This window comes from Kitasatospora sp. NPDC054795, from assembly GCF_053611565.1.
Window position 1 is genome coordinate 1 of record NZ_JBSHAP010000033.1, and the last position, 57,671, is coordinate 57,671.

The window sequence follows — 57,671 nt, forward strand, 5'->3', positions numbered from 1 at the left end:
GCGTAGGTGTCGGCGGGGGTGCGGCCGCGGGAGAGGGCGTGGCCGGCGAGGGTGGTGAGGTGCATGGGGGGTTCGGTCTTTCAGGCGGTGACGAGGGCGGGGATGGGGGTGGGGGCGACGAGGGCCCAGACGTACTTGCCGATGCCGCCGGGGCGGTTGGCGCTGCCCCAGCGTTCGGCGAGTGCGTTGACGAGGAGCAGGCCGCGGCCGTGTTCGTCGTCGGGTGCCGGGGTGTTGAGGGTGGGGTGGTCGGTGCCGGCGTCGTGGACTTCCAGGCGCAGACGGGAGCCGGTGAGGGCGAAGCGGACCTCGATGTGGCAGTCGTCGGGAGCGTCGGAGTGCTGGACGGCGTTGGCGAACAGCTCGCCGAGGAGCAGTTCGGCGGTGCCCGAGTACCGGTCGCCGGAGGGGAGGGCGGAGAGGTAGGCGCGGAGCAAGTACCGGGCCAGGGGCGTGGACTCGGTACGGGAGTCGAGGCGCGCGACGAACATGCGGGGGCGACGGTGTGTTTTGAGCATGGGGGTACCTCGGAGGGGGCGGAGGGGCGTGCGACAGGAGCGCGCACAATCACGCTGCGCATGCAGATGATTGCGTTCCGGTCTCAATGATCCGGGTCGCAGAGGTACGGTGATGGCCGAAATCGGGTACCACGCACACGCGGTACGTCTGGGGGTCTGGCATGGCACACCGGCGACTCAAGAGTGAAGTGACGGCCAGTTCGGCGCGGATCTTCGGTGAAGAGCTGCGGTTCTACCGGGAGATGGCCGGCTACACGCAGGAGCAGTTGGCGAAGCTGCTGCACTGCACCAGGCCGAACATCACCAGGTACGAGTCCGGCCAGAGGCGCATGCCGCCGGACATGGTCGTGCAGGCGGACCGGTTGCTCGACACGGGTGGGTCGCTGAAGCGGCTCTGGGACCGGGTGGACTGGAACGCGGGAGTTGAGCACCCGGATTGGTTCCAAACTCATGCCGACACGGAGGCCGAGGCGGTTGGGGCCCATGTGTTCCAGGCCGACTTCATGCACGGACTGCTTCAGTGCAGGGAATACGCACGAGCGATGTTCGAGGCTGGCGGGACGGATGAACGCCCAGAAGTGATCCAGGAGCGAGTCGCGGCGAGGCTCGCGCGGCAGGAGCGGTTCCTTGCTGAGGGCGGGCCCCAGTTGGTGGTGCTTCTGGACGAAAGCACGATTCGATCGGTGGTCGGTGGACCGAAGGTGATGGCCCGCCAGATGCAACACTTGTTGCACATCGCCCAGCGCGGGAACATCGTCATTCAGGTGGTGCCGTTCACGGCTCGGGCGACGATCATCAAGACCTCGATGGTTCTTCTGGAGATGCCGGACGGGCAGCATTTGGTGTACTCGGAGAGCCTTGACAGAGGCAGTCCCAGCGACGATCCGGCCGTCGTTTCCGGGCATCGGCGGCGCTATGATCGGCTGCGTGGCGATGCGCTCACAGCGGGCGATTCGCTCGCGCTGATCGCCGAGGCGCTGGAAGGGTTCAGAGATGATGCGGAACGAGCTCGACGCGGCCGGCTGGCGCAAGAGCAGCTACAGTGGCCCGGACGGCGGCGACTGCATCGAGGTGGCCCCCGGATTCCCCGGCCTCGTCCCCGTGCGTGACTCCAAGGACCCCGACGGCCCGGCCCTCGTCTTCCCGGCCGCTGCTTGGGAAGCATTCGTTGCCGCTGTTCAGGACGGCGAGTTCCCGGGCCGAGGCTGACCGGGAACTCGGTACACGGGAAGGACATGGGCCGGGCTCAGGCGCCCAGGTGGGTCAGCAGCGTTTCGCCCGACGGGTACGGGAGTTCGGCGGGCAGGAGCTTCCGGGCCTCCTCCAGTTCCCCGGCCCGCACGTGGGCGTGGATCGTGTGCGCGAGTGCGGTGACGTCCTCCACCGAGACGATCCACTCGTCCGCATAGCGCTCGGTGGCCTCGCCGGTGAGGCCGAGCTGAAGCGACCGATGGGGCAGCGGCTGCAGGTGCAGGCCGCGTTCGGGATCCCACTGCACGCGGGCCGGCGATCGCCTCAACTCCCGCTTCCAGGTGGCCTGGTCGGGGTGCAGTCCGTGCTTGTAGTGGGACAGGCAGCTGTTCTCCAGCGCCCATTCGAAGCCCTCGCGGGTGATCTCGACCGCCAGCACGGTCTCCTGCCCCTCCTTCGCCGCCCACCCGCAGCGGTACATCATCCACAGGAACGACGGTTTGATCCATGTCATCCGGTCCCTCTTCCACACCGCCGGAAAGCGGCCGTCCCGGGCAGCGGGCAGCCCGATCTCCGGCGAGTACGCCTGGTAGACGGTCACGGTGGAGGGGGTGTGGAGGGCGCGGATCTGATACTTGGGTTCTGGCACGCCGACCAGGGTCGGGGTTCGGCGGGCGTCGGCGCCAGTGGATTTCCGGGGCCTGACGGGGGCGGCTTCCGGCTGGTCCACGGCGCGTTCGACCTCGTGGTGACCGCCCCTTGTGAGTGGTCCGTGCTTGAATGCCACGTCAGCGGGCCATGGGCCTGGCATGGTGTCGACACCACCTCGGCGATCGCCCGCGCGATCGCCGACCTCCTGGAGAAGGGCCCCGACTCATGAGCGCCTCGGACCGGCTCCGCGCCGCCCTGGTGGACGGCCTGACCGGGGATGACGCGATCGGCGATCCGGCGTGGCGGGCCGCCGCGCTCGCCGTGCCGCGGGAGCTGTTCGTCGGGTCGTTCTTCGTGCCGGTCCCGGGCAGCAACCCGACCGCGTACCGGCCCGTGCACCGGACCGACCCCGGGTGGCTGAAGCAGGTCTACGCGGACGAGACGCTGATCACCCAACTCGACGGGCGGATCCGCCCCGAGGACGTGACCGGGGGCACCGTGGCCGGGACGCCGTCGTCGTCGTCCACCCTGCCGTCGCTGGTGCTGGGCATGTGGCAGCAGCTCGGCGTCGAGGCCGGGCACCGGGTGCTGGAGATCGGCACCGGCACCGGCTACTCGACCGCCCTCGGGGCCCACCGCCTCGGGGACGCCAACCTGACCAGCATCGAGTACGACCCGCTGGTGGCCGAGCGTGCCGCCGCCGCGATCGGGGCGGCCGGGTTCGCTCCCCGACTGGTCGTCGGCGACGGGCTGATCGGCGACCCGGACGGCGGCGAGGGCGAGTACGACCGGCTGATCGCCACCTGCGCCGTCCGGTACCTGCCGCCCGGCTGGCTGCACCAGGTGAGGCCCGGCGGCGTCATCCTGGCGACCCTGTCCGGGTGGGGCTTCGGTTTCGGACTCGTCCGACTGGTCGTGACGGCTCCCGGCGAGGGAACGGGCCGGTTCATGCCCGGCTGGACCAGCTTCATGATCGCCCGCCCGCACGACCGACCGCCGCGCCAGAGCATCTCCCTGCTCCCGGGGGACGAACGCCCGTCCCGGATCGACCCCGAGGTCATCAGCACCTGGACCGGCAGCTGGGTCGCCCAGCTCGCGGCGCCCTCGGCCGAACGGATGGGGGCCGTTGGTCACCAGATCCTCTGGGACGTGGCCACCGGATCGCAGGCCCGGACCGCGCCCGTCCCCGGCGGCGGGTGGACCGTGGTGCAGCGCGGCCCGCTCCGGCTCTGGGACCAGGTGGAGAGCGCCGTCGAAGCCTGGCAGCGGGCCGGCGGGCCGCACCAGGAGGGCTTCGGCCTCACCGTCTCGCCGACCGGGCAACGGGTCTGGATCGGAAGCGAGGCCGGACCGGGCTGGAACCTGCCGATCTGACCCCTCCAGGATCGAGGCCCGCCGTGCCCCGCGCGAGCGGATTCCTCGGCTACTGCCGCCAAGACCTGAAGAAGCCCCACCGGAAAACGATCCGGTGGGGCTTCTTCAGTGCAACGGTAGGGGTGGGGCGGGGCAGGGCTCCCTCTTAACCCCGGTCAGAACCCGTAGGGCGCGGAGCGAACTCCACGTTCTCGAATTCGAAGTCCGCCTGCTCGATCGCCTCCTGCCGCGTGGGATGGCACGTGTCCGTCAGGACTTCCCAGTCCGCAGAGCAGTAGAACAGGTAGTAATCGGACTCTCCGTCGTACCGTGCGATCGCCAGGTGGGAGATTTTCTCTTCGAGGCCGTCGAGGCCGTCGACCGAGTGCCTGGTCCGGCCGGTGGGCCGCTGCGCGTCTCCCACCAGCGCGTACAGCTCGACCGAAGCGCCGTCAAGGACGGCCGGCACAGGTGTACTCATGGCCTGATCTCCACACTCGTGTTCTCGACCACGCGGCCGTTCTCGACCGCCTCGAAGTGGATGTGATGACTCTTCGACGTGGTCTCGTGCTTTCCGTACCGAACTATACGACTGCCGTCACTTGACACGTACCGGCCGACTCCCTCTTCCCGGTACCCGGCCCCGAGCCAACGTTCGGCAAGGTCCATGGCCTGGTCCTGGTTGATCGTTCCGCCGTGGTACTCCGGAGCACGTCCACGAGGGGTGGCCGCCACCTGGGAGGAGTTGGTGGTGACACAGTTCGGTCCGGAATTGTGGACCAGTACCGGCGTGTTCCCTGCCAGCACGTAGTACGTGTGCAGGTCCCGCACCGTCAGGTTGTGGGCGGGCTGGACCAGGTGGAAGTGTCGGATCCCGGCCAGGGCGACGACCGTGCCGTCGGAGCTGCGGACGGTGTCGTCCGCGGTCAGGTCCCCGGCGTTGACCCAGGCGTCCCGGTTGACGCTCCAGAACGGGTGGTGGTCGGTCGCGGTGATCTCGCCCCGGCCGTCGGCGAGGAGGAGCGTGGTGAAGTCGGCGTCGTCCGGGGTCACCATGGTGGCGTCGACCTCGCGAGCGGCCGTCTTCCCGGTCTCCGGGTCGGTGGCGAGGACGAGGTCCCCGACCTTCAACTGCTCGATGGGCTTGGTCGTCCCGTCCGCCATCCGAACCGCGACGCCCGCCGGGAAGCTGTCGCAGGACATGGCGATCTGGTTGCCGGGTGCGGGCTTCTCGGCCGCGGCCGCGGCCGGCTTGGGCTTGGCCGACTTGTTGAACTTGGCCAGGCCCTTGCCGAGGGCACCGGCGCCGACGCCTATCTCGCCCGGGCCGAACATGGCGATGTTCTCGAACTGCCAGTTCTTGAGCTGGTCCCAGAGCTCGTTGTAGATCGGGGACTTCTGGCATTCCTTGATCATGTGGCAGGCGTTCAGCGCTGCCGCCACGTAGTCGTGGGCGTCGGAGTCCGGGTCCTCTCCGAAGCGGTGACGCTGCTTCTGGAGGATCTTCAGGTTCTTGTTGGTCTGCTGGATCAGCTTGTTGAAGTCGGTCTTGCCGGTGGTGATCTGCACGCCGCCGGGAAGGACCGACTTCACGCTCTTGACGGTCTCGACGACCCAGTCGCCGCCGTTGACCGGCATCCAGTAGTCCTGGACCAGCTGGCCCTCGGGGGTGCGGCACTGGGCCGTACCGCCGCAGGTGCCGTCGGGCCGCAGCCCGGACGGGTCGCTGAGGGTGAGCGGGTTGTTGTTGCTGTACGTGTAGCCCGCCAGCGACTGCGGGTCGGTGCCGGCCAGGACCGGGTCCACGCTGATGAACCGGCCGGTGGCCGGGTCGTAGTCGCGGGCCCCGAGGTGGGTGAGGCCGGTGGGCTCGGCCGTGCCGCCGAGGAAGCCCCGGGTGCCGGCCCAGGTGGCGGGGGTGGTGCCGCGGCTGCCGCCGAAGGGCAGCGAGCGGCGCTGGTCCACGGCGCCGGTGGTGGCGTCGACGCCGATCTCGGCCGTGCCGTGGTGGTCGTTGACCTGGAAGGTCAGGCGGTTGTCGTCGGTACGGACCGCGGTGGCCGAGCCGAGCGGGTAGTAGCGGGTGGCGGTGGCCTTGGCGGCGCCCTTGACCAGCTTCAGCTCGACGCGGTCGAGGTAGAGGGTCCAGCTCTCGGCCGCCGGGTCGGCGGTGTCGAGGGTGTGGCCCAGCAGACGGTTGCCGACAGCGTCGTAGAGGTAGTCGGTGGTCTGGTTGGTCGTCGCGGTGGTACTGCCGCTGGTGGTCCTGACGGTCGCGGCGAGTCGGCCGACCCGACCCTCGGAGTCCCAGGTCAGGGCCTGGTCGCCGGCCTGGTTGCCGGACGGCGACTTGAGGTGCCGACCGGTGGTGTTGCCCGCGGTGTCGTAGTCGTAGCTCTCCACGACCGGAGCGCCGACCGTGCCGGTGACCGTGGAGGTGGAGCTCAGACTGTGCGGTCGGGCCGCGGTGGCGGCGGGGTAGGTGTAGGTGGTGGTGGCGTCCTGGCCGGTGTTGCCGGTGGTGTCGTGCCGGGTCTCGGTGGCACGGGTGCCGTTGGTGTTGTAGGTCCAGCTGGTCCAGTACGGGGCGGGGCCGCCGAGCTGGGTGCCGCCGGGGGCCGTGCAGCTGCCGGTGCCGGGGGTGTAGGCCTCGGTGAGGCGGGCCAGGGAGTCGTAGCGGAAGCACTGCCGGTCGGTGCCGGAGCGCGAGGTGTCGGTGACCGAGGTGACGTTGCCGGCCTGGTCGTAGGTGTAGGCGGCGGCGCGGGTCGCGCCGGTGACGCCGTACTGGTCGGTGCGGCTGGACGCGAGGCGCTGGGTGCCCCACTCGTAGCCGTTGGTGATGTACACGTCCTTGCCGGCGGTGCCGTTGCTGAGCGTGGACTGCAGCGGCTTGCCGGTGAGGCTGTAGGTCTGGTTGGTGAGGTACTTCGTCAGGCCCTCGGCGGCCGTGGGCCGGTGCAGCGCGTCGTAGGTGAACGCCACCGACTCGGCCGCCAGGTTCCCGACGGCCGGGTACGCGATCGACCTGGCCTGCCCGTCGAGGCGGTAGATGGTGCCGCTGAGGTAGCTGCCTGCCAGCGCTTCCTGGCCGGGGACGGACGGAATGGCGACCGTGGTGCGGGTGGGCCGGGCGAGGGCGTCGAACAGCGAGTAGGTGGTCTTGTACTGGTAGGTGGTGCCGCCGACCGTGCTGTAGCGGGTGCTGGACGACAGTTGGCCCTTGTTGCCGGCCGGGTCCCACGCCCGGGAGGTCAGCAGCGGGCCGGTCGCCGAGCCGTCGCGCGTCTCGATCGGCCGGGAGAGGTTGTCGTAGGCGGTGGCGACGGTCTTGCCGCCGCCGTCGGTGGCGCCGGTCAGGTCGCCGCGGTCGTTGTACGTGCTGGTGGTGGTCCCGGAGTCCGGGTCGACCGCCTTGGTACGCCGGCCGAGCTGGTCGTACTGCCAGGTCCAGACACTGCCCGCCGGGCCGGTGAGCCTGGAGAGGTTGCCGGCCGCGTCGTAGCCGTAGGTGGTGGAGTCGTAGGCGCCGGTGGGCGTGGCGGACTTGTACTGGCGCAGCTCCACAGCCCGGCCGACCGCGTCGAAGACGGTCGTGGTGGGGGTGCCGCCGGTGGGCGGGGTGACGGTGACCCGGTCGCCGCCGTACTCGGTGAGCGTGGTGGCCAGCGGGGTGCCGACACCGTTGCCCGAGAGCGCGGTGGTCCTGACGACCCGCCCGAGGCCGTCGTACTCCGTTGCCGCCTGGGTCTCCAGGCCGGTGGTGTCGTCGATGGTGCGCAGCGTGCCGGAGGGCGCGCCGGTGGCGTAGTACGGGGAGTAGGCGAGCGCGGTCTGACCGCGCTCGTCGTAGAAGGTGTCGGCGATGACGCGACCGCCGTTGTCGCCCGGGGCCTGGCCCTGCCGGAAGCGGCCGAGGCCGTCGTACAGGGTGTAGGCGGTCTGCTGGGAGCCGTCCTCGTTGAGGGTCCGGCTGGCGACGGAGACGATCTGGTTGTCGGCGACCGTGTAGGCGTACTCCTGGTCGGGGGTCTGCCCGGTGGCCTTGGAGCGGTCGGGCAGCCAGACCTTCAGGGTGCGGCCGAGGGCGTCGTAGAGCGTGTCGGTGCGGCGGTTGTTGGCGTCGATCGTGTCGACGGCCAGGCCGCGCAGCAGGTCGTGGTCCGTGGTGGTGGTCTGCGTGGTGGTGGCGTCGCCGGCCTTGGCGGGCGGGGTGGTCTCCACCGTCCTGGTGGGCCGGCCGGTGGCCGGGGTGTAGGCGGTGGTGCTGGTCCGGGCGTTCGGCGAGGCCGTGGTGACCGGGTTGGTGGCGCCGCTGAGGTCGTAGACCGTGCTGGAGGCCAGCTCGGTGCTGCTCAGCGGACGGCCGTAGCCGTCGTAGGCGACGGCGTGGTCCAGGTAGGTGGCGCTGTTGCCGGTGCGGGACTTGAGCGTCTGGATGAGGGTGATGTCGCCCTTGGCGGGGGCGGTGCCGAAGCCCTGGCCGTCGAACCGGTAGCGGATGTCCGAGAGCACCGCCGAGGTGCCGTCGGCCCGGGTGTCCCGGTTGACGTCGGTGGCGCAGTTCGCGGCGACCACCTCGACACGGGTGGCGCTCCTGAGGATCCAGCTGCCGGCGTTGTCGGCGTACGTGGTGCGGGTGCAGGTGTCGTCGTCGGGGACCGCGACGTCACCCTGGTTCTCGGCCGAGGTGACCCGGCCGTAGCCGTCGCGGGTGTTGTTGGTACGGGTCTCGCGCCAGCTGCTGCCCGTGCCCTTGTCGAGCGAGGTGAAGGTGCGGGTGACCGCGGTGCCGGTGATGTTGGCGGTGGTGGTGCCCCAGTCGCGGACGCGCTTGGCGGTCTCCTGCTTCCACGGCGTGTTGACGTTCTTGCCGAGGATCACGCCGCCGGGCCTGTCGTACTGCTCGGTGCGGTACTCGTAGCCGGCCCAGGCGTCGTCGTCGGTCAGGACGGTGCCCTGCCCGTCGTCGACGGTGACGCTGCGCTTGCCGTTCTTGTCACCAGGGTTGTTTCGGTCCTGGTCCATGCCGCGCAGGAACCAGTGGTCGGCCTGGGTGGTCATGCCGGTGACGCCACCGGTCTCGACCCGGGTGCGGGCGTAGCCGCGCCACTGGGACCAGGTCTTGAGCTTGTCCTTGGTCAGGCCGTCCTCGTCGTCGAAGTGCCAGGCGGCGTCGCCGAGGTAGGTGTAGTGGGTGACCATGTCGGGTGCGCCGCCGGTGCGGTCGGTGGCGATGACCGCGTCGACGACGTACTTGTTGAACCACTCCGTGGTGACCGGGGTCTCGTCGGAGGCCTGGTACATCTGCGGGAAGCAGCGGGTGGTGTTGGACTGAGGGGTGGGCAGGTTGTTCCAGTCGCAGGCCGCGGCCGAGTAGTTGACGTCGAGCTGGCCGCCCTGCTCGTCGGTGACGGTGCCGAGCCGCTGCTTGATGAACGGCATCCGGCCGTCGCCGACCTTGTCGAGCCGGTTGGCCATCTGCTTGTAGGCGAGGGTGGTCTTCGGCAGGGCGACGGACGGGGCGGCGGAGGACCCGGTGTGCTTGATCGAGTCCAGCAGCAGCTGGTAGTCGAAGTCGGCGGTGCCCCACTTGTGGGTCAGGTCCCAGGTGTCGACGGTGGCGTAGCTGCCGTCGGCCTGAAGGGTCTTGGCCGCGATCTGGGTGAGGCGGGTGCGGGTGAAGAAGGTCGGCGAGTACTGCGTGGTGCAGTCGGTGCCGTCCTTGCAGTTCTGGTCCCACGGGGTGTCGTACCAGTACTGCCGGTTGGCGTCGATCTTCGCCGGGTCGCACACGCCCGCGCCGGTCTCCAGGCAGCGTTCGGCGGTGCCGAAGTCGACCCGGCCCATCGGCTTGACGGTGGCCGAGTACAGGTCGCCCTGCTGCTGGCCGTACTCGATGTGGTCCAGGCGCCCGCCGCGCACGTACGAGGTGCGGTCGGTGGCCTTGAGGTTGCGGCCGTAGTTGTTGGTCTCGGGGGTGTACCAGTAGGTGATGTCGTTGCCGTGGGCGTCGACCACCAGGTCCAGGTTCCACCGCCAGCCCTGCTGGCACCACGAGGACCCGAAGTCGGCGCCGTTGCAGGGCTCGCCCGCGTTGTTGCCGTAGACCGGCACGGTGTAGACGGACTTGGTCTCCGGCTTGCCGGCCGACCAGTTCGGCAGGCGGTTGTAGCCGAAGTAGTAGCTGGTGCCGTCGGTGGTGGTGGCGCGGAAGTACTCGCCGTCGTTGTCGCCGTTGCCGCGGCCGGTGTCGCGGACGCGCACGACCTTGGTGGCGTCGTCGTTCTTGATCCGCCACTCGTCGCCGGAGACCGGGATCAGCTCACCCGAGTGCCCCGCGAAGCTGATGGTGGCGTTGTCCGTCCCCCAGCACAGGTCACCGGGGCTGGACTTCCCGGTCTTGGGCGCGCCGTCGTCGGCGCAGGCCTTGTAGCTGCGCTCGACGAAGCCCGGCGACAGGTCGAAGCCGTCACCGGCCCAGGAGGCCTGGTTGTTGCTGTTGGCCGTCCGGCCGTCGATCGCACCGGAGTTGTAGGACAGACCGACCTTCGGGGTCAGCCCGCCCGGCATCGCCGTGAGCGGCATGTCGTAGGACCAGGTGAACGCGCCGCTGTTCAGCGCCGTCGACCAGCTCGACGCGCTCGACAGCGGCGTCGCCCGGTAGTCGCCGCTCGGTCCGGCGCTGCCGGTGGTGGCCGCGAGCACCATCGCCCCCGGCGCGGACTGCAGGCGCATCGACCCGGCCGGGGCCGTGGTCAGGGCGTCGGCGGCGACGGTCTGCTTCGCCACGTCGTTGCCGCCCGGCAGCGGGGTCTGCACCCGGCATTCGGGCAGGTCGGGCGTGGTGAGCGCGCACTCGGGCAGGCGGACCAGCTTCAGGCGCGAGCCGAAGCCGGAGCCGGCGGCCTGGGCGAAGGACGAGTAGTCGACGGCCAGGCCGCTGTTCTCGTCGGCGCCCGTGACGGTCAGCAGGACGCCGTTGATGCCGGCCCTGGCGGCGGCGTCCTGGCCGAGCAGCTCGACCTTGGCCTTGCCCGCCGCGCCCGAGGACGAGAGCGCGACCGGCAGCTTGCCGGCCTTGACGGCCTTGCCCTTCTCTCCGGGGACGTCGACGGTGGCGCTGCCCGCGCCGGGCAGGGCGCCCTGTTTGCCGTCCGTCCTGCTGACGGTGGTGTCGGCCTTGCGGCCCTTGGCCTTGGCGTCGGAGCCCTTGACGGGCTTCTCGGGTGAGACCGCGGACGGCTTGGTGTACGGTTCCGCGGCCGCCGCGACGGCGGCCAGCGGCAGTGCCGGCAGCAGCGACCCGACCAGGGTGCCCGCGATGATCGCGGACATCCTGGTGCGGGTCGGCCGCGGCACCGACCTCTTCCTGCTCATGGGTGGGACAACTCCTCTGGGAGAAAACGGGTGTGACGGACCACGGGCCGGGCGGCAGGAAGCCGCCCGGCCCGCGAAACGGAGGGGGGAATCAGACCCCGGTGGAGGTGTTCAGCTCGACGTTGTAGTCGGCGAGCTTGGTGATCTGCGCGGGGCTCAGTACGCCCTGGTACAGCCAGACGTCGTCCAGCTCACCGGAGAAGTACTCGCCCCAGGCGCCGGCCGCCTTGTTGCGGCCGAACTGCACGCCGCCCGTCGCCTCGTAGGGCTGCGGGGCGCCGGTCCAGGAGATGTGCGGGGTGCAACCGGTCGAACCGTCCGGGCAGCCCTGGTTCTCGATCTGGCCGCCGACGTACAGGGCGAGCCGGTCCGCGAAGGCGTCGTAACTGACCGCCAGGTGCGTCCAGTTCTCCAGGACGGAGGTGGCCGGGGTGTGGGCGGTCAGGGTGCGGACCGCGCCGGTGGCGTCGGAGTCGCGCACCTCGGCCTGCCACTGGCCGGTGGGCTGGCCGTTGGCGTCCTTGCCCAGGGTGTGCCAGCGCAGGGTGACCGCGCTGTTGTTGGCGCCGGCGACGGACAGCACCGTCATGTCCCGGGTCGGGACGCCCGCGGTGTTCGCCCAGCCGGCCAGGGTGAAGCTCTGGCCGGTGTGCAGCGGGACGGAGCCGGTGGCCGCGTAGCCGGTGGAGCCGTCCAGCAGCAGGGTGCCGGGGGCGGGCAGCACGCCGCCGTCGGCCTTGATCGAGGCGCCGCCGCCGAGCTGGGCGCCGGCCTTGGCCGGGCCCTCGTCCGGGGTGACGGCCGGGGTGCCGGTGGCCGAGGAGAGCTTCCAGCGGCCGGCCAGCTGCGGGCGCTGCTGGACCATCGTGCTGGCCTCGGGGCCGGTGACGACGCGGTCGTAGAGACGCACGTCGTCGATGTCGCCGCCGAAGAACTCGCCGTTGGCGCCCTCGCGGTTGACGGCACCGATCTGCAGCGGGCCGGGGTTGGCCCACGGCGCGTTCTGGGTGTAGTCGGACTCGCCGACCAGGAAGCCGTTGATGTAGAAGCGCAGCTTCTTGGCGGCGGTGTCGGAGACGCCCAGCAGGTGGGTCCACTCGCCGGTGGTGCCGGCGAAGCAGGGCGCGCCGTTGATCTGGGTGCCCGGGGCGCAGTCGGGCTGCCAGGTGCGGACCAGGGTGTCGGCGGAGGTGTCCTCCTTGTAGCGGCCGAAGATCCAGCGCTTCCAATAGGTGGAGTAGTACAGCGAGAACTCGCTGTTGTGCTGGCCGATCTGGGTGACGGCGATCTTCGCGGTGGTGTCACCGGGGGTCGGCGCGGGCAGCTTGACCCACGCGGAGACCGAGAAGTCCCGGCTGCCGTCGACCTGCGGGCGGGTGCCGCGCAGGTAGTCGTCGACGCCGTCCAGGTGGATCGCCTTGTCGGCGATGCCGGGGCGGCCGAGTGCGACGCCGTTGTAGGCGGTCAGGCTGTCGGTCTCGGCGGTGCCGACCGGCTTGGCGGAGGCGCCGTCCAGGTGCCAGACCGACGTGGCGGGCAGGCCGGTGGCGAGCTGCTTGTCGGCGGCGACGTCGGCGGCCTCGGCCTTGCTCAGGGAGCGGTCCCAGAGCCGGACCTCGTCGATCGAGCCCTTCCACGGGTCGGTCCAGTTGCCGAAGTACTTGGAGCGGCCGAGCTCCAGCGCGCCGTGGACGTCCCAGTTGGCGACCACGTTCACCGGGGTGCCGGGCACGCCGTTGACGTACAGGGTGCTGGTCTTCGCCACCGGGTCGTAGACGCCGACCAGGTGGGTCCACTGGCCGAGCACCACGGGGGCGTTCGAACTCGCCGGTTCGAGGGCGTAGTCGGTGGGGTTGTCCCGGCTGGACGTCCACATGGTCCACTTGCCGCCGAAGGTGCCGAGGGCGAAGCGGGCCGCGGAGTTGCCGTTCTCACTGACGGCGACCCGGTTGCGGGTGTTCTCGGTGAGGTTGACCCAGGCGGAGACGGCGAAGCCGCGGGTGGTGTTCAGCACCGTGCCCTGGGTTTCGGCGTAGCCGTTGGCGGTGCCGTCGAAGGCGAGGCCCTCGGCGAGGTGGCCGGGTGCCCCGGGGGTGGTGCCGGAGCCGAGGGTGGCCTCGAAGCTGCCGCCGGTGCCGGCGACGGAGGTGCCGCCGGCGGTGTCGTCCATCGACCAGCCGGTGCGCTGGGTCTGGCCGGAGAGCACGTTGAAGTAGTACGTCTCGGGCTGCGAGGCGTTGCCCGCGCCGTCGACGGCCCGGGCGGAGAGGAAGTGCACGCCGGCGGTCTGCGGCTGGACGCGGACGGTCTGTCCGGCGCCGCCGCCGGTGGCGATCTCGTTCGCCGCGGACGGCGAGGTGTCCAGGCCCCACTGATACTTGACCACGTCGGTGGCGGCCGACTTCAGGGTGAAGTAGCCGTTCTTGCCGACGCCGTCGGTCCACGGGAGCGCGGCGGTGGCGTCCTTGGAGCCCGGGTAGGCGTCCGAGGTGACCGCCGGGCCGTCCGGTGCGGAGGTGTCGACGATGAAGTAGCAGCCGGTCGGGTCACCGTCGGAGGACCACGGCCCCCACTGCGCGCCGTCCCAGGCGCGGGCCTCCCAGTCGAGCTGGAGGTTCTGCGGCAGGCCGGCGGGCAGCGGCCAGGAGAACATCGAGCCGGAGGCCTTGAAGGTGTCCCACCCGGGTGCGGCGTCCTCCGAGCCGGTGGACCACCAGCGGCGGCGCAGGCCGCTGCCGTCGTCCCAGCCGACGGCGAACTGCACGCCGATGGCCTCGCCGTCCGGGTCGCTCGCCCGGGTGGTGACCTGCGGCATCTTGTTGATCTTGATGCCCGGGTACTGGCAGACCGAGCCCGGCGACATCGTCATGTCGGACATCGGGATCTGGTTGGGCCGCAGGTTGTAGTACACCGACAGGTAGGCGTCGTCGGTGAAGCGCTTCCAGGCGAGGGTGTCGCCCTCGTTCTGGGCCTTCAGACCGAAACTGATGGTCGGCCAGCCCCAGTTGGCGGCGTCCTGGACCAGGTTGCGCACCGCGCCGTCCTGGCCGTACTCCAGCCAGCCGCCGGGGCAGCTGCCGCTCCAGCCCTTCGCGGTGTTGATGGTCTGCAGGTAGCGGCTCCAGAACCCGGAGGCGTTCTGGCCGTTCCAGTTCAGGCCGGGGGAGATGTAGCCGGTGTTCCACAGCTCGACGGGCCGGGCGTCGCAGGAGTACGACCAGCTCTCGTAGGTGCCGAAGGTGGCGCTGAGGATCTGCTTGCCCACGAAGGGGTTCGAGACCTGGAAGAAGGCCCGCTTCACGTCGGTCGGCGCGCACCGCGAGGTGTCGCCGCAGTAGCCGACGCCCCAGTCGTGGACGTAGCTGCTGTTGTACGTGAAGTGCCAGTACGCCTGGTTCGGGTAGCTGCGCGAGACGCCCGCCCAGTCACCGGCGTGCGGGGTGTTCCACGCCGGGTCGATCATCACCGGGTAGACGGTGTCCGCGGCGTCCAGCATGCCCTGGTCGGGGGACAGGACCAGGCCGTCCTTGGGCAGGTCGACCTTGAGCCGGGTCATCTTGGCGCCCTCGCCGGGCAGGTCGCCGTAGCCGGCGGCGGCGAGGTCGCCCGGACCGGCCGCGGGGGCGCCCGGGGCGGGAGCCGCGGCGGGGGCCTCGGCCTGCGGGGCGGCCTGCGGCGCGGCCTTGAGCGTCTTCGGGGCGGCGGCCGGGGCGTTCGGCGTGGCGGTCGCCGGGGCGTCCGGCGTGACGGCGGCCGGCTTGGAGGAGTCCCACATCACCGGGACGGGCGCCTCGAAGACGGTGCCGCCGCCGGACGGGTCCTTCGCCTTGAGGGTGCCGTCCGCCTCCTGGCCGACCGTCAGGCCGGTTCCCTGCAGGCCGAGCCGGAGCTGGTCCAGCTCGGGGTTCTTGGCGGCCTCGGCGGTGTGCACCACGATGACCTGGGTGAACCCGGTCCTGGTGGCGGACAGCCGCAGGTCCACGTCCGGCAGGATCGACGCGTACTCGGCGGTCGCGCCGTTGACCTTCGGCTTGGGCAGCGGCTTCGGCCAGCTGAGCTTCAGCTCCTTGCCGGCCCGGGCCATCGTGACCAGCGGTTCGCTGCCGCCGCCGGAGAACCGCAGGTCGGCGGTGGACCCCTTGGGGGCGACGGCGCCGCCGGGCAGCGCCTGCAGCGTCGGGTCGAGGTCCACCCAGGCGCCGTTCTTGCGCACCCGCTTGGGCTGGACGTAGGTGGTGGTCTTCAGCTTGCCGTCGGGCTGGGCGACGGTGTCACTGGTCTCGCTGCGCTTGGCGAGCACCTCGACCGGCTTGCCGCTGCGGGCGGCCTCCTTGACGGCCAGGCTCTCGGCGGTGTCCTGGGAGCCCGTCAGGCCGGGCGGTGGCGTTCCGCCGGTCGCGGCGGCGGCCGGCACCACCGCGGTCGCGGTCAGGGCGACCGCGGCGAGTGCCGCGGCGAGCAGACTGCCCGACCGTCTTGCTGCTGTTCTCACTGTGCGTAAGCTCCGACTTCCGATATGTGGGCGAAGTTTGAGCGGATCTTTATGGACGCTTAATCAGGTGTCAAAGGTTCATGAGAAAACCGCGCGTGCGCATGCCCTTGTCGACGTGTCGTCAGAAGGGGAGCAGCTCAGGTAAAACCGGACAAACCACTTGATGTGCCGTGGCGGAAGTCACATGCCCGGCGGGCTGTCGCGGAGCGTTCTCGCCCCCGGGTGGTGGCGGCGAACGGTGACCGACAGCTTCGATGCGGCGCCGCGACGAGTGGCGGGCATCCCATCTTCTGGTTGTCGATGCTGGTCACCCGGGGTGTCGCGGGTGGAGGCGGCGCGGTCCGGGCGACTGCGGGGGCCGCGGACGCTCACCGACGTGCCCCGGAAAACGGGACGCCGGTGCGAGGGTGGGCGGTTCCCGGGCGCGGAGCGGCCGAGGGGGGAGCGGCCCTCGGGACATTTCCGCTCTTTCCGCCTGGCTGTTCGTCAGATTTCTTCGGCGGAATAACTCGGCCTTGTTGTGGTCAAGTTGTCGTCAGGTCGGTGAATCGGAAATGCCGAATCGGGATCCGGGAAAAGCCGATTCGGGCGCGGAGGGCGCCGCGTCCGGGCTCCGGTCCGCCGCCGGCCCGGCCGGCAGCGGCGGCAGGTTCCGCAGCGCCTGGGCGATCTGTCCCAGCCAGCGGGTCTCGGCCTCCATGCCGCCGGTGTGCGGCAGGTGCGGTTCGGCCGGTGGCGGGCCGCTGCGGAGGGGGCCGGCGGGAGCCCGGGTGCGGGCGCGGCGCAGGGCGGCGGCGATCCGGACGGCCTCGGCCCGCGCGGCGGCGTCGGTGTCGGTTTCGGCGTGGGTTTCGGCGTCGGCATCGGCGGAGGAGGCGTCGGTGGAAGGGGCCTTGCCGGGGCTGCCGTCGGGGGAGGGGGAGTCCTCGGCCGTGCGGTAGCGGCGCAGGATCAGCAGCCCGTCGCGGATCTCGATGACCCGGCGGTAGAGGGCGAGTTCGGCGTCGGCGGGAGGCATCCGGCCCGCGGTGATCCGGCCGCCGGTGATTCGGCCCGTGGTGACCCGGCCCGTGGTGAGGGCGATCTGCGGGAAGGCCGCGTGCAGGGCCCGCCACAGCGGCCCGAGCGCCCGGTAGCCGCGGTACGCGGCCCGCCACCGCCTGACGGCACGCCCGGCGCGCGCCCACAGCAGCGTGGTGGCGCCGGCCAGCAGCAGGATCGCGCACACGCGTCCGAGTGCCAGCGAGACGGTGTCCTCGGTGGTCAGCTGGCGGCCCGTGCGCAGGGCGCCGAGGACGTCGTCGAGGCCCCAGGCGGCCCAGATCAGGCCGACGGCGGTGGTGAGGGTGACCAGGCCGAGGGCCGTGCGCAGGGCCGTGTCGTCGGCCCGGCGGGTCCAGTGCGTCGTCTGGCGCAGCAGGGTGACCAGGCAGCCGGTCGCGTAGCCGGTGATGACCAGGTCGTAGCCGGCCAGCGCCACGGGGCCGAGGGCGCCGGTGGCCACCAGTTGGCCGCCGTCCTCCCTGGGCCGGGCGAGCAGGAACAGGACGGTCGCGGCGAGGACCGCGAGGGCGGTGCCGACGCAGCGGCGGCGCAGCGCGCGGGCGTCGGCCTCGGGGCGGCGCAGTGCGACGGCGGTCAGTGCGAGGAATCCGGCGGAGCCCGTCCTGAGGTGGTCGGCGAGCATGCCGGACAGGCCCGCCAGGCCGGTTCCGTGGTCGATGTCCACCCTGGCCCGGGCGGCCGTCAGCGCCAGGAAGGCCCCGAAGCACCAGGCGAAGCAGCAGGTGAAGAGCAGGGCCGGCGAGCGGCCGCGGCGCCGGCCCGCGAGGAAGCGGTAGGTGCCCAGGCCGAGCAGGAAGGCCGCGGCGAGGGCGAGGACGGGGTCAGTCATGCGGGCTGGTCGGGCGGCGGGTGCCCAGCAGGGGGGCGAGCCGGTGCGCCCACTCGGCGTCGCGGGGCTCCGCGCCGGACGTCCGGCCGCCGGGCAGCAGGGCGCGTTTGAGAATCAGCGAGGCGAGCAACTCGGCCTCCCGCTCCTGCGGTTCGAGGTAGACGGTGCGTCCCAGGACCTTCCCGATCAGGGCCGGGGAGAGGTGCGGCAGCAGGCCGCGGGTGAGTCCCGGGTCGGCCGGGGTGCCGTCGGTGTGGCCCAGCAGGAGGTGGGCGTACTCGTGCACCAGGATGTGCTGGCGGTGCACCTCGCTGGTGTCCTCGGCGTAGACGATGTAGTCGGCCTGACCGGTCGTCACGAGCAGTCCGCACGGAGCCCCGGGGCGTGCGGGTACGGCGATCAGGTCGATGGGCCGGCCGCGGTCGCGGGCGAGGCGGGCGACGAGCTCGGCGGCGTCGAACGGGTCGGGAAGTTCGAGCGAGTCGCTGATCGCGCGGCAGCGCCGCATCAGTCCGCCGTGCCGTCGGATCCACCGCAATGCGCGCCTCACCTGTCCGCCGGGGCCGGCGTGGCCGGTCAGCCGTCGCGGGGTGCCTCCCGGTGGCACCGCGTCGTGCTCACCGGGAGGGTTTGCCCCTGGCAGCCTCCCGGCGAGCGATAGTCTCGATCACATCGGAGACCGTGTCCAGGGCTTCGGGCGAGAGTTCCACCGCCCGCAGCGCCATGTTCCGGACGCCGGCGTCCCGCAGCGCCTCCAGGACGGCGAGTTCGGCGAGGATCTCCTCGGAGCGGTCGTCGAAGAAGTAGGCGGGCGAGACCTGGAAGAACCGTGCCAGGGCTTCCAGGTGACGTTTGGTCGGGTTGTCGCGCCTGCCGGTGCGCAGCTGCCACAGGTAGGTGGCCGAGAAGGTCTCGCCGGTGGCCTCGCGGCAGGCGCGCGCCACGTCCTCGTTGCTGTACTGCTCCCGGTTGGGGCGCCGGACCGTGCGGAACAGGGTCTCGATCTTCTCGGCGAGCGAACTCGCTCCGGCTCCCGCCATCTCCGCCTCCTGCGCCACCTGGCCTCCTGTGCCACCACTGCCGGTTCGGGCGGCGCTGGTGCACGGGGCCGGCCGCCGGGGAACCATCGTAGCTTCGGGTACGGCGCCGGTGTCGGGCCGTGCCGATTCCCGGGCCCCCGTCCCGGGCGGGAGGGGTTTCGCGCGCGGGACGGCGGCAGCCGTGGAAGACGCCGCGGCAGGTGCCCCCGGAGTGCCGAACACCCGGGGGCACCTGCTGAGTCGGCCGGATCGATTCCGTCCGGTCGTCGGGCCGGTACGCGGTTGTCACCCCTCGTGCAGCGCCCACTTGTCGCTGTCGACCCGGGTGTTGCCGGGCAGGGCGATCAGTTCCGGCTTGAACAGCGGCTGGGTGTCCATCGCGGGTTCCCAGGTCGCCAGTTTCTCGTCCTGGGGGACCTCGATCCGCCGGTCCGCGGCGAGGTCGGCGACCACCTTCAGCAGCAGTCGCACGCCCAGCGGAGCCAGGTGGTCGCGCCACAGGCTCTGCGCGGTCGAGCCCGGGGGCACGAACAGGTGCTCCTGGGCGGCGAGCGGGCCGCCGTCGGTGCGCTCGGTGAGGTGGTAGACGCTCCCGCCCGTCACCTTGTCGCCGTCGCGGATGGTCCATCGGATCGCGTCCCGGCCGCGGTGCAGCGGCAGCAGGCTGGGGTGGTACCCGATGGTGGCGACGGTGGCCCTGGCGCGCGTGTTGCGGCCGAGGAAGGCGTGCGAGTGCGCGGCGACGATGATGTCCACCCCGTCCGGGATGTGCATCGCGCGCAGTTCGGCCGAGTCCGTCCAGGGGATGTCCCGGGGGAACGCCCAGGCGCGCAGGCGGTCCCAGGCCATCGCGTCGCTCTCGTCGGACTTGCCCTTGCGCAGCCGGGGCGCGGCCGCGCCGACGATCTTGTGACCGTTGTCCAGGAGGGCTTCCGCGACCTGAACCGCGAACGCCCCTTGTCCTGACATGTAGATGTTCATCCGCACTCCTGCGGTCGCTGGTTCGGGTGGTGGTCGCCGTCGGGTCGCGGTCAGGCCGCCGGCGTTCCCACCGCGGTGGTGAAGTGCTGCTCGACGTAGTCGAGGGCGCCCTCACGGTCCGGGCAGGAGTGGACGATCCGCCAGCCGTCCGGGACGGCCAGGTGCGGCCGCCACAGCGCGTACTGCTCGTCGGCGTTCACGACGACCAGCCAGTCGCCCTCCCCGCCGTCGAAGGGGTTGCCGCTCATCGGTCGACCTCTTTCAGTCCGGAGTGATCGGGATCGAAGCGCACCGGCATGGTGGAGAACCCGGTCAGGAAGTTGGACCGGATGGGCAGCGCCTCGTCGGTCTGCTCGAAGCCGAGGGTGAAGTCCCGCAGGGCCTTGAGCAGTTCGGCGATCTCCACCTTGGCCAGGTACGAGCCGACGCAGAAGTGCGGGCCGTAGCCGAAGGCCAGGTGCTTGTTGGGGGTGCGGCCGAGGTCGAACTCCTCGGGCCGCGCGAAGACCCGCTCGTCGCGGTTGCCGGAGGCGTGCCACAGGGTGACGATGTCGCCCTGCCGCAGCCGCACGCCGTGCAACTCGGTCTCCCGCTCGACGCTGCGCCCGAAGTGCATGGTGGGCGAGGCCCAGCGCAGCACCTCGTCCACGGCGGTCTCGACGGCGACCTCGCCCTGCTTGAGCCGCCGCCACTGCTCGGGCTGGGCCGCGAGGGTGCGGACGCAGTCGATCATCGTCAGCCGGCTGGTCTCGTCGCCCCCGATGATCAGGCTGTAGCAGTTCAGCACGACGTCCTCGTCGGTCAGCGGCACCCCGTCGATGGCGCTGCCGATCAGCATGCTGATGACGTCCTCGCCCGGTGACTCGCGCCGCTCCTCGACGATGTCCATGAAGTACATCAGGATCTCGTTGCGGGCCATCTCGGAGTCGACCTCGTCGACGTCCTCGTCGTCCGCCGAGAGCGCGGTCTTGGTCAGGGAGAGCAGGTAGTCCCGGTCCTGCTCGGGCACGCCGAGCAGGTTCGAGATCGTGGTCATCGGGATCCGGCTGGCGATCTGCTCCGCGAAGTCGCAGCCGCCGGACTCGACCGCCTCGCGGATCCACTGCCGGGTGTTGACCCGGACGGTCTGCGCGACCTCGTCGAGCACCCTCGGCGAGAGCACCCGCTGGAGGATCTTGCGCAGCTCCAGGTGCCGGGGTCCGTCGGTGACGGCCAGCATCCGGCCGGCCCCGGCGTCGCCGCCCTCCAGGAGGGTGACGAGCACGTTGCCGCGCTGGGACGTGAAGTTCACGTTGTCCCGGTAGGTGGCCATGATGTCGTCGTAGCGGGAGAGCACCCAGAACCCCCGACGGCCGCCGACCGGCGGGTTCCAGTGCATCGGTGCGGTGTCCCGCAGGGTGCGCCAGAACCCGACGAGGTCGTGGTCCGCGAAGGTGGCCGGGTCTCCCAGGTCCAAGGCGTCCAGTGCCGGTGTGCTCATGCTCACCAGTCCGTACGCCAGAACCGGCGGGGCTGGAACGGGTAGGTGGGCAGCGGCACGCGGCGGCCGGCCTCCCCGAGGTGCAGGGCGTCGAAGTCCACCTGCTGGCCGGTCACCCAGGCGGCGGCCAGGTCGGACAGCGCCTCGTGGTCCCGGCCCGCCGGCACGATCCCGCTGTCGTTGCGCGAGAAGGCGCCCGGGTCGGTCCGCGGGGCGGCGGCGGTCGTGGTGGCCGCGCCGCGGGCGGCGTCGTCGGACAGCGCCGCGATCAGCTCCTCGCGGCTGCGGACCACGGCCGCCCACCGGCGGGCCATCACCTTGCGGCCGAGGTTGAGGGTGAAGCAGACGTCGTCCAGGCGCAGGCCGGGGTTCGCCTCCAGCCACTCCTTGAGGCGGGTGCGCTGGCGGCCCAGCGCGTCGTCGTCCAGGGCGGACAGGGTGGCCAGCCGCGGCCGGCCCTCGTCCTCGGGGGCGCGCTCGGCGGGCGCCGGCGCCTCCTCCAGCAGCAGGTGGGCGTTGTAGCCGCCGCCGCCGATCGAGGTGATGCCCGCGCGGCGGATGCCGGCCTCCGGCTCCCAGGCCGCGCCCTCGATCTGCGGCACGAAGGGGGTGCTGGGGAAGTCGAGGTCCTGGTTGACCTCCGTCAGGTTGATCGTCGCCGGGAGCGTCTTGTGGTACAGCGCCAGCGCGGCCTTGATCGCGCCGAAGCCGCCCGACACCACGCCGCCGTGGCCCACGTTGCCCTTGACCCCGCCGATCGAGGTGGTCGCGGTCTGCTTCCCGAACGCCATGGTCGCCGCGTGCACTTCGAGCTCGTCGGTCATCGGCAGGCCGAGGCCGTTGGCCTCGTACATGGACACGGTGTCCGGGCTGACGCCGCCGACCTCCATGGCGGCGGCGATGCAGGCGCTCAGCCGCTCGGGCTGGGCCAGGCCGTACGCCATCGCGCTGACGCCGTTGTTGTTGACGGCCGAGCCCCGGACCACGGCGTAGACGTGGTCGCGGTCGGCGACGGCATGGCCGAGCGGCTTCAGCAGCACGGTGACCACGCCGCTGGACAGCGCGGTGCCGGTGCCGTTGGCGTCGAACGGGCGGCAGTGGCCGTCCTTCGACAGGATGCGGTTCTCCTCCCAGAGGTGACCGCGGGGGTGCGGCAGGCGGACCATCGAGCCGCCGGCGATCGCCATGTCGCTCTGGCCCAGCAGCAGCGACTGGCAGGCCAGGTGCACCGAGTAGTGGAAGCCCGCGCAGACGGCGGCGACGGTGACGGCCTCGCCGGTGAGGCCCATGTAGTACAGCGCGTTGGAGGTCATGGTGTCCGGCGACCACGCCAGGCTGGCCTCGATCGCCTCGGGGCCGACCGACACCCGGTCCGGCGGGGAGCTGTAGAGCGCGGCGGTCTGCGGGTTGTTGGCGCCGTACATGCCGATCTCGGCCTTGAGCCGGTCCGGGTCGTAGCCGCCGTCCTCCAGCGACTCCCAGGCGCTCTCCAGGAACAGCCGGTTCTCCGGGGTCATCGCGGCCGCCATCCGGTCGCTGATGCCGAACACCGACGGGTCGAACTTGTCGTACGTGTCGAGCACGCCGCAGGCCCGGACGTAGAACGGGCTGTGGATCAGGGTCTCGTCGACGTGGATGTCGTCCTTGGCCAGGAAGGACACGGTCTCCCGGCCGTTGACGAGGATGTCCCAGAACTGCTCCTTGGTGCGGGCACCCGGTGCCCGCAGGGACATGCCGATGATGGCCACGTCGCCCGGGTCGTACTCCTGCTCGGGGCTGTCGGTCATGGAAGGCTCCTGCTTCGTGTCGGGTAGGGGGCGTGACTCAGCGGCCGGTGGCGCCGCCGCGGCCGCGCAGGGCGGCGCGGCGGGCGCCGGCCCGCTGGCGGGCCGACTGGACCACCTCGGGGGTGGCGCCGAACTCGTCGTCGAGCCAGCGGGCGAGGGAGGCGATGTCGCGGAAGCTGAAGAGGTCGGGCACGCGGACGCGGCGGTCGAAGCGCCGGGTCATCAGCCGGGCGAGGCGGACGAGCAGCAGCGAGTCGCCGCCGAGGTCGTAGAAGGCGGACTGCACGTCGATGGTCGACGGTTCGAGGTCGAGCAGCTGGCCCCAGATCTCCGACAGCGCGATCTCGGTCGGCGTGGTGGCGGCGGTCAGCGGCCCGTCGGTGTCGGCGGCCGGCGGCTCGGGCAGCGCGTTGCGGTCGAGCTTCCCGCCCGGGCCCAGCGGGAGGGCGTCCAGGAACACGAGCGTCGCGGGCACCATGTAGTCGGGCAGTTCGACGGCGAGCCTGCCGGTGACGGCGCTCTGGAGCGCGGCGTCCAGCCGGGGGCCGTCCTGCGGCGCGCCGTCGCCCGCGGGCACGACGTAGCCGACGAGCCGGTTGCCCCGGACGGTGGCGGCGGCCTCCCGGACCTCGGGGCAGGCGGTCAGCCGGGCCTCGACCTCCTCCAGCTCGATCCGGTAGCCGCGCAGCTTGACCTGGTGGTCGGAGCGGCCGAGGAACTGGAGTTCGCCGCTCTCGGTGAACTTGACGACGTCCCCGGTGCGGTACATGCGCTCGCCGCTGCGGAACGGGTCCGGCAGGAACCGCTCGGCGGTGGTGCGCGGCCGGTTGACGTAGCCGTGCGCGAGGCCGACGCCGCCGAGGTAGAGCTCGCCGGCCTCGCCGGCCGGCAGCGGCTTCAGCTCGTCGTCGAGCACGTAGACCAGGTCGGTGGTGGTCGGCGGGCCGATGGTCGGCTCGTCGGTCCCCTCCTCGGGCACCAGCCCGAACGAGCAGAAGACGGTGCCCTCGGTGGGGCCGTAGGCGTTGAACACCCGGGTGGCGCCGGTCTCCTGGTAGGCCCGGTCGACCAGCTTGCGGCGCAGGGCCTCGCCGCCGAACACGATCGAGCGCACGTTCGGGGGCAGGGCGCCGGCGTCGAGCAGGCCGTTCATCACCGACGGGACGACGGACAGGTGGGTGACCCGGTCCACGTACCGGCTCTCCGGCAGGTGCACGGCGCTCTCGACGAGCACCACGGCGCCGCCGCGGCACAGCGCGTTGAAGATCTCCATCACTGACAGGTCGAAGCAGATCGAGCTGGCGGCCGAGACGCCGCTCAGGTCGCAGCCCTCCAGGACCCGGTCCATCTCGGCGAGCATCGCCACGGCGCCGGAGTGCCGCACGGCCACGCCCTTGGGCCTGCCGGTGGAGCCCGAGGTGTAGATGACGTACGCGGTGTCCTCGGGCACGACCGCGACGGGCTTCGCGCCGGCCTCGGTGGTCACGCCGTCCCCGAGCACGACGACCGTCGGCCCGGGCGGGCAGCTGGCCCGGGACGCGGGCGTGGTGAGCAGCAGGCGGGTCCCGCTGTCCTGGACCATGAAGGTCAGCCGGTCGGCGGGGTAGTTCGGGTCCAGCGGCAGGTAGCAGGATCCGGAGCGCAGGGCCGCCAGGACGGCGACGAGCAGGTCGGGGGTGCGCTCGACGCAGATGCCGACCGGGACGCCGGGGCCCGCGCCGTCGGCGACCAGCCGCTCGGCCAGCACCCGGGACCGCTCGTTCAGCTCGCCGTAGGTCAGGACGCCGGCGTCGGAGTAGACCGCGGTCGCGTCGGGGTTCTTGACCGCCTGGGCGATGAACTCGGAGTGCAGGGTTTCGGTCACTTGTCCGTCTCCTTGGGGAGGCCGGTCGGCGCGATGTCGCCGAGGGCCTGGTCGGGTCGGGCGATCGAGTCGAAGAGCACGGTGCGGTACAGCGCGAGCAGGGCCGTCACGGTCCGCCGCTCCAGGTAGCTCGGCTTGAACTGGACGTGGCCGGCCACCCTGCCGTCGATGTCGGCCATCGAGATCTCCAGGTCGAACTTGGCGAGGTGCCTGCGGACCTGGAGCGGTTCGAGCGGCAGCGCGCCGTCCGGGGCGATGGTCTCGCCGACGCCGTGGAAGAGCTTGACGGAGCGGGGGAAGGCGTCCGAGGACAGCCAGTTGACCACCACGTCGAACCAGGGGGAGCGGCCCTCGGCGCGCGGCGGCTTCAGCTGGGAGGCCAGCAGGTCGAGCGGGTAGTTCATGTGCTCCAGGAGGCCGAGCGAGTAGGCGTGGACCTCGCGCAGCAGCTCGCGGAAGCTCCGCCCGCCGGAGGGGTTCGCCCGCACCAGCACGGTGTTGAGGTAGTAGCCGATCGCGGACTCCCAGCCGGGCTCGGCCCGCTGGGCGATGGCGGTGGCCAGCACCGAGTCCTCGGTCCCGGCCGCGCGGTTGAGCGTGGCGAAGAACCCGGCCAGCACGACGGTGCTCACCGACACGCCCTCGCGCACCGCGAACTCCCGCAGCAGGCGGGTCTCCTCGGCGCTCCAGCGGAACGCGATGTCGCGGCCCTCGTAGGTGACGCCCGGCGGCCGCTCCTTGCTGGAGAGGTCGAGGTGGGCGGGCGGGTCGGCCAGCTTCCGCGACCACCAGTCCAGGGCCGCCTCGGCCGCCGGACCGGCCAGCCACTGCCGCTCCCACTCGACGAACTCGGTGTACGGGGCGACCGGCGCGCTGCGGGCGGGGTCGGCGCCCTCGTAGTACTCCTGGAGTTCGCGGATCATGACGTCGGCCGAGGCCGCGTCCGAGGCGATGTGGTGGACGAGCACCATCAGGTAGTGGTCGGAGGGTCCGCGCCGCATGAGGACGATCCGCACCAGCGGCCCGTTGTCCATGTCGAGCGGCTCGTGCCCGTACTGGGCCAGCTCCTCGCGGGCCTGCTCGTCGTCCAGGTCGGAGGTGTCCACCACGAGGAACTCGTACACCGGCTCGTCCAGGACGACCTGGTACGGGCTGCCGCCCGCCTCCACGAAGACGGTGCGCAGCGCGGGGTGCCGGTCCAGCACGGCCCGGACGGCGTGCTCCAGGGCCTCCTCGTCGACCGTCGTCCGGATCCGGGCGGTCACCATGAAGTTGTACGGCACGGCGTCCGGCGCGACCATCTGCATGAACCAGAGCGAGGCCTGGCCGTGCGAGGTCGGCGCCACTTCGAGACCGAGGCCTTCGGCGCGCAACTGCTCCAGCGCCGGCGCGTCGGTGGCCTCCAGCAGCCCGCGCGCCTCCAGCTCCTCCACCAGCTCCTCGGCGTCCAGTTCGGACAGGTCCTCCAGGAAGGACCGCTTCGGCGCGGCCTCGGGGACCGGGACGGGCCGGGCGGCCGCCGCCGGCGCCTGGGGTGCCGGTGCCGCGGGGGCGGGCGCGGCCGGTCCGCCGGAGAGCCCGACGAAGTGGCCGACGACCTCGGCGATGGAGCGCCCGTCGAGGAACACCACCGGCGACACCCGGTGCCCGAGCACCGCCTGCATCCTGTTGACGAGGCGGATCGCCAGCATCGAGTCGAGGCCGAAGTCGCGCAGACCGGCGTTCTCGTCGAACCTGCTCACCGGCACGCCCAGCGCGTCGGCCAGTTCGGCGAGGACGACCTCCGGCACCGGCCGGTCCGCCGGGGCCGGGGCCGCCGCCGGCCGCACCTCGACCGGAGCGGCCACCGTCGCGGCCGCGCCCGCCCCCGCGGTCCCGACGGCCGGGGCGGGCGCCGCCGCGCCGCGGGGCTCGGTGTCGGTGTCGATCCAGTAGCGCTCCTTCTGCCACTGGACGAGCGGGGTCTCCACGAGGTCGACGTCGTCGGCGAAGAGCGGGTCGAAGGTCAGCGGCAGGCCCCTGACGTACAGCGAGGCGGCGGCGCCCAGCAGGCAGCGGACGTCGCTCTCCTCGCGCCGCAGAGAGTTGATCGCGTGCACCTGGACGCCGCGGGACAGCCCGATCTCCTCGACCGCGCCGCGCAGCGTCTCGTGCGGGCCGATCTCGATGAAGGTGGAGACGCCCCGGTCGACCAGCGCACCGATCGTCTCGGCGAACCGGACCTGGTTGCGCAGGTTGTGCACCCAGTAGTCGACGTCGGCGACCGGGTTCACCGTGTCGGCCAGCGCGGTGGAGTGGAAGGGGATGGCCGGCGCCAGCGGGGTGATGCCGTCGATGCTCTCGCGCAGCGGCTCGATCAGCGGGTCCATGCCGGGGCTGTGCACCGGCCGTTCGACCCGGATCCGCCGGACCGAGACGCCGTCCCGCTTGAGGTCGGCCTCCAGGGCGTCGACGGCCTCGGGCGAGCCGGAGACCGCCGCGCTGGTGGGGCTGTTGACCACGGCGACGGCGGCGTGCTCGGCGTACGGGGCGAGCCGCGGCCGCAGCTCCTCCTCCGGCAGGTCGACCGAGATCATGGCGCCCTCGGCGGCCTTGCGCTCCAGCAGGTGCGAGCGCGAGACCACGACCCGGGCGGCGTCCTCCAGCGACAGCGCGCCGGCCACGCAGGCGGCCGCGACCTCGCCCAGGCTGTGCCCGACGACGGCCGTCGGCTCGATGCCCAGGTCGAGCCAGACCTTCGCCAGCGAGACCTGCAGGGCGAACAGCACGGGCTGCTGGAAGTCCATCTCCTCGTACCGGGCCTCGTCCGCGGGGGCGGCGAGGTGGTCGAGCACCGAGAAGCCGCCGGCCGCGCGCACGGCGGCGTCGCAGGCGTTCATCGAGGCCCGGAAGCCGGCGTGGGAGCGCAGCAGTTCGCGGCCCATGCCGACCCACTGGGTGCCGCCGCCGGAGAACACCAGCGCCACCCGCCGGTCGGCGTTGCCGGAGACCGTGCCCGTGACCACGTCGGGGTGCGGCTGCCCGGCGGCGACCCGGGCGAGTCCGTCCAGGACGTCCTGCCGGTTGCGGGCGAACAGCGCGATCCGGTGGCTGTGGTGGGTGCGCCTGGCGGCGAGGGTGTAGGCGAGGTCGGAGACCCGCAGGCCGGGGTCGCGTTCGACGTGGTTGGACAGCTCGCGGCAGGTGTCGGTCAGCGCGCCCGCGGTCCGGGCGGTGACGGGCACCAGGTGCAGCTGCCCGTCGGCCGCGGCGTCGCCCGGGCTCGGCGCGACGTGCCGTCCCCGGTCGCCGGCCAGGAAGGGGTGGGCCGTGACGGGGTGCCCGGCGGCGTACAGGGCGCCGAGCGAACCGAGCAGGGTCGAGGCCTCGTCGGCGCCGCGCCGCAGCGACGGCAGGGTGGTCGCCGGCAGGATCTCCGAGGCCGACTTGAGCAGGAGGGGGTGCGGGCTGATCTCGATCACCGCGTCGACGTCGTGGTCGCGCAGCTTCGTCAGGGCGTCGACCACCCGGATCTCCCGGCGCAGGTTGTCCGCCCAGTAGTCCGGTCCGAGCTCCGCGCCGTCGACGAGTTCGCCGGTGACCGTCGAGATCATCGGGATGCGGGTGCTCCGGGGCCTGATGCCGTCGAGCTCGACCTTCAGCGGGGCGAGGACGTGGTCGACCAGCGCCGAGTGCGGGGCGTGGCCCATCCGCACCCGGTGGTTGGTGACGCCGGCCGCGGTCAGCCGCTCGACGAGGTCGTCGATCTCCTGCGGCGTGCCGGTGACGAGCGTGGAGCCGAGGCCGTTGTAGCCGGAGAGGGTGAGCCCGCCGGTGAGGTGCGGCCGGACCTCGTCCGCGGGGGTCATCACCACGATGCCCTCGCCGCGGCCCACGGCCAGCAGCTGGAGGAGCCGGCCGTGGTGGGCGGCCAGGCGGGAGGCGTCGTCGAAGTCGAGGGCGCCGGCGATGTGGGAGGCGGCGAACTCGCCGACGCTCTGCCCCACGACGACGTCCGGCTCCACCCCCAGCGAGCGCCAGGTCTCGGCCAGCGCGACCTGCAGGGAGAACAGCAGCGGCTGGAAGACGTCCATGTCGTCGAGGCGGCCGTCGGGGGCCAGCAGCTGTTCGACGAGCGAGAAGCCGAGCAGTTCCCGCATCCGCCGGTCGGACTTCATCATGGACCGGCGGAACACCGGCTGGCCGGCGAGCAGTTGCCGGCCCATGCCGACCCACTGCGAGCCGTTGCCCGAGAACAGGAACGCCACCCGCGGCCGGCGGTCGGCCCGCTCGCCGACGCTCAGTCCGGGGGCCTTCGCACCGCTGCCGAAGGCGTCGAGGCTGCTCCTGAGTTCGGCCATGTCGCGGGCGGTGGCCGCGAGCCGGAACGGGCCGTCGCCGGGCTCGCGGCGGCAGAGTGCGCGCAGGTCGGTCGCGTCGCGCAGCGCCCGGGCCCGCTCGGCCAGCGCCTCGCGGGAGTCCGCGGCCAGCAGCAGGAGCGAGGCCTCGGGGCGCGGCAGTTCCTCGACGGCGACGTGGCAGATCGAGCCGCCGAACCCGAACGAGCTGACGCCGCCGCGGCGGGCGTCGGAGTGCCGCGGCCACGGCTCCAGCCGGTCCTGGACGGTGAGGTTGTACTCGTCGAACAGGATCTGCGGGTTCGGCGCGGTGTAGTGCAGGCTCGGCGGCAGCACGCCGTTGCGCATCGACATCGCGAGCTTGACCAGGCCGACGATCCCGGCGGCCGCCTCCAGGTGGCCGACGTTGGACTTGACGGAGCCGAGCCGCAGCGGCTGCGGGCGGTCGCCGCCCAGGACGGCGCCGATGGCGTTGGCCTCGATCGGGTCGCCGAGCGGTGTCGCGGAGCCGTGGCACTCGATGTAGTCCACGAGGTCCGGGGAGATGCCGGCCCGCTGCCAGGCGGTGCGGAGCATCTTCTCCTGCGCCTGGGGGTTGGGCGCCGTCATGCCGTTGCTCAGGCCGTCGTTGTTGGAGGAGCTGCCCTTGATCAGGCAGTACACCGGCAGGTCGCGCTCCAGCGCCACGCTCAGCGGGGCGAGCACGACGACGCCGGCGCCCTCGCCGCGGACGTAGCCGTTGGCGCGGGCGTCGAAGGACTTGCAGCGGCCGTCCGGGGCGAGCGCGCCCATCGCGTCCATGGCGGTGTAGTAGTCGGAGACGAAGCTCAGGTTCACGCCACCGGCGAGCACCAGGTCGCTCTCGCCCAGCTGGATCGACTGGCAGCCCACGTGCACCGAGATCAGCGAGCCCGCGCAGGCGGAGTCGATGGCCATGCTGGGGCCCTGCAGACCGAGGATGTAGGAGACGCGGTTGGCGATGATGCCGTCGTGCATGCCGGTCGCGGTGTGCGGGGTGATCTGGCTGTCGGGGCCGCGGTAGTGCGCCAGGGCGGCGTAGTCGCCCCAACAGGAGGCCATGAACACGCCGGTGTCACTGCCGACCAGGCTGTGCGGCGCGATGCCCGCGTCCTCCAGCGCCTCCCAGGACAGCTCCAGGATCAGGCGCTGCTGCGGGTCCATCTGGACGGCCTCGCGGGGCGAGATGCCGAAGAACAGCGGGTCGAAGCGGTCGATGCCGTCGATGAATCCGCCCCAGCGCACCCGGTCGTTCAGCAGCTCGCGGCGGGCGCCCGGCACCGGTCCGACGGCGTCGCCGCCCTCGACCAGCAGCCGCCAGAACGCGGACGGGTCCGGCCCTCCGGGGAACCGGCAGCCGATGCCCACGACCGCGACGGGCTCGTGCGAGGGCGTGCGGCGCCGGGTGGTCGGGGCGGGCTCCGCGGCACGCGGGCCCTCGACGAGTGCCCGGGCCAGGCCGTCGACGGTCGGGTACTGCCACATCCAGGTGGCGGGGACCTGCCAGCCGAGGAACTCGGACAGGGCGGCCGCGAGGTTCACCGACTTCAGCGAGTCCAATCCGTACCGGTGCATCGGCGCCCACCGGTCCACCGAGTTCGCGGACAGGTCCAACAGCTCGGCAAATCGGGACAGCAGGAAGTCCGTGACGGCGGATATGTCTCGCGCTGCGTGCTCTTGGGGCATGGCGACTCCCTCAGCAGGGCTGGTGAATTGGGCGGGTGGAGCTTCACAACCGATCGTTCACAAGGGGGGGCTCGTCAGTTGTTCCATATCAAGGCAGTTCGACTGCGAATGCTGGATCAGGCCTGTACATGACATGCATGGACGTGCGATCGGGCAACACCGCTCCTCGCGCGGGGAGGTGGGAAGGGCTGCCCGAAGCTCCGGCCGAGCGGTGCGGCGGCCATGCGTGGTGACGACGGCAAACTTCGAGGTGACGCGGGTGGTCGCGATTCAGCGGCTCACTGTGGAATTCTCGCCGCCCCGTGCGGCCCTGCCGGTGGATCTGTCGTGCAATCTCGCTGCCGGGATTTCGCAGTGCCGCTTTCTTTCGTCCGCCCCTGGGCGCGGAGAGTCCAGCGACTCCAGGATTGCGCACTTTGCGGGCCGGTTGAAGCGCTGGCGAGATTTGATCGCCAAAGTGTCCGATTTGATCTCCTCGGACGGTACCGTTCAGTTCCATCTGCGGGCGCGGGGCGGAGTGGACAGCGGACGATCGGCCAATGCAAGCTGTCCGCATGGCAGTTGACAAATTTGATAGGGCGTCAGCCGATGCCAACAGCTCCTTACCCGGACGCAGCGACCACCTCGGGCGGGCACTCACCGGCCGCGACTTCCACGGCAGGCCCGCATGACCGACACCACTGACACCACCGGCGACACCACCGGCGCCGCGGCCTCACCGGTCCGCCGGCCGGGACTCGCACTCGGCGTCCTGGCCGGGGCGCTGGCCCTGGACGTGAGCGGCCTCGGAGTGCTCAACGCGGCGCTGCCCTCGGTGGGGGAGCGCTTCCACCTGGACGAGAGCACGCTCCAGTGGGTGATGACCGCCTACGCCGTCACGTTCGCCGGCTTCCTGCTGGTGGGCGGCCGACTGGCCGACGTGATCGGGCGGCGGCGGGTGTTCGAGGCCGGCGTCGCCCTGTTCACCGTCTCCGCGCTGGTCGGGGCCGTGGCCCCCAACACCGTGACGCTGCTGGGCGCGAGAGCGGTCCAGGGCATCGGCGCCGCCCTGTCGGGGCCGGCCGCGCTGGCGCTGCTCACCGACACGTTCCCGGCCGGTCCGGCGCGCAACCGGGCCTTCGGGGTGTACGCGGCCGTCGGCGCCGCGAGCTTCAGCGGCGGGGTGCTGCTGGGCGGCGTCCTGACCGAGTTCTTCGGCTGGCGCTCGGTGCTGTGGTTCTCGGTGCTGGTGGGTCTCGGTGTGCTGGGCGCGACGCGCATCGGACTGCCCGACGGCGTCGGGCACCGCGGCCGGCTGGACCTGCCCGGAGCGATCACGGGCACACTCGGCCTCACCCTGCTCGTCGTCGGCGTGAGCAGCAGCGGCGCCACGGCGTGGATCGTACTCGGCGGCGCGGTGCTCTCCCTGGTGCTGTTCGTGGTGCGCGAGCACCGCACCGCCGACCCGGTGCTTCCGCTCGGCCTCCTCCGGATCGGCTCGGTGCGGGAGGCGAGCCTGGCCGCGTTCCTCCAGTACATGGGCTCGGTCGGGATGCTGTTCTTCGCGCCCCTGTACCTGCAGGGGATGCTGCACTACTCGCCCTTCGAGTCCGGCATCGCCCTGGTGCCGATGTCCCTGGCCGTGTTCCTCACCGCCAACTTCGCCACCGGCCGCCTGCTGGCCACGTACTCCCCGCGGACGCTGATGGCCGTCGGCCTCGTCCTGATCGGCGTGGGCACCGGCCTGTGGCTGGGCACGCCGCAGGACGGCAACTACGTGCTGCACGTCCTGCCCGGTCTGGTGGTCAGCGGCATCGGTCAGGGGCTGAACTTCCCCTCGATGACGTCCGCCGGCCTCTCCGGCGTCCCGGAGCAGCAGCAGGCCGTCGCCGGCGCGGTGAACGTGGTGACGCAGCAGATCGGCGCCAGCGCGGGCGTGGCGGTGATGGTCCTGGTCGCGGGGACCAGCGCCGACCAGCTCGCCGGGTACCACCTCGCCTACGTCACCGCCGCCGTCGCGTGCGTGGTGGGTGCGGTGGTCATCGCCGTGAGGCGACGGGCCTGAGCCTCCTCCCGGGGGCGGTGGCCGGCGTGAGCCGGCCGCCGCCCCTTCGTCATGTCCGGGGAGCCCGTGGCGCGTCGGCCGTCGTCCCCCGTGCCGCGTCGGCCACCGCTCCCCCCGTCCCGTGCCGGACGTCGCCCCCGTGGGCCCGGAGCCCCGTCCCCGGGCCGCGTGGCCGGCTCCCCGGCGCCGGCTCAACCGGCCTCGGAGAGCCTTTCGTTCCTGGCGAGGGCCGCCGCCCGGACGTCCAGCAGTGCGAGCAGGACGGGCGGGTCGAGGGCGTGCACGGGGCGCAGGCGCAGTTCGAGCGGCTTCGGCGGGACGTTCGCCCTGATCTCGACGGGGCCGACGGAGCCGACGGAGACCTCGCCGGTGAGGACTTCGTCGAAGGAGGCGGGGACGGAGTGGGCGAGGAGGTACCAGGTCCCGGGCGGCACGTGGTCGAGGAGGAAGGCGCCGGGGCGGGGGAGGACGGTGCAGGCGGCCGGCCGGCCCTCCGGGATGCGGGTGCGGAAGAGCCCGACGAAGACGCGTCCGAGGCTGTCGGCGACGGGAGCCCGGATCTCGCCGCGGACGGTGGCGAGATCCGTGGGCCGGGCCCAGCGCCGCCTTTCGAGTTCGATGCTGGTGGTGAAGCCGCGTAACTGGCGGAACATCGTGGGCGACGTGCCGACGCTGCTGGCGAACCGTGAGCTGAAGGTGCCGACGCTGTTGTAGCCGACGCGGTGGCTGATCTCGGTCACGCTGAGGTCCGTCTCGATGAGCAGACGTTTGGCGGCCTCGATGCGGATGGCGGACAGGAAGCGTCTCGGGGAGACCCCGGTCACCCGCTGGAATTCCCGGGAGAAGTGGAATTTGCTGTAGACGGCCGCCTGTGCCATGTCGTCTATGGTGAGTATTTCGCCGATGTTCTCGTGCATGACCTCGATGGCTCGGGCCACGGCCTCTTCGATTGCGGGTTTCACAATGACTCCAGGTTCTCGCAGTACCGGTGGACGACGGAAACTCCGCTCCGGTATTGCGTCCTGGAACGCGGCCGAGGGGGGCGGGCGGCCTGAGATACCGGAGCGCGCGAGGTTTCCCCTCTCCCTTCTGTTAAGCGACGGTGACACACTGTGGCACCGTGATAACGACTGATGACCGTAGCAGGCGGACATGACAAGTTCAACGACTTCCTCGTGCGTTGATTTGGCAAAGCCGAGGGGTGGAATACCGGCCGGTATGTGTTTGAACTATTGAAGCAATTGACGAGATGCGCCGGAGGGGGGCATACGGATGTTACGGACGGGACGGATGTGATTCAGGAGTACTCGTGTGACGGCTGCGCCGGTCCGGCGTCGGAGCGGAATCGTTCGGGAATTCACCGCGGATCGCGCCGGCCCCGCCATCAGTCCGAATCGGTCGTCGCCGGGTCCACCTCCTCCCACAGTCGCTCCACGGAGGACGCCACCGATGCGACCGCGGCCTCCAGGAGGTCGCCGGCCGCGACCATCAGCCCCACCAGCTGCGCCTCCAGCAGCCGATCGGCGTCGCACGGCTCGGTCAGGTAGTCGCCGAGCTCCAGGACCACCAAACCGTGCACCGCGGACCACATCTGATGCGCCACCAGCTCGGCGTCCTCCGAGCGGAACCGGCCCGCCTCGATGCAGCGGGCGGCGCACTCGGCCACGCCGGCCAGAGTGTAACGGCCGTATTGCCGGTCCTCCTCGCCCAGCGAGAACCCGGCCAGCGAGGAACCCCCGAACATCACCGCGTACAGGTGGGGGTTGGCCAGCGCATTGCACCGGTACGCACGACCCAGCAACGCCAGGTCGCTCACCGGGTCGTCACTGAACTCCACCAGGGTGAAGTAGTGCTGGAGCCGGGTGAACCCTTCATGAACCATGGCGCGCACCAGCCCGCGCATTCCGTTGAAGTGGGTGTACAGGGCCATGGTGGAGGTGCCGCTCTCGCTCGCGATGCGGCGGGCGGACAGCGCCTGCGGCCCTTCCTCCGCCAGCAACCGGGCGGCGATGTCCACCAGTGCGGGCCGGGCACCGGGATCCGTGCGACGCGGACTCATTCCCTCAGTCAAGCAAAACGCCCTTATGTCAGGTACGTTCGCGCCCACAACCCTCCGATCCCCGCACAATGCGAGAAGCGGCCCGCGCGGCGCCGGGCATAGCTTTCCAGTCACTCAGCGCGACATTCCAGGGGCGGCCGACGGCCGGAGGAGAAATGTCGACGCCCGGTCGCGCGACCACCACACCAGCGCTCGACGGAGGTCGCTCTTGTCCACCACCACACGCCCCGGCCGGATCACCGGCGCCACATTGCTCCTGGCCCTGGGCAGCCTGATCGTGCTGGTCTCCTCCGCGGTGGCCTTCCGGCACTCCTTCGCGATGGATCCCGCGATGCCGATGGATCCCGCGATGCCGATGGACCACATGCCCGCCGACAACGGGCGGAAGCTGCACGGCATGGCCCTGTCGGAGATGCCGGAGATGTTCACCGCCCTCGCCGGACTGCTGGTCGTGGTGGCCGGCGCCGCCCTGCGCGGGCGGCCGAAATCCGTCGAGGCCGACTCCGGGACGGGGCGGCGCGGCCGGCTGCTGATCCTGCTCATCGGTACGGCCGCCCTCACCATCGACATCAGCAAGACCTCCACCCTGGGCTTCGTCATCCCCGGCATGCGGGCCGAGTACGGGCTCGATCCCCGCGCGGCCTCCCTGCTGGCGGTCTGCGGACTGACCGGGACGGCGACCGGGGCGCTGCTGTTCGGCGTGCTCACCGACCGGATCGGCCGCCGCAGCTCCTACCTGATCGCCACCCTCGGGTTCACCGCCACCAGCATGTGCGGCTCGATGCCCACCTTCGAGGGCAACCTGGTGATGTGCGCCCTGATGGGCGTGGCGGTCGGCGGCCTCGCCCCGCTGCTGATCACCCTGCTCACCGAGACCGTCGGCGGAAAGGTCCGCGGATCGGTGGTGGTGGCGCTCTCCGTCGTCGCCACCGCGGTCGGCTACCTGGTCGCCGCCGGCTCGGCGCTGTGGCTGGAACCGGTGTTCGGCTGGCGGATCCTGTGGCTGATCGGCGCCCCCACCGGTGCCGCGCTGGCCCTCCTCACCCCCTTCGTCCCCAACCGCACCTCGGCCCCCGCCCCGGTGGCCGCGGGCGCACCGTCGGCCGTCCAGCACCTGCCCAGGTCCTCACGGGCCCTCACCCACGGCCTCCAGCGCGCTTTCGCCACCCTGATCGGACTGCTCACCTTCGGCCTCACCACCTGGGTGCCGAGCCTGGCCCGGATCGGCGGCGTGCCGGTGCACACCGCGAACCTGATGCTCACCATCGCGGCGATCGTGATGATCCCGTGCGCCCTGCTGCTGATGCTGGGCTACCGCCGCTTCGGCCCGACCTCCATGGCGGCGGGCCTGGCCACCGTCACCGCGGTGCTGCTGCTGGCGCTCACGGCCAGCGGCGCGGTGGCCGAGGTGGGCTGGATCGCCGCGGGCGCGCTGGTGGCGGCCCTGTTCTCGGTGAACTCGATGGCCGCGATCTTCCTCCCGATCGCGGCCGACCTGGCGGATCCGGAACGGCGCGGCCGGACCACCGGGTGGGTCTCCCTGTTCAACCGACTGGGCGGCCTGATGGGGCCGTTGCTGCTGGCGAGCCTGGTGTCCTCGCCCTCCGCCGTCCTGGTGGCGGTCTCCGCCCTCGCCCTGCTGTGCGGCGCGGCCGCCTGGTACATCAGCCGCCGGCACCGGCTCGCCCTGGTCGGCCTGGAGCCGGTGACCGACTGAACCGACCGGCTGACTGACCGACCGACCGGGAGTACGCGGGCCGGCCGACCGACGAACCCGTCGGCCGGCCGGCCTGCCGTGTTCCACCGCGGGAGCGGACGCAGGGGAGTGCGGACACCCGAGGGGACGGGAGCGCCGCGGAGCGGGCCGAGCGCTCAGCACGAGCAGAGAAGCCCGCCGATCGGCGCCCGGCCGATACTGGGCTGGCCCCCGATCCGACGCCCCGCAGCGTGCGTCGAGACGGCGTCGGCATCCGGGTCCCCCCTATGGAAGGAACAGGCATGCCCGACTCGCAGGACGTGATATCCGCACTGGCGGCGGACGGCGACGCCGTCGACGCCCTGGTGGCGAACCTGACGGACGCCGACTGGAAGCGGCCCACGCCCGCGCCCGGCTGGACCGTCGCCCACCAGATCGCCCACCTCGCGGCCACCTTCAAGATCGCGGGAACGGCCGCGGGCGACCCCGAGGCGTTCAAGGCGATGGTCGCCGGCATCGGGCAGGACTTCGACGGCGCGGTGCAGCAGTCCCTCAAGCCCTACCTGGCGTCCGGCACGCCGCAGCTCCTGCTGGAGCGGTGGAACGCCGAGCGCCGGACCGCCGAGCAGGCCCTGGCGGCGGTCCCGGCCGGCCAACCGGTGCCGTGGCTGGTCCGCCCGCTGCCGGCGCCCGTGCTGGCCGCGGCCGGCATGATGGAGCTGTTCGGCCACGGCCAGGACATCGCCGACACGCTCGGAGTGCACCGCGAGCACACCGACCGGCTCCGCTACCTGGTCGAATTCGCGGTCCGCACCTGGGACTTCGGGTACCAGGCGCGCGGGCTCACGCCGCCCGAGGCCGAGTTCCGCTTCGAGATCACCGCCCCGTCGGGAGCCCGGTGGGAGTTCGGTCCCGCCGACGCGGAGCAGCGCGTCAGCGGCCCCGCCGTCGACTTCTGCCTGCTGGTGACCCGGCGCCGGCACCGCGACGACCTGGCCCTGACGGCCGAGGGCAAGGACGCCGACGCCTGGCTCGACCTCGCCCAGGCCTACCGCGGCCCGGCCGGAGAGGGCCGCGCGCCCGGCCAGTTCCGTTCGCAGTCCGGGAACTGACCCTCCGTCACCCGTCCGGAAATCCGAGAGAGGGGACCTTCATGGCCACCCGTACCGACGAATGTGCCGTGGTTCTCGGCGGAAGCATTGCGGGCCTGCTGGCGGCCAGGGTGCTCTCCGAGTCCTATCCGAGGGTCGTGATCGTCGAACGCGACAAGATCCTCGGGGTCCGCGGCCCGCGCCGCGGCGTCCCGCACGGCAACCACGCCCACGGGCTGGTCGCCCGCGGCCACCAGATCATGGAGTCGCTGTTCCCGGGCCTCACCGACGAGTTGATCGCCGCAGGGGTGCGGCCCGGGGACTTCAGCAACGACATCCAGTGGTACTTCAACGGGCTGCGGCTGAGCCCCGCGCGCACCGGCCTGCCGTCCGTGCCCGCCACCCGGCCGGTGCTCGAACACCACCTGCGCGAGCGGGTGCGGGCGCTGCCGGAGGTGTCGTTCCTGGAGGAGCACGACATCGTCGCCCCGGTGACGGACGCCTCCGGACACCGGGTCACCGGGGTCAGGGTGCAGGCACGCACCCCCGGGGCCGAGGAACAGACGCTCTCCGCGCACCTGGTCGTCGACACCACCGGCCGCGGCTCGCGGACCCCGCGGTGGCTGGCCGACCTCGGGTACCAGGCGCCGCCGGAGGAGCGGATCGAGATCGACCTGGCGTACACCACCCGCCACTACCGCCTGGAGAAGGACCCGTTCGACAGTGACATCGCCATCATCCCGGCCGCCACGCCCTCGCACCCGCGCGGAGCGTTCTTCTACCGGGTGCCCGGCGACGACAACAAGGTGGAGCTGTCGGTGACCGGGCTCCTGGGCGACCACCCGCCCACCGACCCGGAAGGGTTCCACGCCTACGTCCGGTCGCTGCCCGTCCCCGAGATCTACGAGGCGATCCGCGACGCCGAACCCCTGGACGAACCGCTGCGCTTCCGTTTTCCGGCCAGCGTCCGCCGGGACTTCCACCGGCTGGAGCGCTTTCCGGCCGGACTGCTGGTGATGGGCGACGCGGTCTGCAGCTTCAACCCCGCCTACGCCCAGGGCATGACCTCGGCCGCCCTGCAGGCGCTGGTGCTGCGCCGGCACGCCGCCGGGCGGCGGCTGCCCAGGCCCCAGGCGTACTTCCGGGACATCGCCCGCGAGATCCGCTCCCCGTGGTCGTTCGCCGCGGTGACCGACCTGGGCTACCGGGGCGTCAAGGGCAAGCGGAACCTCCAGACCGCCCTGGTCAACCGGTACGCCGCGCTGGCGCAGCGAGCGGCGGTGCACGACCCCCGGGTGACCGACGCGCTGGTGCGGATCGCCGGACTCGTGGCCTCCCCACAGTCCCTGATGCACCCTCGGATCCTGCTGCGCGTGCTGCGCGCGGCCCGCCGTCCGGTACCGCCCTCGGCCTTCGGCGTGCCCGCTCCGTGAGCCGGCCGGTACGGGGTTCCGCTGGTGCGGAAAAAAGTTTTTCGCGAGGATGTCGCCAGATGTCGAGATCGGCGGATCAGCGCCGACTTAGGAGTGAAGGCCCCACCGGGCGCCTCACGTCGCAAGGAGCGGAACCATGAAGTACCTGATCATGATGTACCCGAACGCCGATGTCCTCGCCGCGCTGCCGGAGGAGGAGCGCAACGCGGTCTTCCAGGGCCACGGTGCGTTCATGGAGAAGATCAAGGCCACCGGTGAGTTCGTCGGGACCCTCGCTCTGGCCGGCCCGGACCAGAGCTCCGTGGTGCGCGTTCGCGGCGGCGTGCCCGCCGTGACCGACGGCCCGTACGCCGAGGCCAAGGAATACGTGGGCGGCACCTACATCATTGAGGTCGCGGACCTGGCGCGCGCCCACGAGGTCGCCGCGATGATCCCGGATGCCGCGGTCGAGGGCCTCGGCATCGAGGTCCGTCCGATCGTCTTCAGCGAGGGCGCTTCCGCCTGACCCGGTCGCCCGGGGGCCTCGCGGCCCCCGGGCTCCGCCCCGCGCCCTCGCCAGTCCGTGTGCTGTGCATCGAGAGGACGAACACATGAAGGTTCCGGAGTTGCTCCGCGACAAGGTCGTCGTCGTGTCGGGCGTGGGATCCGGTCTCGGCCGGACGCTCGCCGTGCGGTGCGCCGAGGCGGGAGCCGACGTCGTACTCGTGGCGCGCACCGCGTCCTACCTCGACGAGGTGGCCAAGGCCGTCGAGGAGACCGGTCGCCGCGCGCTGGCGGTTCCCACCGACATCACCGACCCGGATGCCGCCGGCGCACTCGTCGCCGCCGCGCTCGACGCGTTCGGCCGGGTCGACACCCTGATCAACAACGCGCTCGTGGAGCCGCCGCACACGGAACTCCACGACACCGACCTGGACGACGTGCGCCTCGGCATGGAGGTGACCGTCTACGCGGCGCTGCGGCTGTCGAAGCTGTTCACCCCGGCGCTGAGGGACAGCCGCGGCTCGATCGTCATGGTCAACTCCTCCGTCCTGCGGCACTCCAAGCGTGCCTGCGGGGCCTACAAGATCGCCAAGTCGGGCCTGCTCGCGGCGGCCCAGATGCTCGCCACCGAGCTGGGCCCGGAGGGCATCCGGGTGAACACCGTGGCGCCCGGGCCGATGTGGACCGACAAGGTGAAGGGGTTCATCGGCGAACTCGCGGCCATGCGCGGCCTGTCGTTGGAGGAGGGCTACCAGGAGGTGGCCGCCGACATGGACCTGCGCCGCCTGCAGACCCCGGAGGAGACCGCCGACGCGGTGCTCTTCCTCGCCTCGGACCTGGCGCGCGCCGTCACGGGCCACTGCCTCGACGTCAACTGCGGTGAGTACCACCACTGATCCCGCGTCCGTCCCGCAGTCGACCCGTGGACCGCAGGCCGGAGCGCCGGCCGGAGCGCCCTGACGCTCCCGACGGACCCCAGGTGTCCGAGAACATTCGAACAAGTGTCCTCACGTGGAGCCGATGGTGTCGATCACCATCGGCTCCACGCGTCTGACCAGCGAAGACCGTGGATCCGCCGGGCGTCGCGGAAGTCTTCTCAAAAAAGTTCCGCGAACCGGCGCAAGAATCGGCCCGCTGCTTCGACAACGTAGTGAGCGACATTCCGAAATGATCGAAAGGACGCATCACGGCCATGTCCGTCACTACAGCGGAAACCGACCTCCCTCGCACGAGCGCGCGGCCCTGGCTGGCACTGGCGGTTCTCGCCCTGCCGACCCTGCTGGTCGCGCTGGATGCGAACGTCCTGTTCCTGGCGCTGCCCAAGCTCACCGCCGACCTGGGTGCCAGCAGTGTCCAGCAGTTGTGGATCACCGATGCCTACGGATTCATGGTCGCCGGTCTGGTGATCACCATGGGGACCATCGGCGACCGGATCGGGCGCCGCCGACTCCTCATGGCGGGCATGGCGGTGTTCGCCCTGGCCTCGCTGGCCTGCGCCTGGGCGACGAGCCCGATCATGCTGATCACGGCGCGCGGTGTGCAGGGCATCGCGGGCGCCACGCTGATGCCCTCCACCCTCGCCCTGATCACCAACATCTTCCGTGACGACAAGCAGCGCGGGAAGGCCATCTCGATCTGGGCCACCTGCACCTTCACGGGTGCCGCGCTCGGGCCCGTGCTCGGCGGCGTGCTGCTCGCGCCGTTCTGGTGGGGCGCGGTGTTCCTGCTGGCCGTCCCGGTCGCGGCCGTGGTGCTGATCGCCGGGCCGATCCTGCTCCCGGAGTTCCGCCCCGAGCAGTCCCGCCGGCTGGACCTCACCAGCGTCGTGCTCTCCCTGCTGGGGATCCTCCCGGTGGTGTACGCGATCAAGGTCCTCACGCTGGGCACCGCCAGCACCGTCACCGGTGTCGTGGCGCTGGTCGTGGGCCTGCTGTTCGGCACCGTGTTCGTGCGCCGTCAGCTGAAGGGCGAGGACCCGCTGCTCGACCTGCGGCTCTTCGCCAACAGCTCGTTCACGGTCATGCTGACCGCGCTCGCGCTGGCCGGGATGATCCTCGCGGGCACCGCCCTGAACGTCACCCAGCTGCTGCAGACGGTGCTCGGCTACTCCCCGCTGGCCTCGGCGCTCTGGTTCGTCCCGATGGGCCTCTGCATGGCGGTGGGGACGATGTCCACGCCGGCCCTGATCCGCTCGATCACGCCGCGGACCGCGATCGTCGGCGGCATGTTCCTCTCCGCGATCGGCGCGGCGGTGCTGATCCTGGTGAACGGCGAGCACGGCCCCTGGCCGATCGTGCTCGGCACGGCGGTCATCGGTCTGGGCGCCGGTCCGATGTTCGCGCTCGGCATCGGTCTGGTGATCGGCTCGGTGCCGCCGGAGCGCGCGGGTTCGGCCGCCTCGATGGCGGAGACCGCGAACTACCTCGGCGGTGCGCTCGGTCTGGCCGTCCTCGGCACGATCGGCTCCGCGGTCTACAGCAGCGAGATGGACGGCGTCGGTTCCGACCGCGCCCGGGAGACCGTCGCCGGCGCCGCCGCCGAGGCCGCGCAGCTCGGGGCCGACGCCTCCGCGGCGCTGCTGAAGACGGCGCACGCGGCCTTCGTCAGCGGGCTGAACGCCGTCGCCGCCGTCTCCACCGGGGTCTTCGTCCTGCTGGCCGTGCTGGCCGGGGTCTACTTCCAGCGGGCGGGCCGCAACAGCGGTCAGTGACCTGACCGGCCGACCCGACGGGGCCGGCGCGGGACCCACGGGTCCCGCGCCGGCCCCGTCCGTTCCTCAGGGCGCGTCCGGCTCCTCGGTCAGGGACAGCGTGCGCGTCGGGCACTCCTCGACCGCCGTCCGGGCGCCCGCCAGTTGGGCCCCCGCCACCCGGTCGGCCAGCACCACGACCGTCCCGTCGCGGTCGTCCTGGTCGAACAGGTCGGGCGCCGCCAGGTAGCACCGGCCCGCGCCGATGCAGCTGTCGGGGTTGGTACGGATCCGCATGGAGTTCCCCCTCACCAGGTGACCGGCAACGCGTGCAGGCCGTAGTTGACGTGCTCCTCCTTGAACCGCAGCGCTTCGACGGGCTCGGCGAGCCGCAGCTCGGGGATGCGCTCGAACAGGGTCGTCAGGACGACCTCCAGCTCGGTCCTGGCCAGGTGCTGACCGATGCACTGGTGCGCGCCGAAGCCGAACGCCAGGCTGCGTTCGACCCGGTCGGGGTCGAAGACGTCCGGGTCCGCGAAGCGCAGCGGGTCCCGGTTGGCCCCCACCGTCAGACCGAGCACGCCCTCGCCGGCCGCGATCCGGACCCCGCCGATCTCGACGTCCTCCAGGGCGACCCGGGAGTTGGCGATCTCCGCGATGGTGAAGTAGCGCACCAGCTCGTCGATCGTGGCCGGCCAACGCGACGGGTCGGCGGCCAGCGACTTGCGCAGCACCGGCCGTTCGAGGAGCAGCATGGCCCCCAGGCCGATGACGTTCGCGATGGTCTCGTGGCCGGCCATCAGCAGCATGAAGGCCATCCCGACGAGGTCCCGGTGGTCGGGGACGCCCGGCTCGCCGCGCCGCGCCGCCAGCCGGCCGATCAGGTCGTCGGTCGGGGTCCGCTCCTTGTCGGTCACCATCCCGTCCATGTATCCCATGAGTTCCGCGGTCGCCACCCCGCCGGCCTCGGGGGTGGTGGCGTTCATCACCGTGAAGGAGGTCCGCAGGAAGAACTCGCGGTCGGCGAACGGGACGCCGAGCAGCTCGCAGATCACCAGCAGCGGCACCGGGTTGGCGAACGCGTCGATCAGGTCGACGGTGCGGGGGCCGGCCAGCAACCGGTCGACGTACTCGTCGGTGATCTCCTGGATCCGGGGCCGCAGGCGGTTGATGCTGCGGGGGGTGAAGTCCGCGGCCACCGCTCGCCGGGCCAGGGTGTGCTCGGGGGGATCCATCCCGACCAGCGAGGTGGAGAACTCGGGCGCGGGGACCTGGTGGTCCATCATCAGCGGGTAGCCCGGGCGGCGCAGGTCGGAGCTGAACCGGTTGTCGCCCAGCATCGCCTTGACGTCCTCGTAGCGGGCCGTGGCCCAGGCGAGCTTGCCGCTGGGCAGCCGGACCTTGCCGAGGGTCGGTCGGTCGAGGAGCTCCTGGTAGCCCTCCGGCAGCGTGTACGGGCACGTCCGGGGCATCGGGTAGGACGGGTGGTCGGAGTGGTCGGAGTGGTCGGAGTGGGAGGTCGGGTCGGTGGCTTCGGCCATGGCTGTCTCCGATCGTCGTGCGAGGGGTGCTCAGGTCTGTGGCTGGGGCTCCGGGTTCGGACGTTTGGGCGCACGCTGCGCCGCCGGGCGGCTCCAGCGGCGCATGGCCGGCATCTCGACGGTCTTGTGCAGGACCCAGGCCAGTGCGACGCAGAGGGCGTAGAGGGCGATGACGAACGCGATGGCGACGGGCGTGCTGAACGCCGTCGGGGTGTACGAGTGGGCGTAGCCCACCAGGTCGCCCGCGAACGCCGCGTGCACCGCGAACATCACGGTGATGTGGATGATGTAGAAGGCGAAGGACAGTTCCCCGAGCCGCACCATGAAGGGCGCGCTGAGGGCCGTACGCCGGCCGGACAGGTCCCGGACGGCGAGTGCGCCGATCAGCAGCGCGGCCGGGACGGGGTAGAGCGCCGCTATCCCGAAGGGGATGGGCAGGTGGAACAGCAGCAGGAAGACGGCGAGGTTGAGCAGGGCGGCCGGCAGGATCCGGATCCTCGGCCAGCTTCCGGAGGCGATGATCCGGGCGAGGAACATGCCGATCACGAAGTCGATGCACCGGACGGGCGGGAAGAAGTACAGCGCCCACAGCTGGGGCCAGGACCCAGCGGGGTAGAACTGGCTCGGCGGGAATCCCGAGAGCAGCGGGTAGCTGATCGCCGGGAGCAGGACGGCGGTCGCGCCGAGGCCGATGATCCAGGACCACAGCGCCCGGTTGCCGAGCCGCCGGACGAACCGGACCAGCAGCGGGAACATCGCGTAGCAGAGCATCTCCACCGCGAGCGTCCAGGTCGCGCCGTTGAACTGGTACATGATCAGGTCCTGGGAGGGCCACCAGTTCTGGACCAGGAAGAGGTTGGCGAGGGCCGGTCCCCATCTGATCGTCTCGCCCGCGGCGGCGAACTGGCTCAGGGCGACGACCGCGATCAGGACGTGGGAGGGGCCTATGCGCATCACCCTGCGCCGCCAGAAGCCGGTCGCGGTCTGACCGGGCTTGGACGACCAGGTGAGGACGAAGCCGCTGAGGACGAAGAAGAACGACACCGCGAGGAACCCGATGCGTCCGTCGCCCGTCAGGGTGCTGAAGACGGAGAGGGCGTTCGGGTCCTTGAACGCCCCGAGGACGAGTGCGTGGCTGGCGAAGACGAAGACGACGGCGACGGCCCGGAGGCCTTCCAGTGACGGCAGCGTCACCGTTCTCGCCGGTAGTGGCGAATTCATGGGCAACCCCTTTTCTCCGAGGCGGAACGCCGGGGCGGCACCACCCGGTCTTCGGTGGGCGCGCGGCGCTACTCGCGTGATAGTCGTAACCGGGGGAGGCGATTCGACATCATGATTTCTTCCAACGTGCTGCCCTTGATCGCAGGCCGGTGACGGCCCGGGCGCCGGCACGACCGTGGCCGGGGCGAAGGCCCCGGCCACGGACGAGCGGTGGTCACGACGGGAGGGCGCGGTCGTACGCGCCGGTGGTCACCGCCGCCAGAACAGGAGGTGGGTCACCCCGCTCGGGCTGGGTACCGTGTCGAGGTGGAAGCGGTCGAGCAGCTCGGTGTGGCTCTTCCAGAGCCGTTCCCCCCGGCCGAGGTCGACCGGTGCGACGGCGAAGTGCATGGTGTCGACCAGGTCGGCGTCGATGAACTCGCGGACGGTGGTCACCCCGCCGCTGATGCGCACGTTCCGGTCCCCGGCGGCCTCCTTCGCGTGCTTCAGCGCCTCCTGCGGCGTCGCGTTGAGGAAGTGGAAGGTGGTGTCGGACAGCGTGAAGGACGGGCGCTCGTAGTGGGTGAGCACGAAGACCGGCGCGTGGAACGGCGGGTTGGCGCCCCACCACCCCTGCCAGTCGTGGTTCTCCCAGGGGCCGCGCTGGGGGCCGAACTTGTTGCGCCCCATGATCACCGCGCCCGGCGGGCGGGCGTGGTCGCGGGTCAGGTAGTCGTCCAGGCCGCGGGTGCCGCCGGGGTCGGCGCGGTTCACCCAGCTCGCGGTGGCTCCCGCCCAGGAGAAGAAGGGGGCGGGGTCCGCGTGGCCGAACGGCCGTTCCAGGGACTGTCCCTCGCCGGCTCCGAAGCCGTCGCGCGACAGATTGAAGCACTGCACCGACACCAACTGCGACATACGGTCCACACCTTTCCTCGTGGGCGATCCGGGCCGCCCGCAGGACCGGGCGCCCGGGCCCACAACGACCGCGTCGTCGGCAGGGCACGGGAAGGTACGCCGTACGGGTGACCGCCCCGTCGGGCGGGTGGGACGGACGCGATCAGCCCGCCGCGGGGACGGCGCCGGAGCCACCGGTGGGCCCGGCGGCGGCCTCGTCCGACGGCCGGCCGGTGGGCGGCAGGTGGCGGAGCAGGACGGTCACCAGGGCGGCGGTGGCGAGCAGCAGGACGCCGGCGACGGTGACCACGGTGTGGAGCTCGACGGCGAAGGCGGCCCGGGCGGGCGCCAGCAGGGCGTCGGCGACCTCGCCGGACAGCGAACGGGCGGCCTCCTGCGCGCCCGTGAGGGAGTCCCCCGCGGCCCGGACCGCCTCGGCGGGCAGGCCCTCGGGAAGGCGCAGCGCGCCGCGGTAGACGGCGGCGCCGACGCTGCCGAGGGCCGCGATGCCGAGGGCGAAGCCGAGTTGGCCGCTGGTCTCGTTGAGCGCGGCCGCGGAGCCGGCCTTCTCGACCGGGGCGGAGCCCATGACCAGGCCCATGCCGAGGGTGACCATCGGACCGGAGCCGAGGAAGACCACGGCGAATCCGGCGATCAGCACGGCGGGGCCGGCGCCGGGTTCGGCGCCGGTGATCACCGCCATGCCGATCGTGGCCAGGACCAGTCCGCCGCCGATGAGGTACGCCGGACGGAAGCGCTGACCGAGCCTGGGGGACAGGGTGAAGCCGACCGTGTTGGCGGCGATCGCCGGCAGCATCCACAGGCCGGCGTGCAACGGGTCGCGTCCGTACAGCAGTTGCAGGGCCTGGGTGACGAAGAACATCACCGCGCCGGTGAGCATGGTGCCGAGGAACAGGCTGAGCAGCGCGGCCGTGAAGGCGCGGTGCCGGAACAGGCCCAGGTCGAGCAGCGGATGCGTCAGGTGGTGCTGGCGGTGGACGAAGAGGATCCCGAAGCCGAGGCCGGCCAGGACGGCCGCGATCGACAGGGGCTGCCACCCGTCCTTGGCGATCTCCTTCAGGCCCCAGATGGCGGGCAGGACGGCGGCCAGCGACTCCAGCACGCTGATCAGGTCCGGGCGCCCGGCTTCGGGGTCGCGGAACTCGGGCAGGAGCACCGGGCCGAGCACGAGCAGCAGCACCATCGCGGGGACGCCGATCAGGAAGGCCGAGCCCCACCAGAAGTGGGCGAGCATGGTGCCGCCGATGATCGGGCCGGCGACGGCGCCGGCCGAGAAGCACGCGCCCCAGATGCCGAAGGCGGCGCCGCGCTGCCGGGCGTCCTGGAACATGGCGGTGATCAGCGAGAGGGTGCTCGGCGCGAGGGTGGCGCCGGCGACGCCGAGCATGGCGCGGGCCGCGATCAGCATGGCGGGGTTGACGGCGTAGGCGGCGGCGACGGAGGCGAGGCCGAACGCGGCGGCGCCGATCAGCAGCAGTCTGCGCCGGCCGATGCGGTCGCCGAGCGATCCCATGGTGACGAGCAGGCCGGCGAGCATGAACGAGTAGATGTCGGTGATCCACAACTGCTGCACGCTGCCGGCATGGAGGGAGTCCGCGAGGCTGGGCAGGGCCAGCAGCATCACGAAGACGTCGATCGAGACCAGCAGGGCGGGCAGGGCGAGGACGGCCAGCCCGATCCACTCCCGCCGTCCGGCCCGGGGCGCGGGCGCGCTGGGGGGTGTGGTGTCGCTCATCACGGGGTCCTTCCGGATTCTCGGGCAGGTGGCACCCGGGGGTGCCGTCACACCCGGAACGTCGGACCCGGCGACACGGTCTCGACGTCTGCGGCGGAAACCCGCGCGAAGGGCCGTGATCTGGGCTTGGATGTCGAGGGAGGGTCCTCGGCGGCGACGTCTCAAGTGCAGAGCACCAGTCGGCCGTGCAAGGGACCAAGGAATGATGAGATGAAGTACATGCTGCTGATCCACATGAACCCGGTAGTCTGGGACGGCTTGTCCGAGAGAGAGCGCAACGAGGTCTTCGCCGGGCACGCCACGTTCCAGCAGAACATCCTCGACTCCGGTGAGATGGTGGTGACCCAGGCCCTCGCCGACCCGTCCGGCAGCTCCACGGTCCGGGTCCGGGACGGGCTGCCCGCGATCACCGACGGCCCCTACCTGGCCGCCGAGGAGTTCCTGGCCGGGTACTACCTGGTCGAGTGCGCGTCCAGGGAACGCGCGATCGAATTGGCCGGCCTGATCCCCGATGCCCGGTACACCGGCGTCGAGGTGCGCCAGGTCGTTTTCGAAGCCGATACGGAGAGCTGAGCCGATGAACCGTGACGTCCGGGTCGAGGACCTGCTCCGATCGCTCGCACCGCAGGTCCTCGGCGCGGTCGTCCGCCGCTACGGGCACTTCGACGCCTGCGAGGACGCCGTTCAGGACGCCCTGCTGGCCGCCGCCGTCCAGTGGCCCGAACAGGGGGTCCCCGGCAACCCCCGGGCCTGGCTGATCACCGTGGCCGCCCGCCGGGTGATCGACGGGCTGCGCAGCGAGCAGGCCCGCCAGCGCCGCGAGGCCACCGCCGCCGCGCTCACCCCGGCCGACGAGACGGTGACGCCGGGTCCCGGCGAGGAGCCGAAGGCGGCCGAGCAGGACGACATGCTCACCCTCCTGTTCCTGTGCTGCCACCCCTCGCTCACCCCCGGCTCGCAGGTCGCGCTCACCCTCCGCGCCGTCGGCGGTCTCACCACCGTGCAGATCGCGCACGCCTTCCTGGTCCCCGAGGCGACCATGGCCCAGCGGATCAGCCGGGCCAAGCAGCGGATCAAGTCCACCGGGTCGTCGTTCCGGATGCCTCCGCAGAGCGAGCGCAAGGAACGGCTGGCGGTCGTGCTCCAGGTGCTCTACCTGATCTTCAACGAGGGCTACACCACCACCAGCGGTCCCGACCTGCTGCAGCCCGAGCTCGCGCGCGAGGCCATCCGCCTCACCCGCGAGCTGCACCGGCTGCTGCCCGAGGAGGGCGAGGCCGCGGGTCTGCTGGCCCTGATGCTGCTGACCGACGCCCGCCGGCCGGCCCGCACCAGGCCCGACGGCAGCCTCGTCCCGCTCGCCGAGCAGGACCGCTCGGCCTGGGACCAGTCCGCGCTCAAGGAGGGACTGGCGCTGATAGCCGAGACCCTCCCCCGGATGGTGGCGGGGCCGTACCAGGTGCAGGCGGCCATCGCGGCCGTGCACGGCGAGGCCGCGCACGCCGAGGACACCGACTGGCCGCAGATCATGGCCCTGTACGAGGTGCTGGAGCGGATGGCCCCCGGCCCGATGGTGACGCTCAACCACGCGGTCGCGCGCGCGATGGCCCTCGGCCCGGCGGCCGGGCTCGAACTGCTCGCGGCCCTGGAGTCCGACGGCCGGCTCGCGGACCACCACCGGCTCGCCGCGGTCCGCGCCCACCTGCTGGAGATGAGCGGCGACCGGGAGGCCGCCCGGAACAGCTTCCGGGAGGCCGCCCGGCGCACCGGCAGCATCCCCGAGCGCCGCTACCTGGAGTCCCGGGCCGAAGCACTGAACGACCGGTGACGGCCGCTTGTCAGCGGCCCAGGCCCTGGAGTCCCAGCAGCAGCTCGGGGACGTCGGTGGCGGCGATCGCGCCGGTCGCGTCGAGGGCGGGCCGCCACGCCGGGTCGGAGCAGATCAGCACCGGGCCGTCGGCGGGCGAGTCCGGCAGGCGGCCGTGCGAACCGCGGACCCAGGAGGGGTCCAGCGGCACCACGTTCATGGTGTGGCGCAGGCCGAGCTTCTTGCGGGCCAGGCCGAGCGCGGCCCGGGCCCTGGCCAGCGGGTCCGCCGGGTCGAAGAACAGCTCGGCCGGGTCGTAGCCGGGCTTGCGGTGGATCTCGACGGACCGCGCGAAGTCGGGGGCCCGCGCGTCGTCCAGCCAGTAGTAGTAGGTGAACCAGGCGTCGGGGTCGGCCACCGCCACCAGTTCGCCGGACCGGGGGTGGTCGAGGCCGTGGCGGGCCTGGTCCGCGCGGTCCAGCACCTCGGCCACGCCGGGCAGCCGGAGCAACTGGTCGCGCACCTTGGGCAGGTCCGCCTCGTCGGGGACGTACACGTGGGCGATCTGGTGGTCGGCGACGGCGAAGGCCCGCGAGGCCCACGGGTCCAGGTACTCCATCCCGGCCTGGGTGTACACCTCCAGCAGGCCCTCCCGGCGCAGTTCGCGGTTGATGTCCACCGGGCGCCGCACCGCCGTGATGCCGTACTCGCCGAGCGCGACCACGGTCGCGCCGGACTGCTCCGCCTGCTCCAGCAGCGGCGCCAGCTCGGTGTCCACCGCCCGGGCCGCCGCCACGGCCTGCGGCGCGTCGGGTCCGAAGCGCTGGAGGTCGTAGTCCAGGTGCGGGACGTAGACCAGCAGCAGGTCGGGCCGCTCGGCGGCGAGGATCCGGCGGGCCGCCGAGACGATCCAGCGGCTGGAGGCGATCCCGGCCGTCGGGCCCCAGTACTGGAAGAGCGGGAAGGGCCCCAGCTCGGCGGTGAGTTCGTCGCGCAGCGCCGCCGGCCGGGTGTAGCAGTCGGGCGACTTGCGGCCGTCGGCGTGGTAGACCGGGCGCGGCGTGACCAGCAGGTCGGTGGTGGCGCCCATGGCGTACCACCAGCAGACGTTGGCGACCCGGTAGCCGGGATGCCGGGAGCGCGCGGTGTCCCACACCTTCGGCGCCCGGACCAGCCGGTTGTGCTGGCGCCAGAGGTGGATCTCCCCGAGCTCCCGGAAGTACCAGCCGTTGCCGACGACGCCGTGCTCGGCGGGCAGCCGGCCGGTGAGCAGCGTGGACTGCACGCTGCAGGTGACGGCGGGCAGCACCGTGCGCAGCGGGGCGGACCCGCCGCGCTCGGCGAGCCGGGTGAGGTTCGGCATGTACGGCAGCAGACGCGGGGTCAGGCCGACCACGTCCAGCAGGACCACGGGTTTCAACGGTCCGCCCTTTCGCCGATCAGTTCGCGCTCGGCCCAGGTGAGTTCGGCGGCTATCCCGGCCGGGACGTCCACGGGGGCGTCGTCCGGGGCACCGGCCGGCCGCCCGGGCAGCACCGGCCAGGTGTAGGTCTCGACCTCGATCACCGTCCGTTCCCGCACGGCCGCCACCGCCCGGCGGAGCACATCGGTGGTGGCGCGCAGCGGCGCGGGGGGCGCGGCGTGCAGCGGCACGTGGAAGTGCACCCGCCAGGGCCACCGGCCGGGCAGCCGCTCCAGCGCCTCCGGCAGGTCGTCGGCCGCGAGCACCCGGCCGGCGCCGTCGGACTCCCGCACCTGGTGGAGGTAGCGGGGTTCGGCGTAGCCGGCGAGCAGCCGGCGGGCCGCCGGGTCGTTCGGGTCGTCCACGTGCAGGGCGGCCGAGGCCTGGATCCTGACCACGCGCAGGCCGGCCCGTTCGACGGCGGCCACCGTCCGCTCCGGGTCGGCGAAGGAGACCGCCAGGTGGCAGGTGTCGAGGCAGAGGCCGACGAATTCGAGGTCCGCGCGGGTGGCGAGCCAGCCGACGGCGTCCTCGACGGTGTCCAGCACGCAGCCCGGTTCCGGCTCGACGGCGAGCCGGATCGGCCGGCCCGCCCGCGCCGAGACGGTGCGCAGCGCCGCCGCCGTCCGGCGCAGCGCCTGCTCGGCGGCCCGGTCCGCGGCGGGGGACCACGGACTGCGCCAGGCCAGCGGCAGTGTGGAGATACTGCCGCCCTCGGCGTCGTCGGGCAGCAGGCCGGCCAGCACGGTGGCGCAGTCGGCGGTGTACGCGGCGCGGGCGGGTTCGGTCCAGTCCGGCCGGTACACCGCGTGCTTGACCACCCGCTGGTGGAAGCCGCCGTAGGGGAAGGCGTTCAGGGCGAGCACGGACAGGTCCCGGGCGTCCAGTTCGGCCCGCAGCCGGTGGAGCAGGGACGGGTCGGCGGCCAGAGCGGAGGCTACGTCGGCGGCCAGCCACAGGCCCAGCCCGAGCCGGTCGAAGCCGGTGCGTTCGCGGATCGGACCGGCGCAGGTGTCGAGCTGTCGCAGGATGCCGGGCAGGTCCTCGGCAGGGTGGACGTTGGTGGAGTAGCAGAGCCGGTTCACGATCCGCCCCGGAGCACCGAGTTGCCCGCGAAGGAGGCGCCGTCGGCGTCGTCCCGGATTCCCTCGTCGAGGACCAGCCGCCCGCTGCGGCCGTAGAACTCGACGGGGTTGTGCCAGAGCACGGTGTCCACGTCCGCCGCGGTGAAGCCGGCCGCCAGCATCGCCCGGCCCACCTTCTGCGTCTTGAGGGGGTCCGAATTCCCCCAGTCGGCAGCCGAGTTGACGAGGATCCGGTGGGTGCCGTACTCCTTCAGGACGGCGACCATCCGGTGCTCGTCCATCTTGGTGTCCGGGTAGATCGAGAAGCCCATCCAGCAGCCGGAGTCGGCGACCGTCGCCACCGTGACCTCGTTGAGGTGGTCCACCAGGACGGCGTCCGGGGCGATGCCGGACTCGCGGACCACGTCCAGGGTGCGGCGGGTGCCGGCGTGCTTGTCCCGGTGCGGGGTGTGGACCAGGACCGGCAGTCCGTGGTCGACGGCCAGCTCCAGCTGACGGGCGAACGCCTCGTCCTCGGCCCTGGTCATCGAGTCGTAGCCGATCTCGCCGACCGCGACCACGCCGTCCTTGCCGAGGTAGCGCGGCAGGACGTCCAGCACCTCGACGCAGCGGGGGTCGTTGGCCTCCTTGGGGTTCAGGGCGAGCGCGCAGTTGTGGCTGATCCCGAACCGGGAGGCCCGGAACCGCTCCCAGCCGAGCAGGCCGTCGAAGTAGTCGGTGAAGGACCCCGGGTTGGTACGGGGCTGGCCGAGCCAGAAGGCCGGCTCGACGACGGCCCGGACACCGGCCGTCCGCATGGCCCGGTAGTCGTCGGTGGTGCGCGAGGTCATGTGGATGTGCGGGTCGAAGATCCTCATGACCGGGCCTCCTGCGGTCGCGGGGGGACGAGGGCCAGCAGGACGCTCATGCCGAGCAGCACGCGCAGGTCGGAGCCGATCTCCCGGCCGGCCGCCCGCCGTTCCTCGGCCAGGTCGCGGGCCATCCGCAGCAGCTCGGCGTCGGTGCGGGTGACCAGGTCCGCCACGGCGCCCAGCGGCACTTCGGTGAACAGGCACTTCAGCACGCCGTGGCGCCACTGGTCCTGCTCCAGGTGCCGGGCCGCGAAGGGGCCCATCGCCGCCGCGACCAGCCGCGGGTCGTTGGTGCGCAGGCCGTCGGCGACCAGCTCCAGGCCGAGCCGGCGTACGCCGTCCGGCAGGTCCGGCAGCGCGCGCAGCACCCCGCGCCGCTCGGCGGCGTCGCCGTGCCGGTAGAGCTTCTCGACCTCGGCCGCCAGCACCGCCCCGGGCAGGGACCCGGCCAGCACCGCGAGCAGCCGGGCCCGGGCCCGGTCGTCGACCGTGCCGTGCACCAGTCCCTGGGGGTCGGCGTTCGGCTGCAGCGGCCCGCGCCCGACCATCCGGCCGGCCAGCGGGAACTCCTGGTGGATCGTGCCGGGCCACTCGCGGACCCGGCGCTCGGCGCAGGTCAGCCAGTCGTCCTGCGGGTGCCGGTACGGCGGCGGGGCCGGCCGGCTCCCGCCGTAGACGCTGGTTTCGATCCAGCGGTGTTTCTCGGTCTCGGTCATGATGGGCGGTCTCCGATCGTGGACGACGCCGGTGCACCCGTGTGCGCCGGCGGAACGGAAACGGTCTCCTGGGCCCGGCGTATCGCCGCCAGGGCCGTTCGCGCGGTGGTCGGTGCGGCATGGCTGTGCCGGGGCAGTTCGACCGCCGCGACGCCGGTGTAGCCGATCCCGTCGAGGGCGGCCAGCGTCGCGGCGAGATCGAGTCGCCCCTCTCCGAACTCCAGGTGCTCGTGGACACCCGGAAGCATGTCGTCCAGCTGGACGTTGACCAGCAGCCCGGCCGCGCGCCGGACGCACTGCGCGGCGTCCACCGGCTCCACGGCCACGCAGTGCCCGACGTCGAGGGTGATGCCGAGCGCGTCGGGCCCGCCGAGCTCGCGGCGCAGGTCGAGGGCCTGGTCGAGGTGCTGGACGACCATGCCGGGTTCGGGCTCCAGGCCGAGCCGCACCGCCCGGCGCCCTGCCTCGGCCAGGACCGGGCCGAGGTGCCGGACCAGCCGTGCGCGGTTGGTCCGTCCGTCCACCCCGGGCTCGCTCACGCCGGACCAGAAGGACACGCAGTCGGCGCCGAGCGACTCGGCGATCCGGACGGCGCGGAGCAGGAAGTCGATCCTCGGCGCGGCGTCCCCGGACACCAGCGTGGGGTGGTGCTTGCGGTACGGGTCGAGCAGGAAGCGCGCGCCGGTCTCGACCACGCAGCGCAGGCCCGCGACGGAGAGCAGCGCGGCCAGCCGGTCGGTCTCCCGGGCCAGGTCCGGGCCGAAGGGATCGAGGTGGTGGTGGTCGAGAGTGAGGGCGACCGAGGTGTAGCCCAGGTCGGCGATGACCCGGATCGCGTCGGCGAGCCGGTGGTTGGCGAAGCCGTTGGTGCCGTACCCGAAGGCGATCGCGCTCATGTCGGGCTCCTGCGGGCGGACAGCCGGCGGGCCAGCGGAAGGGCGCCCAGCACCAGCGCGGCGGCCGGCAGCGAGCCCAGCCGCGCGGCCAGCCCGGCCTGCAGCGGCACCATGCCGTGGATCCCGGCCACGGTCGCGGTCCGGACCGCCGCCGCCGTGCCGCCCGCGGTGCCGTCCGCGGTGCCGTCCGCGGCCGGTCCGGTGGACCGCGCCGGGCCGGCGGCGAGCTGGGCGGTGCCGGTGGCGGCCGCGTACCCCAGGGCGCACAGCGCCCCGGCCGTGCGGTGCCGGGCCGAGGCGGCCCGGCCCGTGCCGGTCAGCAGGGCGGTGACCGCGGTGGCGGCCACCGCCAGCCGGGCGTCGGCGGCGCGGCCGCCGTGGACCTCGCCGCGGGACAGCGCGGTCACACCCAGGGTGTGGGTGGCCAGCGCCAGCGCCGGGACGCCGGCCGCCCGCCAGTGCCCGGATCCGGCGCCGAGCAGGACGTCCAGACCGCGGCAGGCGGCCATGCCGAGCGGGGCGGCGGGGGTCGGCTTCAGCACGGTGTCGTACGCCCACACCGCGGCGGTGAGCGGAACGGCGATCCGCAGCGCGTCGGCCCCGCCCGCGAGACCGGCCAGGGTCAGCCCGGTGGCGCCGAGCCCGGCCGCCGCGGCGAGCGCGGCCCCGGGCGCGATCCGACCGGACGGGACGGGGCGCTCGGGGCGCTCCAGCGCGTCGACCGCCCGGTCCGCCCAGTCGTTCAGCGCCATCCCCGACCAGTACAGGGCGACGGAGGCGAGTGGCAGGGCCAGCCGTCGGCCGCGCAGCGGACGGCCCGCCGCGACCGCGCCGGCCACGGTGTCGCCGAGGACGGTGAGCGCCGCCGGTGCCCGGACCAGGTCGAGCCACGGATGCAGGGCGACCCTCATCGGGCCACCTCGATCCGTCGCACCCAGGACACCAGGTCCTGTTCCTGCTGGGCGAGCCGGTGCTCGTCGCTGCCGAGCGGGTCCTTGAAGAAGAACGCCAGTGCGCCGAGCGGCCCGGACTCCCCGGCCGCGTGCGCACCGGCCACCAGCCGGGCGAGGTCGAGGACCAGTGGCGCGGCGAGCGCCGAGTCGTAGCCGTCCCAGCTCAGCTGCAGGCTCATCGAGGTGCCGAGGAAGCCCTCGAAGGAGACGTGGTCCCAGGCGACCTTGCGTTCGCCGAGGTCGGGGACGTGGTCGATGTGCAGCGGGGCGGTGACCTCCCCGCCGAGCAGCGCGGCCAGCCCGCGGGTCTTGGACTCCAGCTTGCCCTGCGCGCGGCCCGCCACCCCGAGGTTGGCGCCGTCCCCGCCGCCGAGCAGGTTGGTCCCCGACCAGGACCGCACCCGCAGCCCGCGGGCGAGGAACATCGGTGCCAGCACGCTGCGCAGCAGGGTCTCGCCGGTCTTGCCGTCGCAGCCCGCGTACGGCAGGCCGTGCCGGTCGGCCAGTTGGGTGACCGCCGGGATGCGCAGACCGGGCGACGGGGTGAAGTCGACGTACGGGCAGCCGGCCGAGAACGCCGCGTACGCGGAGAGGGCGGCCGGGCCGAGCACCCGGCGCCCCTCCTGGGCGAGGGCGCGGTCGAGGGCGGCCAGGTCGGCGTGCTCGGGCAGCGGCCGGAGCGGGGGCTCGGTGGAGGAGACGTTGACCACCACGACCCGCTCCAGGCCGTGGGAGCGCCGGAAGTCCGCGAGGTCGGCGGCGAGCCGGTCCGCGGCCTCGGCCTGGGTGGCCGGCGCGTCGTCGTCCGGGTCGTGGCCGCGGCGGATCTCCCGGTCGGCGGCCGCGAGTTCCTCGGCGACCGCCGACGGGAGCCGGCCGGGCAGCACACCCGCGGCGGCGAGCTCCTCGGCCCGCTTGCCCAGCGGGGTGGAAACGAGGTCGTGGCCGCCGGTGACCAGCTCGGACCAGCCGGGGAAGACACCCGGATCGAGGTCGAGCCGCTCGCTGACGCTGCCGGTCGCGGGGACGAGCCCGGCCCGCAACGCGGCGAGGCCGCAGACGGCCGTGGTGGCCACCGACCCCCTGCCGCCGACCAGCCAAAGTCCGGTCCTGCCTGCCATGGTGCGACTGCCTTTCGGTGAGGAGGGATGACGTCCTACGAGCGGTCCCAGCCCGCCCAGCGCCAGAGCCGGCCGGTGCCCCGCCGGGACTCGACGCCGTGGTCGGTCATCTCGAACTCGCCGAAGTCCAGGATCAGCAGCGCGTCGTCGCCCGGCGCGAAGCCGACGTCGATCGGCCGGTGCAGTTCGGGACCGGACGGCAGGCCCCGGGTGGACCAGTCGGCCGGGTCGACCAGCAGCAGGTCGCGCCCCAGCTGGGGGCCGCCCGGTGGCAGGGTCATCGGCGCCTCGTCCCCGAACAGCGTGACCACCAGCTGCCCGGCCAGCGGGGAGCGCGGCGGCGCCACGGCGAACTTGGTGGCCGCGACGTGCGACTCGAAGTCGAGCACCGGGCGCTCGGGCGGCGGGAGTTCGCCGTGGTTGGCCAGCAGGAAGGTCGGCTGCGGGCCGCGGGTGGGCTTGAACGCGGGGTCCGTCACCGGGATGCCGCCGATGAAGTCCGGCCAGCCGTACCAGGCGCCCTCGCGCACCTCGAACAGCAGGTCGGGGGCGTTGCCGATCGGCCGGCTGCCGCGGTCGTCGGCGCCCTGGTCGACCGCCAGCAGCCGGCCGTCCGGCAGGAAGCCCAGGCCGAAGGCGTTGCGCATCCCCCAGGCCACCAGCTCCAGGTTGCCGCCGTCGAGGTCGCAGCGCAGCACGGCCGCGCTGCACGGCAGTCCGGCCGGTATCCGCTGCCCCGGACGGGTCGCGGTGCCGAACGGGACGAACGCGCCGGTGGTGGTCCGCGCGCCGTCCCGGCCGGCCAGCGGGTCGTCCGTGGTCACGTTGAAGCCGGTGAGCTCGATGTCGAGGCCGGGGATGTCGTACGAGTGCGGAAGGCGTCCCAGCCAGCCGAGTTCGTAGGCGTCCAGCCCGATGATCCCCAGGTTGGACATCGCGCCCTGGGCGAAGTACAGCTTCCCGTCCCGGCCGGCCACGGCCATGTCGATGTGGTAGTTGCCGGGCCCCGGCATGCCGTCGACGATGACGGCCCGCTGCCCGTCCGGGCCGATCCGGACGATCCGGCCGGCCCCGCCCTCGGAGACGTACAGGTGGTCCTGGTGCCAGAGCAGTCCGGTCACCGGGGCTGCCAGGCCGTCGGCGATCAGGGTGCGTGACGAGGTGTCGGCTCCCGGGCCCAGACGCCAGATCCGGCCGCCGGGGGCGGCGCCCCCGAAGGGCA

41 protein-coding genes (1 of these 41 running past the window's edge) are annotated in these 57,671 nt (G+C 72.3%); 12 read left to right on the forward strand and 29 right to left on the reverse strand.

The window, feature by feature from the left end:
• Positions 1-80: 80 nt before the first annotated feature.
• On the reverse strand, positions 81-491 hold the full coding sequence (locus ACWGJO_RS14445; protein WP_452183721.1) for an ATP-binding protein: 411 nt from the start codon (positions 489-491) through the stop codon (positions 81-83).
• 188 nt (positions 492-679) lie between these two features.
• On the opposite strand from ACWGJO_RS14445, the gene ACWGJO_RS14450 reads away from it, so the two are divergent.
• Positions 680-1,627 carry a helix-turn-helix domain-containing protein gene (locus ACWGJO_RS14450; RefSeq protein ID WP_452183723.1) on the forward strand — a complete coding sequence of 316 codons (948 nt, stop codon included), beginning with the start codon at positions 680-682 and terminating at the stop codon, positions 1,625-1,627.
• Positions 1,590-1,727: a DUF397 domain-containing protein gene (locus ACWGJO_RS14455; RefSeq protein ID WP_452183725.1), complete on the forward strand. Its 138-nt coding sequence runs from the start codon at positions 1,590-1,592 to the stop codon at positions 1,725-1,727. The genes ACWGJO_RS14450 and ACWGJO_RS14455 overlap by 38 nt, the downstream gene beginning before the upstream one ends.
• 37 nt (positions 1,728-1,764) lie before the next feature.
• Here ACWGJO_RS14455 and ACWGJO_RS14460 read toward each other — a convergent pair whose 3' ends face one another.
• Complete coding sequence (locus ACWGJO_RS14460) at positions 1,765-2,358, reverse strand: DUF4291 domain-containing protein (RefSeq protein WP_452183727.1); 594 nt, start codon at positions 2,356-2,358, stop codon at positions 1,765-1,767.
• Between the two features lie 227 nt (positions 2,359-2,585).
• Here ACWGJO_RS14460 and tgmC point away from each other — a divergent pair, with 227 nt between their 5' ends.
• On the forward strand, positions 2,586-3,734 hold the full coding sequence (gene tgmC / locus ACWGJO_RS14465; protein ID WP_452183729.1) for an ATP-grasp peptide maturase system methyltransferase: 1,149 nt from the start codon (positions 2,586-2,588) through the stop codon (positions 3,732-3,734).
• Positions 3,735-3,879: 145 nt separating this feature from the next.
• On the opposite strand, the gene ACWGJO_RS14470 is transcribed toward tgmC, so the two are convergent.
• From ACWGJO_RS14470 to ACWGJO_RS14525, 12 genes are all read right to left on the reverse strand, one after another.
• Positions 3,880-4,194, reverse strand: a complete 315-nt coding sequence (locus ACWGJO_RS14470; RefSeq protein WP_452183731.1) for a hypothetical protein — start codon at positions 4,192-4,194, stop codon at positions 3,880-3,882.
• Positions 4,191-11,093: a polymorphic toxin-type HINT domain-containing protein gene (locus ACWGJO_RS14475; RefSeq protein ID WP_452183733.1), complete on the reverse strand. Its 6,903-nt coding sequence runs from the start codon at positions 11,091-11,093 to the stop codon at positions 4,191-4,193. Before ACWGJO_RS14475 ends, ACWGJO_RS14470 begins: the two co-directional genes overlap by 4 nt.
• A 91-nt stretch (positions 11,094-11,184) precedes the next feature.
• A complete protein-coding gene (locus ACWGJO_RS14480) occupies positions 11,185-15,585 on the reverse strand; it encodes a LamG-like jellyroll fold domain-containing protein (RefSeq protein ID WP_452183735.1) in 4,401 nt (1,466 codons plus the stop codon).
• A 535-nt stretch (positions 15,586-16,120) separates the two neighbouring features.
• The gene (locus ACWGJO_RS14485; RefSeq protein ID WP_452183737.1) at positions 16,121-17,479 is read right to left on the reverse strand and encodes an MAB_1171c family putative transporter; all 1,359 of its coding nucleotides are present in this window, start codon (positions 17,477-17,479) and stop codon (positions 16,121-16,123) included.
• Positions 17,472-17,987 (reverse strand): ParH-like protein, encoded by a 516-nt coding sequence (locus ACWGJO_RS14490; RefSeq protein WP_452183739.1) that lies wholly within the window; start codon positions 17,985-17,987, stop codon positions 17,472-17,474. The genes ACWGJO_RS14485 and ACWGJO_RS14490 overlap by 8 nt, the downstream gene beginning before the upstream one ends.
• Positions 17,988-18,096: 109 nt before the next feature.
• The gene (locus tag ACWGJO_RS14495) at positions 18,097-18,519 is read right to left on the reverse strand and encodes an XRE family transcriptional regulator (RefSeq protein ID WP_387695000.1); all 423 of its coding nucleotides are present in this window, start codon (positions 18,517-18,519) and stop codon (positions 18,097-18,099) included.
• 285 nt (positions 18,520-18,804) lie between these two features.
• Positions 18,805-19,500, reverse strand: coding sequence for a formyltransferase family protein (locus ACWGJO_RS14500; protein ID WP_387694989.1), 696 nt, complete (start codon positions 19,498-19,500; stop codon positions 18,805-18,807).
• Positions 19,501-19,550: 50 nt separating this feature from the next.
• Positions 19,551-19,748, reverse strand: coding sequence for an MbtH family protein (locus ACWGJO_RS14505; protein ID WP_359906749.1), 198 nt, complete (start codon positions 19,746-19,748; stop codon positions 19,551-19,553).
• Positions 19,745-20,986 carry a cytochrome P450 gene (locus ACWGJO_RS14510; protein WP_452183742.1) on the reverse strand — a complete coding sequence of 414 codons (1,242 nt, stop codon included), beginning with the start codon at positions 20,984-20,986 and terminating at the stop codon, positions 19,745-19,747. Before ACWGJO_RS14510 ends, ACWGJO_RS14505 begins: the two co-directional genes overlap by 4 nt.
• The gene (locus ACWGJO_RS14515) at positions 20,983-22,767 is read right to left on the reverse strand and encodes a beta-ketoacyl synthase N-terminal-like domain-containing protein (RefSeq protein ID WP_452183744.1); all 1,785 of its coding nucleotides are present in this window, start codon (positions 22,765-22,767) and stop codon (positions 20,983-20,985) included. The genes ACWGJO_RS14510 and ACWGJO_RS14515 overlap by 4 nt, the downstream gene beginning before the upstream one ends.
• A 37-nt stretch (positions 22,768-22,804) precedes the next feature.
• On the reverse strand, positions 22,805-24,631 hold the full coding sequence (locus ACWGJO_RS14520; RefSeq protein ID WP_387694986.1) for a non-ribosomal peptide synthetase: 1,827 nt from the start codon (positions 24,629-24,631) through the stop codon (positions 22,805-22,807).
• The gene (locus tag ACWGJO_RS14525) at positions 24,628-30,672 is read right to left on the reverse strand and encodes an acyltransferase domain-containing protein (RefSeq protein WP_452183746.1); all 6,045 of its coding nucleotides are present in this window, start codon (positions 30,670-30,672) and stop codon (positions 24,628-24,630) included. The genes ACWGJO_RS14520 and ACWGJO_RS14525 overlap by 4 nt, the downstream gene beginning before the upstream one ends.
• Before the next feature lie 667 nt (positions 30,673-31,339).
• On the opposite strand from ACWGJO_RS14525, the gene ACWGJO_RS14530 reads away from it, so the two are divergent.
• Entirely contained in the window at positions 31,340-32,716 is a 1,377-nt protein-coding gene (locus ACWGJO_RS14530; protein ID WP_452183747.1) for an MFS transporter, read from the forward strand.
• 191 nt (positions 32,717-32,907) lie between these two features.
• On the opposite strand, the gene ACWGJO_RS14535 is transcribed toward ACWGJO_RS14530, so the two are convergent.
• Together ACWGJO_RS14535 and ACWGJO_RS14540 are read right to left on the reverse strand one after the other, a co-directional pair.
• The gene (locus ACWGJO_RS14535; protein ID WP_452183795.1) at positions 32,908-33,633 is read right to left on the reverse strand and encodes a helix-turn-helix transcriptional regulator; all 726 of its coding nucleotides are present in this window, start codon (positions 33,631-33,633) and stop codon (positions 32,908-32,910) included.
• A gap of 467 nt (positions 33,634-34,100) precedes the next feature.
• On the reverse strand, positions 34,101-34,775 hold the full coding sequence (locus ACWGJO_RS14540) for a TetR/AcrR family transcriptional regulator (RefSeq protein WP_452183749.1): 675 nt from the start codon (positions 34,773-34,775) through the stop codon (positions 34,101-34,103).
• Positions 34,776-34,983: 208 nt separating this feature from the next.
• Here ACWGJO_RS14540 and ACWGJO_RS14545 point away from each other — a divergent pair, with 208 nt between their 5' ends.
• From ACWGJO_RS14545 to ACWGJO_RS14570, 6 genes are all read left to right on the forward strand, one after another.
• On the forward strand, positions 34,984-36,492 hold the full coding sequence (locus tag ACWGJO_RS14545; RefSeq protein WP_452183751.1) for an MFS transporter: 1,509 nt from the start codon (positions 34,984-34,986) through the stop codon (positions 36,490-36,492).
• A 281-nt stretch (positions 36,493-36,773) separates the two neighbouring features.
• The gene (locus ACWGJO_RS14550; RefSeq protein WP_452183753.1) at positions 36,774-37,583 is read left to right on the forward strand and encodes a TIGR03084 family metal-binding protein; all 810 of its coding nucleotides are present in this window, start codon (positions 36,774-36,776) and stop codon (positions 37,581-37,583) included.
• 41 nt (positions 37,584-37,624) lie between these two features.
• Positions 37,625-38,995: an FAD-dependent oxidoreductase gene (locus tag ACWGJO_RS14555; protein ID WP_452178525.1), complete on the forward strand. Its 1,371-nt coding sequence runs from the start codon at positions 37,625-37,627 to the stop codon at positions 38,993-38,995.
• A 136-nt stretch (positions 38,996-39,131) separates the two neighbouring features.
• Positions 39,132-39,500 (forward strand): YciI family protein, encoded by a 369-nt coding sequence (locus ACWGJO_RS14560; protein ID WP_359915486.1) that lies wholly within the window; start codon positions 39,132-39,134, stop codon positions 39,498-39,500.
• An 85-nt stretch (positions 39,501-39,585) separates the two neighbouring features.
• Entirely contained in the window at positions 39,586-40,374 is a 789-nt protein-coding gene (locus ACWGJO_RS14565) for an SDR family oxidoreductase (RefSeq protein WP_401051747.1), read from the forward strand.
• Positions 40,375-40,670: 296 nt separating this feature from the next.
• Positions 40,671-42,188, forward strand: a complete 1,518-nt coding sequence (locus ACWGJO_RS14570) for an MFS transporter (protein WP_452183755.1) — start codon at positions 40,671-40,673, stop codon at positions 42,186-42,188.
• A 66-nt stretch (positions 42,189-42,254) separates the two neighbouring features.
• Here the strand turns inward: ACWGJO_RS14570 and ACWGJO_RS14575 are convergent, their stop codons facing one another.
• The 5 genes from ACWGJO_RS14575 to ACWGJO_RS14595 all read right to left on the reverse strand — a co-directional run bounded on the left by ACWGJO_RS14575 (position 42,255) and on the right by ACWGJO_RS14595 (position 47,558).
• Positions 42,255-42,464, reverse strand: coding sequence for a ferredoxin (locus tag ACWGJO_RS14575; RefSeq protein ID WP_452183757.1), 210 nt, complete (start codon positions 42,462-42,464; stop codon positions 42,255-42,257).
• 11 nt (positions 42,465-42,475) lie between these two features.
• Entirely contained in the window at positions 42,476-43,708 is a 1,233-nt protein-coding gene (locus ACWGJO_RS14580; RefSeq protein ID WP_452183758.1) for a cytochrome P450, read from the reverse strand.
• A gap of 30 nt (positions 43,709-43,738) precedes the next feature.
• Positions 43,739-44,929: an acyltransferase family protein gene (locus ACWGJO_RS14585; RefSeq protein ID WP_452183760.1), complete on the reverse strand. Its 1,191-nt coding sequence runs from the start codon at positions 44,927-44,929 to the stop codon at positions 43,739-43,741.
• A 249-nt stretch (positions 44,930-45,178) separates the two neighbouring features.
• Complete coding sequence (locus tag ACWGJO_RS14590; RefSeq protein WP_452183762.1) at positions 45,179-45,823, reverse strand: dihydrofolate reductase family protein; 645 nt, start codon at positions 45,821-45,823, stop codon at positions 45,179-45,181.
• Between the two features lie 142 nt (positions 45,824-45,965).
• Positions 45,966-47,558 carry an MFS transporter gene (locus tag ACWGJO_RS14595; RefSeq protein WP_452183764.1) on the reverse strand — a complete coding sequence of 531 codons (1,593 nt, stop codon included), beginning with the start codon at positions 47,556-47,558 and terminating at the stop codon, positions 45,966-45,968.
• A gap of 210 nt (positions 47,559-47,768) precedes the next feature.
• On the opposite strand from ACWGJO_RS14595, the gene ACWGJO_RS14600 reads away from it, so the two are divergent.
• Entirely contained in the window at positions 47,769-48,131 is a 363-nt protein-coding gene (locus ACWGJO_RS14600) for a YciI family protein (protein ID WP_452183766.1), read from the forward strand.
• Positions 48,132-48,135: 4 nt separating this feature from the next.
• A complete protein-coding gene (locus ACWGJO_RS14605; protein ID WP_452183768.1) occupies positions 48,136-49,386 on the forward strand; it encodes an RNA polymerase sigma factor in 1,251 nt (416 codons plus the stop codon).
• A gap of 10 nt (positions 49,387-49,396) precedes the next feature.
• Here the strand turns inward: ACWGJO_RS14605 and ACWGJO_RS14610 are convergent, their stop codons facing one another.
• The 8 genes in view from ACWGJO_RS14610 to ACWGJO_RS14645 are tightly spaced (at most 35 nt apart) and all read right to left on the reverse strand, a layout consistent with a single transcriptional unit that may run on beyond the window.
• Complete coding sequence (locus tag ACWGJO_RS14610; RefSeq protein WP_452183797.1) at positions 49,397-50,776, reverse strand: alkaline phosphatase family protein; 1,380 nt, start codon at positions 50,774-50,776, stop codon at positions 49,397-49,399.
• A 5-nt stretch (positions 50,777-50,781) separates the two neighbouring features.
• Positions 50,782-51,912 carry a metabolite traffic protein EboE gene (gene eboE, locus ACWGJO_RS14615; RefSeq protein WP_452183770.1) on the reverse strand — a complete coding sequence of 377 codons (1,131 nt, stop codon included), beginning with the start codon at positions 51,910-51,912 and terminating at the stop codon, positions 50,782-50,784.
• On the reverse strand, positions 51,909-52,769 hold the full coding sequence (locus tag ACWGJO_RS14620) for a TatD family hydrolase (RefSeq protein WP_452183772.1): 861 nt from the start codon (positions 52,767-52,769) through the stop codon (positions 51,909-51,911). The genes eboE and ACWGJO_RS14620 overlap by 4 nt, the downstream gene beginning before the upstream one ends.
• On the reverse strand, positions 52,766-53,479 hold the full coding sequence (locus tag ACWGJO_RS14625) for an EboA domain-containing protein (protein WP_452183774.1): 714 nt from the start codon (positions 53,477-53,479) through the stop codon (positions 52,766-52,768). Before ACWGJO_RS14625 ends, ACWGJO_RS14620 begins: the two co-directional genes overlap by 4 nt.
• On the reverse strand, positions 53,476-54,375 hold the full coding sequence (locus tag ACWGJO_RS14630; protein WP_452183775.1) for a sugar phosphate isomerase/epimerase family protein: 900 nt from the start codon (positions 54,373-54,375) through the stop codon (positions 53,476-53,478). The genes ACWGJO_RS14625 and ACWGJO_RS14630 overlap by 4 nt, the downstream gene beginning before the upstream one ends.
• Complete coding sequence (locus tag ACWGJO_RS14635) at positions 54,372-55,286, reverse strand: SCO3242 family prenyltransferase (RefSeq protein ID WP_452183777.1); 915 nt, start codon at positions 55,284-55,286, stop codon at positions 54,372-54,374. Before ACWGJO_RS14635 ends, ACWGJO_RS14630 begins: the two co-directional genes overlap by 4 nt.
• A complete protein-coding gene (locus tag ACWGJO_RS14640) occupies positions 55,283-56,449 on the reverse strand; it encodes an inositol-3-phosphate synthase (RefSeq protein WP_452183779.1) in 1,167 nt (388 codons plus the stop codon). Before ACWGJO_RS14640 ends, ACWGJO_RS14635 begins: the two co-directional genes overlap by 4 nt.
• 35 nt (positions 56,450-56,484) lie before the next feature.
• Positions 56,485-57,671: the 3' portion of a PQQ-dependent sugar dehydrogenase gene (locus ACWGJO_RS14645; RefSeq protein ID WP_452183781.1), read on the reverse strand. Its footprint extends 97 nt past the window's final position; only the last 1,187 of its 1,284 coding nucleotides appear in the window; its start codon lies off the right edge, out of view — the gene reads right to left on this strand; its stop codon occupies positions 56,485-56,487.

Coding starts and splice junctions, on each gene's coding strand:
- ACWGJO_RS14445 (WP_452183721.1), bottom strand. CDS start 491: ATGTTCGTCGCGCGCCTCGACTCCCGTACCGAGTCCACGCCCCTGGCC.
- ACWGJO_RS14450 (WP_452183723.1), top strand. CDS start 680: ATGGCACACCGGCGACTCAAGAGTGAAGTGACGGCCAGTTCGGCGCGG.
- tgmC (WP_452183729.1), top strand. CDS start 2,586: ATGAGCGCCTCGGACCGGCTCCGCGCCGCCCTGGTGGACGGCCTGACC.
- ACWGJO_RS14470 (WP_452183731.1), bottom strand. CDS start 4,194: ATGAGTACACCTGTGCCGGCCGTCCTTGACGGCGCTTCGGTCGAGCTG.
- ACWGJO_RS14475 (WP_452183733.1), bottom strand. CDS start 11,093: ATGAGCAGGAAGAGGTCGGTGCCGCGGCCGACCCGCACCAGGATGTCC.
- ACWGJO_RS14485 (WP_452183737.1), bottom strand. CDS start 17,479: ATGACTGACCCCGTCCTCGCCCTCGCCGCGGCCTTCCTGCTCGGCCTG.
- ACWGJO_RS14490 (WP_452183739.1), bottom strand. CDS start 17,987: ATGCGGCGCTGCCGCGCGATCAGCGACTCGCTCGAACTTCCCGACCCG.
- ACWGJO_RS14495 (WP_387695000.1), bottom strand. CDS start 18,519: ATGGCGGGAGCCGGAGCGAGTTCGCTCGCCGAGAAGATCGAGACCCTG.
- ACWGJO_RS14500 (WP_387694989.1), bottom strand. CDS start 19,500: ATGAACATCTACATGTCAGGACAAGGGGCGTTCGCGGTTCAGGTCGCG.
- ACWGJO_RS14505 (WP_359906749.1), bottom strand. CDS start 19,748: ATGAGCGGCAACCCCTTCGACGGCGGGGAGGGCGACTGGCTGGTCGTC.
- ACWGJO_RS14515 (WP_452183744.1), bottom strand. CDS start 22,767: ATGACCGACAGCCCCGAGCAGGAGTACGACCCGGGCGACGTGGCCATC.
- ACWGJO_RS14525 (WP_452183746.1), bottom strand. CDS start 30,672: ATGCCCCAAGAGCACGCAGCGCGAGACATATCCGCCGTCACGGACTTC.
- ACWGJO_RS14530 (WP_452183747.1), top strand. CDS start 31,340: ATGACCGACACCACTGACACCACCGGCGACACCACCGGCGCCGCGGCC.
- ACWGJO_RS14535 (WP_452183795.1), bottom strand. CDS start 33,633: ATGCACGAGAACATCGGCGAAATACTCACCATAGACGACATGGCACAG.
- ACWGJO_RS14540 (WP_452183749.1), bottom strand. CDS start 34,775: ATGAGTCCGCGTCGCACGGATCCCGGTGCCCGGCCCGCACTGGTGGAC.
- ACWGJO_RS14550 (WP_452183753.1), top strand. CDS start 36,774: ATGCCCGACTCGCAGGACGTGATATCCGCACTGGCGGCGGACGGCGAC.
- ACWGJO_RS14555 (WP_452178525.1), top strand. CDS start 37,625: ATGGCCACCCGTACCGACGAATGTGCCGTGGTTCTCGGCGGAAGCATT.
- ACWGJO_RS14560 (WP_359915486.1), top strand. CDS start 39,132: ATGAAGTACCTGATCATGATGTACCCGAACGCCGATGTCCTCGCCGCG.
- ACWGJO_RS14565 (WP_401051747.1), top strand. CDS start 39,586: ATGAAGGTTCCGGAGTTGCTCCGCGACAAGGTCGTCGTCGTGTCGGGC.
- ACWGJO_RS14570 (WP_452183755.1), top strand. CDS start 40,671: ATGTCCGTCACTACAGCGGAAACCGACCTCCCTCGCACGAGCGCGCGG.
- ACWGJO_RS14575 (WP_452183757.1), bottom strand. CDS start 42,464: ATGCGGATCCGTACCAACCCCGACAGCTGCATCGGCGCGGGCCGGTGC.
- ACWGJO_RS14580 (WP_452183758.1), bottom strand. CDS start 43,708: ATGGCCGAAGCCACCGACCCGACCTCCCACTCCGACCACTCCGACCAC.
- ACWGJO_RS14585 (WP_452183760.1), bottom strand. CDS start 44,929: ATGAATTCGCCACTACCGGCGAGAACGGTGACGCTGCCGTCACTGGAA.
- ACWGJO_RS14590 (WP_452183762.1), bottom strand. CDS start 45,823: ATGTCGCAGTTGGTGTCGGTGCAGTGCTTCAATCTGTCGCGCGACGGC.
- ACWGJO_RS14595 (WP_452183764.1), bottom strand. CDS start 47,558: ATGAGCGACACCACACCCCCCAGCGCGCCCGCGCCCCGGGCCGGACGG.
- ACWGJO_RS14600 (WP_452183766.1), top strand. CDS start 47,769: ATGAAGTACATGCTGCTGATCCACATGAACCCGGTAGTCTGGGACGGC.
- ACWGJO_RS14605 (WP_452183768.1), top strand. CDS start 48,136: ATGAACCGTGACGTCCGGGTCGAGGACCTGCTCCGATCGCTCGCACCG.
- ACWGJO_RS14620 (WP_452183772.1), bottom strand. CDS start 52,769: ATGAGGATCTTCGACCCGCACATCCACATGACCTCGCGCACCACCGAC.
- ACWGJO_RS14625 (WP_452183774.1), bottom strand. CDS start 53,479: ATGACCGAGACCGAGAAACACCGCTGGATCGAAACCAGCGTCTACGGC.
- ACWGJO_RS14630 (WP_452183775.1), bottom strand. CDS start 54,375: ATGAGCGCGATCGCCTTCGGGTACGGCACCAACGGCTTCGCCAACCAC.
- ACWGJO_RS14635 (WP_452183777.1), bottom strand. CDS start 55,286: ATGAGGGTCGCCCTGCATCCGTGGCTCGACCTGGTCCGGGCACCGGCG.
- ACWGJO_RS14640 (WP_452183779.1), bottom strand. CDS start 56,449: ATGGCAGGCAGGACCGGACTTTGGCTGGTCGGCGGCAGGGGGTCGGTG.